Source organism: Streptomyces sp. NPDC104761, from assembly GCF_055583445.1.
Map to the genome: position 1 here is coordinate 6,394 of NZ_JBVJNZ010000013.1, position 57,671 is coordinate 64,064.

Annotated in this window: 43 protein-coding genes and 2 pseudogenes (1 of these 45 running past the window's edge); 26 read left to right on the forward strand and 19 right to left on the reverse strand. The window is 71.9% G+C overall.

The genetic code is table 11. The features are described 5' to 3' along the window. Positions 1-108: 108 nt before the first annotated feature. Positions 109-1,821 carry a carbohydrate binding domain-containing protein gene (locus tag ACZ63F_RS30590; protein WP_469715776.1) on the reverse strand — a complete coding sequence of 571 codons (1,713 nt, stop codon included), beginning with the start codon at positions 1,819-1,821 and terminating at the stop codon, positions 109-111. 640 nt (positions 1,822-2,461) lie between these two features. Between ACZ63F_RS30590 and fusA the strand changes: the two genes are divergently transcribed. The 9 genes from fusA to ACZ63F_RS30635 all read left to right on the forward strand — a co-directional run bounded on the left by fusA (position 2,462) and on the right by ACZ63F_RS30635 (position 15,514). Continuing rightward, entirely contained in the window at positions 2,462-4,531 is a 2,070-nt protein-coding gene (fusA, locus tag ACZ63F_RS30595; protein WP_469715778.1) for an elongation factor G, read from the forward strand. 521 nt (positions 4,532-5,052) lie between these two features. Next, complete coding sequence (locus ACZ63F_RS30600) at positions 5,053-6,369, forward strand: ABC transporter substrate-binding protein (RefSeq protein ID WP_469715780.1); 1,317 nt, start codon at positions 5,053-5,055, stop codon at positions 6,367-6,369. Between the two features lie 5 nt (positions 6,370-6,374). After that, positions 6,375-7,367, forward strand: coding sequence for a carbohydrate ABC transporter permease (locus ACZ63F_RS30605; protein WP_469715783.1), 993 nt, complete (start codon positions 6,375-6,377; stop codon positions 7,365-7,367). Between the two features lie 13 nt (positions 7,368-7,380). After that, positions 7,381-8,220, forward strand: coding sequence for a carbohydrate ABC transporter permease (locus ACZ63F_RS30610; protein ID WP_360564661.1), 840 nt, complete (start codon positions 7,381-7,383; stop codon positions 8,218-8,220). Between the two features lie 38 nt (positions 8,221-8,258). Continuing rightward, positions 8,259-9,617, forward strand: a complete 1,359-nt coding sequence (locus ACZ63F_RS30615; RefSeq protein WP_469715785.1) for a GH1 family beta-glucosidase — start codon at positions 8,259-8,261, stop codon at positions 9,615-9,617. Positions 9,618-9,753: 136 nt separating this feature from the next. Next, entirely contained in the window at positions 9,754-11,628 is a 1,875-nt protein-coding gene (locus ACZ63F_RS30620; RefSeq protein WP_469715787.1) for a discoidin domain-containing protein, read from the forward strand. A 269-nt stretch (positions 11,629-11,897) separates the two neighbouring features. Then, complete coding sequence (locus tag ACZ63F_RS30625) at positions 11,898-13,718, forward strand: adenylyl cyclase (protein ID WP_469715790.1); 1,821 nt, start codon at positions 11,898-11,900, stop codon at positions 13,716-13,718. Between the two features lie 333 nt (positions 13,719-14,051). Then, positions 14,052-14,723 carry a hypothetical protein gene (locus ACZ63F_RS30630; protein WP_469715792.1) on the forward strand — a complete coding sequence of 224 codons (672 nt, stop codon included), beginning with the start codon at positions 14,052-14,054 and terminating at the stop codon, positions 14,721-14,723. A gap of 50 nt (positions 14,724-14,773) precedes the next feature. Further along, positions 14,774-15,514 carry a YcnI family protein gene (locus ACZ63F_RS30635; RefSeq protein ID WP_469715794.1) on the forward strand — a complete coding sequence of 247 codons (741 nt, stop codon included), beginning with the start codon at positions 14,774-14,776 and terminating at the stop codon, positions 15,512-15,514. A gap of 71 nt (positions 15,515-15,585) precedes the next feature. Here the strand turns inward: ACZ63F_RS30635 and ACZ63F_RS30640 are convergent, their stop codons facing one another. Further along, a complete protein-coding gene (locus ACZ63F_RS30640; protein WP_469715797.1) occupies positions 15,586-16,386 on the reverse strand; it encodes a CDP-alcohol phosphatidyltransferase family protein in 801 nt (266 codons plus the stop codon). Positions 16,387-16,507: 121 nt separating this feature from the next. Here ACZ63F_RS30640 and ACZ63F_RS30645 point away from each other — a divergent pair, with 121 nt between their 5' ends. The 5 genes and pseudogenes from ACZ63F_RS30645 to ACZ63F_RS30665 form a co-directional block, all read left to right on the forward strand. Next, positions 16,508-17,491, forward strand: a complete 984-nt coding sequence (locus ACZ63F_RS30645) for a zinc-dependent alcohol dehydrogenase (RefSeq protein ID WP_469715799.1) — start codon at positions 16,508-16,510, stop codon at positions 17,489-17,491. 159 nt (positions 17,492-17,650) lie between these two features. Then, positions 17,651-18,049, forward strand: a complete 399-nt coding sequence (locus ACZ63F_RS30650; protein ID WP_093497951.1) for a 6-pyruvoyl trahydropterin synthase family protein — start codon at positions 17,651-17,653, stop codon at positions 18,047-18,049. Between the two features lie 5 nt (positions 18,050-18,054). After that, positions 18,055-19,248, forward strand: a complete 1,194-nt coding sequence (locus ACZ63F_RS30655) for a glycosyltransferase family 4 protein (RefSeq protein ID WP_469716236.1) — start codon at positions 18,055-18,057, stop codon at positions 19,246-19,248. Next, complete coding sequence (locus ACZ63F_RS30660) at positions 19,245-20,267, forward strand: methyltransferase domain-containing protein (RefSeq protein WP_469715802.1); 1,023 nt, start codon at positions 19,245-19,247, stop codon at positions 20,265-20,267. Before ACZ63F_RS30655 ends, ACZ63F_RS30660 begins: the two co-directional genes overlap by 4 nt. Next, a pseudogene (locus tag ACZ63F_RS30665) lies at positions 20,264-21,142 on the forward strand (lysylphosphatidylglycerol synthase transmembrane domain-containing protein); the annotation flags it as partial. The gene ACZ63F_RS30660 and the pseudogene ACZ63F_RS30665, both read left to right, overlap by 4 nt. A 101-nt stretch (positions 21,143-21,243) precedes the next feature. Here the strand turns inward: ACZ63F_RS30665 and ACZ63F_RS30670 are convergent. Further along, positions 21,244-22,002 (reverse strand): creatininase family protein, encoded by a 759-nt coding sequence (locus ACZ63F_RS30670; protein WP_469715804.1) that lies wholly within the window; start codon positions 22,000-22,002, stop codon positions 21,244-21,246. A 38-nt stretch (positions 22,003-22,040) separates the two neighbouring features. Between ACZ63F_RS30670 and ribA the strand changes: the two genes are divergently transcribed. Continuing rightward, the gene (ribA, locus tag ACZ63F_RS30675; RefSeq protein WP_352362339.1) at positions 22,041-22,700 is read left to right on the forward strand and encodes a GTP cyclohydrolase II; all 660 of its coding nucleotides are present in this window, start codon (positions 22,041-22,043) and stop codon (positions 22,698-22,700) included. Between the two features lie 55 nt (positions 22,701-22,755). After that, the gene (locus ACZ63F_RS30680; RefSeq protein ID WP_469715806.1) at positions 22,756-23,901 is read left to right on the forward strand and encodes an NAD(P)/FAD-dependent oxidoreductase; all 1,146 of its coding nucleotides are present in this window, start codon (positions 22,756-22,758) and stop codon (positions 23,899-23,901) included. Between the two features lie 7 nt (positions 23,902-23,908). Here the strand turns inward: ACZ63F_RS30680 and ACZ63F_RS30685 are convergent, their stop codons facing one another. Continuing rightward, positions 23,909-25,132 (reverse strand): serine hydrolase domain-containing protein, encoded by a 1,224-nt coding sequence (locus ACZ63F_RS30685; protein ID WP_469715808.1) that lies wholly within the window; start codon positions 25,130-25,132, stop codon positions 23,909-23,911. Positions 25,133-25,512: 380 nt separating this feature from the next. Here ACZ63F_RS30685 and ACZ63F_RS30690 point away from each other — a divergent pair, with 380 nt between their 5' ends. The 3 genes from ACZ63F_RS30690 to ACZ63F_RS30700 all read left to right on the forward strand — a co-directional run bounded on the left by ACZ63F_RS30690 (position 25,513) and on the right by ACZ63F_RS30700 (position 26,888). Continuing rightward, a complete protein-coding gene (locus tag ACZ63F_RS30690) occupies positions 25,513-25,938 on the forward strand; it encodes a PPOX class F420-dependent oxidoreductase (protein ID WP_352362344.1) in 426 nt (141 codons plus the stop codon). Between the two features lie 110 nt (positions 25,939-26,048). Beyond that, positions 26,049-26,459: a VOC family protein gene (locus ACZ63F_RS30695; RefSeq protein WP_469715811.1), complete on the forward strand. Its 411-nt coding sequence runs from the start codon at positions 26,049-26,051 to the stop codon at positions 26,457-26,459. Between the two features lie 45 nt (positions 26,460-26,504). After that, positions 26,505-26,888: a VOC family protein gene (locus tag ACZ63F_RS30700; protein WP_469715813.1), complete on the forward strand. Its 384-nt coding sequence runs from the start codon at positions 26,505-26,507 to the stop codon at positions 26,886-26,888. A 10-nt stretch (positions 26,889-26,898) separates the two neighbouring features. Here ACZ63F_RS30700 and ACZ63F_RS30705 read toward each other — a convergent pair. The 3 genes and pseudogenes from ACZ63F_RS30705 to ACZ63F_RS30715 all read right to left on the reverse strand — a co-directional run. Beyond that, positions 26,899-27,957 (reverse strand): annotated as a pseudogene (locus ACZ63F_RS30705) (glycosyltransferase); the annotation flags it as partial. A gap of 75 nt (positions 27,958-28,032) precedes the next feature. Continuing rightward, complete coding sequence (locus tag ACZ63F_RS30710; RefSeq protein ID WP_469715815.1) at positions 28,033-29,355, reverse strand: nucleotide sugar dehydrogenase; 1,323 nt, start codon at positions 29,353-29,355, stop codon at positions 28,033-28,035. Positions 29,356-29,444: 89 nt separating this feature from the next. After that, positions 29,445-30,920 (reverse strand): glycosyltransferase family 4 protein, encoded by a 1,476-nt coding sequence (locus tag ACZ63F_RS30715; protein ID WP_469715817.1) that lies wholly within the window; start codon positions 30,918-30,920, stop codon positions 29,445-29,447. Between the two features lie 38 nt (positions 30,921-30,958). Between ACZ63F_RS30715 and wecB the strand changes: the two genes are divergently transcribed. The 4 genes from wecB to ACZ63F_RS30735 are packed head-to-tail and all read left to right on the forward strand — an operon-like array spanning position 30,959 to position 36,750. Continuing rightward, the gene (gene wecB / locus ACZ63F_RS30720; protein WP_469715819.1) at positions 30,959-32,068 is read left to right on the forward strand and encodes a non-hydrolyzing UDP-N-acetylglucosamine 2-epimerase; all 1,110 of its coding nucleotides are present in this window, start codon (positions 30,959-30,961) and stop codon (positions 32,066-32,068) included. Continuing rightward, positions 32,065-32,715 (forward strand): class I SAM-dependent methyltransferase, encoded by a 651-nt coding sequence (locus ACZ63F_RS30725; RefSeq protein WP_469715821.1) that lies wholly within the window; start codon positions 32,065-32,067, stop codon positions 32,713-32,715. The genes wecB and ACZ63F_RS30725 overlap by 4 nt, the downstream gene beginning before the upstream one ends. A gap of 34 nt (positions 32,716-32,749) precedes the next feature. Then, entirely contained in the window at positions 32,750-34,567 is a 1,818-nt protein-coding gene (locus tag ACZ63F_RS30730) for a hypothetical protein (protein ID WP_469715823.1), read from the forward strand. Beyond that, positions 34,564-36,750, forward strand: coding sequence for a glycosyltransferase family protein (locus tag ACZ63F_RS30735; RefSeq protein WP_469715825.1), 2,187 nt, complete (start codon positions 34,564-34,566; stop codon positions 36,748-36,750). Before ACZ63F_RS30730 ends, ACZ63F_RS30735 begins: the two co-directional genes overlap by 4 nt. A gap of 20 nt (positions 36,751-36,770) precedes the next feature. Here the strand turns inward: ACZ63F_RS30735 and ACZ63F_RS30740 are convergent, their stop codons facing one another. From ACZ63F_RS30740 to ACZ63F_RS30750, 3 genes are all read right to left on the reverse strand, one after another. Beyond that, on the reverse strand, positions 36,771-37,772 hold the full coding sequence (locus tag ACZ63F_RS30740; protein WP_469715827.1) for an acyl-CoA desaturase: 1,002 nt from the start codon (positions 37,770-37,772) through the stop codon (positions 36,771-36,773). A 199-nt stretch (positions 37,773-37,971) separates the two neighbouring features. After that, positions 37,972-39,333 carry an MFS transporter gene (locus ACZ63F_RS30745; RefSeq protein WP_469715829.1) on the reverse strand — a complete coding sequence of 454 codons (1,362 nt, stop codon included), beginning with the start codon at positions 39,331-39,333 and terminating at the stop codon, positions 37,972-37,974. A gap of 231 nt (positions 39,334-39,564) precedes the next feature. Next, on the reverse strand, positions 39,565-40,230 hold the full coding sequence (locus ACZ63F_RS30750; RefSeq protein WP_469715831.1) for a TetR family transcriptional regulator: 666 nt from the start codon (positions 40,228-40,230) through the stop codon (positions 39,565-39,567). Between the two features lie 173 nt (positions 40,231-40,403). Here ACZ63F_RS30750 and ACZ63F_RS30755 point away from each other — a divergent pair, with 173 nt between their 5' ends. The 3 genes from ACZ63F_RS30755 (at position 40,404) to ACZ63F_RS30765 (ending at position 45,222) form a co-directional block, all read left to right on the forward strand. Continuing rightward, the gene (locus ACZ63F_RS30755; RefSeq protein WP_469715833.1) at positions 40,404-41,285 is read left to right on the forward strand and encodes a shikimate dehydrogenase; all 882 of its coding nucleotides are present in this window, start codon (positions 40,404-40,406) and stop codon (positions 41,283-41,285) included. A gap of 81 nt (positions 41,286-41,366) precedes the next feature. Beyond that, positions 41,367-43,184: a bifunctional sugar phosphate isomerase/epimerase/4-hydroxyphenylpyruvate dioxygenase family protein gene (locus ACZ63F_RS30760; protein WP_469715835.1), complete on the forward strand. Its 1,818-nt coding sequence runs from the start codon at positions 41,367-41,369 to the stop codon at positions 43,182-43,184. Between the two features lie 175 nt (positions 43,185-43,359). Beyond that, a complete protein-coding gene (locus tag ACZ63F_RS30765) occupies positions 43,360-45,222 on the forward strand; it encodes a glycosyltransferase family 39 protein (protein ID WP_469715837.1) in 1,863 nt (620 codons plus the stop codon). Positions 45,223-45,234: 12 nt separating this feature from the next. Here the strand turns inward: ACZ63F_RS30765 and ACZ63F_RS30770 are convergent, their stop codons facing one another. The 9 genes from ACZ63F_RS30770 to pgi form a co-directional block, all read right to left on the reverse strand. Then, entirely contained in the window at positions 45,235-48,126 is a 2,892-nt protein-coding gene (locus ACZ63F_RS30770) for a glycoside hydrolase family 2 TIM barrel-domain containing protein (protein WP_469715839.1), read from the reverse strand. Between the two features lie 61 nt (positions 48,127-48,187). Continuing rightward, positions 48,188-49,054 carry a carbohydrate ABC transporter permease gene (locus tag ACZ63F_RS30775; protein WP_469715841.1) on the reverse strand — a complete coding sequence of 289 codons (867 nt, stop codon included), beginning with the start codon at positions 49,052-49,054 and terminating at the stop codon, positions 48,188-48,190. Next, the gene (locus tag ACZ63F_RS30780; RefSeq protein ID WP_469715843.1) at positions 49,051-50,019 is read right to left on the reverse strand and encodes a carbohydrate ABC transporter permease; all 969 of its coding nucleotides are present in this window, start codon (positions 50,017-50,019) and stop codon (positions 49,051-49,053) included. Before ACZ63F_RS30780 ends, ACZ63F_RS30775 begins: the two co-directional genes overlap by 4 nt. Before the next feature lie 20 nt (positions 50,020-50,039). Continuing rightward, the gene (locus ACZ63F_RS30785; protein ID WP_469715845.1) at positions 50,040-51,305 is read right to left on the reverse strand and encodes an ABC transporter substrate-binding protein; all 1,266 of its coding nucleotides are present in this window, start codon (positions 51,303-51,305) and stop codon (positions 50,040-50,042) included. Positions 51,306-51,556: 251 nt separating this feature from the next. Continuing rightward, complete coding sequence (locus ACZ63F_RS30790) at positions 51,557-53,416, reverse strand: glycoside hydrolase (protein ID WP_469715847.1); 1,860 nt, start codon at positions 53,414-53,416, stop codon at positions 51,557-51,559. 11 nt (positions 53,417-53,427) lie between these two features. Further along, positions 53,428-54,675 carry an ROK family protein gene (locus tag ACZ63F_RS30795; RefSeq protein WP_469715848.1) on the reverse strand — a complete coding sequence of 416 codons (1,248 nt, stop codon included), beginning with the start codon at positions 54,673-54,675 and terminating at the stop codon, positions 53,428-53,430. Positions 54,676-54,878: 203 nt separating this feature from the next. Next, positions 54,879-55,472 carry a histidine phosphatase family protein gene (locus ACZ63F_RS30800; protein WP_469715849.1) on the reverse strand — a complete coding sequence of 198 codons (594 nt, stop codon included), beginning with the start codon at positions 55,470-55,472 and terminating at the stop codon, positions 54,879-54,881. Positions 55,473-55,478: 6 nt separating this feature from the next. Further along, complete coding sequence (gene gnd, locus ACZ63F_RS30805; protein ID WP_469715850.1) at positions 55,479-56,357, reverse strand: phosphogluconate dehydrogenase (NAD(+)-dependent, decarboxylating); 879 nt, start codon at positions 56,355-56,357, stop codon at positions 55,479-55,481. A gap of 5 nt (positions 56,358-56,362) precedes the next feature. Beyond that, positions 56,363-57,671: the 3' portion of a glucose-6-phosphate isomerase gene (gene pgi / locus ACZ63F_RS30810; RefSeq protein WP_469715851.1), read on the reverse strand. It continues 332 nt past the right edge of the window; 1,309 of the gene's 1,641 nt are visible here — the last part of the coding sequence; its start codon lies off the right edge, out of view — the gene reads right to left on this strand; it ends in the stop codon at positions 56,363-56,365.

Here is a 57,671-nt window from a genome sequence, read left to right on the forward strand (position 1 = left end):
CTCCCTCCCCCCCCCCCCCCCCCCCCACCCCACCCCCCCCCGCGCGCCCCCCCCCCCCCCCCCCCCCCCCCCCCCCCCCCCCCGCCCCCCTCGTCGTGGTGCCCGCGCTCAGCTCAGGGTGAAGTCGTCCGCGTCGACAGCGGACTGGCCGTACCAGCCGTGCACGTAGACGGTGACCGCCCCGCTGCTGCCGGTGGTGAAGCTGACCGTGAGCTGGTTCCAGCTGCTGCTGTTGGACCAGGTGCTCGCGGTGGCGCCGCCGCTGACCCCGATGTAGGCGTACGGGCCCTGCACCCAGGCGGTCAGGGTGTAGGTGTGGTTGGCGGACAGGGTCACGCTCTGGTCGCACTCGCCGGTGCTGTTGGAGCTCGGCGTGACCTGCAGGCTGTGGCTGCCGCTGTGGACCGGGCCGGAGACCACCGCGCTGCCGCCCGTGCAGGTCCAGGGGCTCAGACTGCCGGATTCGAAGCCGGCGTTGGTCAGAGAGCCGCCGCCACCGCCCCCGCCGCTGCCGGAGGTGGTGACCGTGAGCGAGTAGGTCGCGCTGTGGCTGCCGCTCGCGGCCGTGCCGGTGACGGTGATCGGGTAGGTGCCCGCGGCCACCGACGAGCCGACCGTCGCCGTCAGCGTCGAACTGCCGCCGGACGTCACGGAGGCGGGGCTGAAGGAGACGCTGACGCCGGACGGCGCGCCGGAGGCGGAGAGGCTGACGGACTCGGCGCTGCCGGAGGTGACGGCCGTGCCGACGGTCGCGGTCGCCGAACCGCCCTGGGCGACCGAGGCCGAACCCGGCGACAGGGACAGCGAGAAGTCGGTGGTGGTGCCTCCGCCGCCACCGCCGGTGCTGCCCTCGTAGGGCACGAACGCGTCGGTGAAGGCGAGCGTGTTCTGACTGATCTCGCTGCACGTGGAGAGCGAGTTGGCGCTGCCGCTGCACGGCTGGTCCCGGTTGGCCGACCAGAACGACAGCCGGCCGACGCCGTTCTGCGCGGCGAAGGCCTCCACCGTCTGGGCGTCCGCGAGTGTGAAGGTGGAGCCGTCGTCGTTCTTGCCGATCATCGGGGTGATGCCGAGGTTGGCGTAGGTGTACCCGGAGTCGACGGACTGCATCTGCGCGAGCGTGGCCTTGGCCGCGGAGACCGCGCCCTGACCCATCTCGGTGCCGGTGCCCGCGTAGTAGTCCATAGCCATGATGTTGACCACGTCGATCTTGATGCCCGCGGTCTTCGCGGCCTTGAGGATGTTGACGCCGTCGCCGGTCAGTCCGCTCGTCAGCACCGGCAGGGTCATGGAGAACTTCAGGTTCGGGTTGGACGCCTTGAGGTCCTTCATCGCCTGCATCTGGCGGGCCGCGGCGGCGGTGTCCGCGATGGCGGCGCCCTCGACGTCGAAGTCGAGCTGGGTGACGCCGTAGTCGTTGATGATGGCCTGGTACCCGGCGTCGATGCTGCTCTGGGTCGAGCACGTCCAGGCGAGCGGCTCACCGCTCGCCCCGCCGGAGGAGATGATGACGGAGGCGCCCTCGGACTTCGCCCTGGCGATCTCGGGGTCGGTGTAGGAGTCGTTGCCTATCGGGAGCGTGTCGCCCCAGATCTGGTTGCAGCCCTCGCCGAGGACGAAAGCCGCCGTGTAGGCCTTGAGCCCGTGTCCCGTGATGGCGGTGTCGAGCAGTCCTTCCTGACCGTTCGACATGTCGACGTAGGGAGCCACGGAGTAGACGCTGCTCCCCGCGGCGCTGCCGGCCGGGGCCAGCGCGACGGTGACGCCGGTCGTCGCGAGTGCGAGCGCACAGGCGGAGGCCGCAAATCTTGCCAGGTGCATGACAGTGGCCCTTTCGGGATGCCCATCGAGGGCGGGGTGGTGGGGGGTGGGCCGAGATTTGGTACATACCAAACCGCCGCCGGGGCCCGTCAGTCAAGAGGACTAGACCAACTCCATACCATTCGCGAGCGGTATCGCCCGGCTCCGCCTCCGCGCGCCGCCCCTCGAACCGGGGGTGTCTCCCGCGTCCGGCGGACGGGCCGGTCCCGGCCGGGCGGCCACGAGGCGACGGTCGAAGAGCAGGCGGCCGTGCGGGACTTGAAGGATCGGGACGGCCGGTCGAAAACGGGGTGCCGCGCCCCGCGCACCCTGCCTACACTCATCCTCTGTCACGCACCGTAGCCGCGACCCGCGGCCGCGATGTTCTGCCGTGACGAGTCCGGACGAACGAGGGGAGAGGGCCATGCGGGACCGCACCGCCGCCGCCCGCTCCCTTTCCCGGTACGACGTGATCCTGGTGTCCCCGTCCCTCCGGTGCCCGCCGCGCGGCCGGCACCGGACTCCGTGACGAGCGACCGCGTCAGTCAACCACCTCCACAGACGCGTCTTCTGACAGACCGTCATTTGTGACCGGTGGACTTCGCCGCACGGGAAATCGCGCTGCCCATTCCGGCAACCGTCATCCGAGAGGCACCGGGCCATGCGCACCGAACTCCGCACGAACTTTGTCAACCCCCTTGCCGCCGTCCGCAACCTGGGCATCCTTGCCCACGTCGACGCCGGCAAGACCACCGTCACCGAACGCATCCTCTTCGCCACCGGCACCATCCACAGACGCGGCGAGGTCCACGACGGCACCACCGTCACCGACTTCGACCCCCAGGAACGCGACCGCGGCATCACCATCTTCGCCGCGGCCGTCAGCTGCGCCTGGGGCGGCCACCGCGTCAACCTCATCGACACCCCCGGCCACGTCGACTTCGCCGACGAGGTCGAACGCTCCCTGCGCGTCCTCGACGGCGCGATCGCCGTGTTCGACGCGGTCGCCGGCGTCGAGCCGCAGAGCGAGTCGGTGTGGCGGCAGGCCGACCGGCACGGCGTCCCCAGGATCGCCTTCGTCAACAAGCTGGACCGCGCGGGCGCCGACCTCGACCGGGCCGTCGAGGCGATCCGCACCCGTCTGCACCCGGCCCCGCTCGTCGTCCAGCTGCCCATCGGGACGGAGGACGGCTTCACCGGCGTCGTCGACCTCGTGCGCATGCGCGCGCTGGTCTGGGCGGACGACGGCGGTACGGCGACGGAGGGCCCCGTTCCGCGGGACCTGCGGGAGGCGGCGGACCGGCGAAGGCACGCGCTGGAGGAGGCGGTGGCCGCGCTGCACCCGGGCGCGCTGGACGAGTTCTGCGCGCCGCCCGGCCGGCTGTCCGACACCACCCTGGCCGGTGCCCTGCGCGACCTCACCCTGAGCGGCGAGGGCGTCGTGGTGCTGTGCGGCTCGGCCTACCGCAACCGCGGCATCGAACCGCTCCTGGACGCGGCCGTGGCCTACCTGCCCGCGCCGTCCGACGTCCCCGCCGTGTGCGGTACCCACCAGGGCACCGAGCAGCGGCGGGCCGCCGACCCCGGGGGGCCGTTCGCGGCGCTCGCGTTCAAGGTGACCGCGACCGCCACCGGACGCCTGACCCATGTCCGGGTCTACTCCGGCACGATCGAGAAGGGAGACACCGTGTGGGACCCGGCGACGCGCCGCACCGAGCGCGTGGCGCGCATCCTCCGCGTCATGGCCGACCGGCACGAACCCCTCGACCGGGCGGTGGCCGGTGACATCGTCGCCGTCGTCGGGCTGCGGTCGGCCCGCCCTGGCGCCACGCTGTGCGCTCCGGACGCCCCGCTGCTGCTGGAACCGCCGGCCGCCGCGGAACCGGTGGTCTCGGTCGCCGTCGAGGCCCGCCGCCGTACCGACACCGGCCGGCTGGCGCAGGCGCTGGCCCGGCTGGCCGAGGCGGACCCCTCCCTGGTGGTGCGCACCGACGCCGAGACCGGGCAGACCGTGCTGTCCGGGATGGGCGAACTGCACCTGGAGGTCGCGGTGGAGAAGGTCCGCCGGGACGGCGGCCCCGAGGTGACGGTGGGCCGGCCGCGGGTCGCCCTGCGGGAGACCGTGGTGCGCGGGGTGACCGGTTTCGTCCACCGGCACGTCCACCAGACCGGCGGGGCGGGCCAGTTCGCGCACGTCGTCCTGGACGTCGAAGCCCTCGGGCACGAAGGCGGGTACGGGGCGGGCTTCGAGTTCCGGTCCACGGTCACCGGCGGCCGGGTGCCGCAGGAGTACGTCCGCGCGGTCGAGGCCGGCTGCCGGGAGGCCCTCGCCGAGGGGCCGATCGGCGGGCATCCGGTCACCGGGCTGCGGGTCACCCTGACCGACGGCTCGACGCACGTGAAGGACTCCTCCGACACGGCGTTCCGCGCGGCGGGGCGGCTCGGCCTCCGGGAGGCCCTGCGGGCCTGCGCGATGACACTCCTGGAGCCGGTCGCCGAGGTCACGGTCACCGTCCCCGAGGACGCGGTGGGCGGCGTCCTCGGGGACCTGGCCGCCCGGCGCGGCCGGGTCACCGGTTCCACGGCGCGGGGCGGCGCTGCGGTGCTCACCGCCACCGTGCCGCTGGCCGAACTCTTCGGCTACGCGACCCGGCTGCGCGGCCGCACCCAGGGCCGCGGCACCTTCACCGCCCGCCCGTCGGGCCACGCACCGGCCCCGCCGGCCCGGTGACACCGGGCGGGGACCGGGGAAGAACTCCCCGGCCCCCGCCCCGAGTGTCGTGCTCAGCCCCCCGCCCCGGGTGTCGTGCTCCGCCCCCCCGCTCCCTGCGTCGTGCTGTGGCCCTCCGCCCCGGTGTCGTGCTACGCCCCCGGCCCCCGGCCCCCGGCCCACCGTCCCCTGCGCCGTGCTCCGCACCCCGCCTCCGCCCACCCGCAACCGCCGTCGAAACACAACCGTTGTGGAACGGCGTCCGGCCGCTCTCCGCGCAGGTCATCCGGCTTCGGCCCAGGTCACGCCGCCGGGGGTGGGCGTAGCATCGCTCCGGAACCGGCTGTTCCCCGGCCCGCCTGCGCAGATGCCCGTGCCGGATGCCTTGACGAGCCAGCCTTCGGGGGATTAACTCACGTCCTAAATTAAGCCATGAGGGGCTTCGGAAGCCGAACGTCGGTCCAGGCGTCCGCACGCGCGGGCGGCGGCCGCCGCGAAGCCCTCTCGGGGTTCTCGTCTCCCGGAAAGGCACAGCTGGAGCCATGCGCAGCATCCGAGCCGCGGCCGTAGGCGCCGTCACCATGTCTCTCGCCCTCGCGGCCACGGCCTGCGGTGGCGGTTCGTCCACCGGCGGCGGGTCCAACGACTCCCCGAAGACGCTCACCTACTGGGCCTCCAACCAGGGTGCCAGCATCGAGGTCGACAAGAAGGTGCTCCAGCCGGAACTCGACAAGTTCCAGAAGCAGACCGGTATCAAGGTCAAGCTGGAGGTCGTGCCCTGGTCGGACCTGCTCAACCGGATCCTGACCGCGACCACCTCGGGCCAGGGCCCCGACGTGCTGAACATCGGCAACACGTGGAGCGCCTCGCTGCAGGCGACCGGCGCGCTGCTGCCCTGGGACGCCAAGAACTTCGCCAAGATCGGCGGCAAGGACCGCTTCGTCGACTCCGCGCTCGGCTCCACGGGCGCCGAGGGCAAGGACCCGGCGGCCGTACCGCTGTACTCGATGGCGTACGCGCTCTACTACAACAAGAAGATCTTCGCCGACGCGGGCATCGCCAAGCCCCCGGCCACCTGGGACGAGCTGGTCGCCGACGGCAAGAAGATATCGGCGAAGGGCAAGTCGGTCCTCGGCGCCGAGGGCGGCAACGTCTCGGAGAACATCCACCACGTCTTCGTCTTCGCCAAGCAGCACGGCGCCGACTTCTTCACCTCCGACGGCAAGCCCAACTTCACCGACGACAACGTCGTGGCCGCGGTCAAGCAGTACGTCGACCTGATGGCCAAGGACAAGGTCATCCCGACCGGCGACGCCGAGTACGCGCAGAACCAGTCGGTCAGCGACTTCGCCAAGGGCAAGCAGGCCATGCTGCTGTGGCAGTCGGCGTCCTCCAACCTCAAGTCGCAGGGCATGAGCGACAGCGACTACGGCATCGCCCCGGTGCCCGTGCAGTCCGGCACCCCCGGTACCGGAACCCAGGTCAACTCGATGGTCGCCGGCATCAACCTGGCGGTCTTCAAGAACACCAAGAACCTCGACGGCGCCACCAAGTTCGTGAAGTTCATGACCAGCGACGACGAGCAGAAGATCCTCAACACCGCCTACAGCTCCATCCCGCCGGTCAAGACGGCGCAGGAGGACGCGGCCTTCAACACCCCGGCCAACTCCGTCCTGAAGAACACCCTCGCCACCAGCGCCGCGGCGCTGCCCCAGGTGGCGGCGGAGTCGCAGTTCGAGACCACCGTCGGTACGGCCGTGAAGAACCTGTTCGCCGACGCCGCCGCCGGCCGCGCCATCACCACCGACACCGTCAAGGCCGAGCTGGAGAAGGCCCAGCAGCAGATGCCGGCGGCCTGAGCACCATGACGACCACCACCACCGCTGTGCAAGAACCGGCGCGGGTGAACTCCCCCGGGGCGGCGGGCGGCTCGGGCCGCCGCCCCGGGCGGATCCGCCGCATCGGACTGCCCTACCTGCTGCTCCTGCCCGCCCTGCTCCTCGAACTCCTCGTCCATCTCGTCCCGATGGTCATCGGCGTCGTGATGAGCTTCAAGGAGCTCACCCAGTTCTACATCCGCGACTGGACCACCGCCCCCTGGGCCGGATTCGACAACTACAAGCTGTCGGTCGAGTTCAACGCCCCCATCGGCAAGGCCCTGCTGCACTCGTTCTTCGTCACCGTCGCCTTCACCCTGCTCTCCGTCGGTCTGTGCTGGCTGATCGGCACCGCGGCCGCGGTGTTCATGCAGGACACCTTCAGGGGCCGCGGCCTGCTGCGCGCCCTGTTCCTGGTGCCGTACGCGCTGCCCGTCTACGCGGCCGTCATCACGTGGGTGTTCATGTTCCAGCACGACAACGGCCTGGTGAACCACGTGCTGCACGACCAGCTGCACCTCACCGACAAGCCGTCCTTCTGGCTGATCGGCGACAACAGCTTCTACGCCCTGCTGATCGTGTCGGTGTGGAAGGGCTGGCCGTTCGCCTTCCTGATCGTGATGGCCGGCCTCCAGAACATCCCCCGGGAGCTGTACGAGGCGGCCGCCCTGGACGGCGCCGGCATGTGGCAGCAGATCCGCCGGATCACCCTGCCGTCGCTGCGCCCGGTCAATCAGGTGCTGATCCTGGTCCTGTTCCTGTGGACGTTCAACGACTTCAACACCCCGTACGTGCTGTTCGGGAAGTCCGCACCGGAGGCCGCCGACCTCATCTCGGTCCACATCTACCAGGCCTCCTTCGTCACCTGGAACTTCGGCACCGGCTCGGCCATGTCCGTGCTCCTGCTGCTCTTCCTGCTGGTGGTGACCGGCGTGTACCTGGTGTTCACCTCGCGCGGACGGAGGACCTCGGATGTCTAGCCCCAGCTCGCCCATGGCCCCGCCGCGGTCCTTCCTCTGGTCCCGGCGGATCTTCCTCACGCTGCTCACCGGCTTCGTGCTGGTCCCCGTGTACGTGATGATCTCCAGCTCGCTCAAGCCCCTCTCGGACGTCACCGGAAAGTTCCGCTGGCTGCCGAGCGGCCTGACGATCCGCCCGTACATCGACATCTGGTCGACGATCCCGCTCGCCCGGTACTTCGTGAACTCGCTGATCGTGTCGGTCGCGGCCACCGTCTGCTCGGTCGTCGTCGCGGTGTTCGCCGCCTACGCGGTGAGCCGCTACGAGTTCCGTGGCAAGCGCGTCTTCACGGTCACCGTGCTGTCCACGCAGATGTTCCCGGGCATCCTCTTTCTGCTGCCCCTGTTCCTCCTGTACGTCAACATCGGCAACGCCACCGGCATCGCCCTGTTCGGCTCCCGCGGCGGCCTGATCCTCACCTACCTGACGTTCTCGCTGCCGTTCTCGATCTGGATGCTGATCGGGTACTTCGACTCGGTGCCGCGGGACCTGGACGAGGCGGCGCTGGTGGACGGCTGCGGGCCGCTCGGCGCGCTGCTGCGGATCGTCGTGCCCGCCGCGATCCCCGGCATCGTCGCGGTCGCCGTCTACGCCTTCATGACCGCCTGGGGCGAGGTGCTGTTCGCGTCGGTGATGACCAACGACACCACCCGCACCCTGGCCGTCGGCCTCCAGGGTTACTCCACGCTCAACAACGTGTACTGGAACCAGATCATGGCCGCCTCGCTCGTGGTCAGCGTTCCCGTCGTGGCCGGCTTCCTGCTCCTCCAGCGCTACCTCGTCGCCGGGCTGACCGCCGGCGCCGTCAAGTGAACCCGCTTCGCAACGAAGCCAGTTCCGAAGGGAATTTCGTGACCATCGACCTCGCCGCCCTCCCGCACGACTTCCTGTGGGGCACGGCAACCGCGGCGTACCAGATCGAGGGAGCCGTCGCCGAGGACGGCCGTGCACCCTCCATCTGGGACACCTTCTCGCACACCCCGGGGAAGATCGCAGGCGACGACAACGGCGACGTCGCGTGCGACCACTACCACCGCTGGCGCGAGGACATCGACCTGATGCGGCAACTGGGCGCCAACGCCTACCGGCTGTCGGTCGCCTGGCCGCGCGTGCGGCCCGGCGGGGACGGCCCGGTCAACGCCAAGGGGCTCGACTTCTACGACGAGCTGATCGACGCCCTGCTGGCGGCCGGCATCACCCCGTCGGTCACCCTCTACCACTGGGACCTGCCGCAGGCCCTCCAGGACCGGGGCGGCTGGCCCGAGCGGGCGACCGCCGAGCACTTCGCCGCGTACGCCTCCGTGGTCGCGGAGCGCCTCGGTGACCGGGTCAAGCACTGGACCACCCTCAACGAACCGTCCTGCTCCGCCTGGATCGGCCACCTGGAGGGCAAGATGGCCCCCGGCTGGACCGACCTCACGGCCGCCGTCCGGGCTTCCTACCACCTGCTCCTCGGCCACGGCCTGGCCGCCCAGGCGATCCGCGCCGCCGCGCCCGGCGCCGAGGTCGGCATCGTCAACAACCTCTCCACCGTGTTCGCCGCCTCGGACCGTCCCGAGGACGCGGACGCCGTCCGCCGCCACGACGGGCACGTCAACCGCTGGTGGCTGGACCCGGTGCACGGCCGCGGCTTCCCTGCCGACATGGTCGAGACCTACGGCGTCGAACTCCCCGAGCGCGCCGGCGACCTGGAGACCATCGCCACCCCGCTCGACTGGCTGGGCCTGAACTACTACTTCCCGGCCTACATCGAGAACGACCCGAGCGGTCCCGCGCCCTACGCCCGTTCGGTCCACCGCCCCGGCGTCCCGCGCACCGGCATGGACTGGGAGATCGACGCGAGCGGCATCGAGACGCTGCTGCTGCGCCTCACCGAGGAGTACGGCGCCCGCAAGATCTACGTCACCGAGAACGGCTCCGCCTACCCGGACGTGGTCCGCCCCGACGGCACCATCGACGACCCCGAGCGCCAGGAGTACCTGGTCAGCCACCTCGCGGCGTGCGCCTCGGCGGCCCGCAAGGGGGCCCCGCTGGCGGGTTACTTCGCCTGGTCGCTGCTGGACAACTTCGAGTGGGCGTACGGCTACGACAAGCGGTTCGGCCTGGTCCACGTCGACTACCGCACCCAGGTCCGCACGATCAAGGGCAGCGGCCACCGGTACGCGGACATCATCCGCGACCACCGGGGACAGGCCCGCCGGGCGGCCTGACACACGCCGCGGTGGGCGCGGACCAGGGGAGTACCGCGCCCACCGCACCGACGACCTCATGCGAACGAGCACCAACAGGCACCGGCACAGAGCTCGATCTGTCATGCCCACAACACCACCGCTCGGGAGGACCCGCATGCCGTCCCGCATTCCCCGCTCCCTCCTCGCCGCCCTCGCGGCGGCCGCCCTGCTGACCTCCGGCACCGTCCTGGCCGCCCCGGCGTCCTCGGCCGCCACCGCCGCGACCTGGGACACCGACCGCGCGAACACCGCGTACGCGGCCGACCCGAACGCCGTCACCGCCTCCGGCTACGAGAACGCGGGCACCATCCCGGCCATGGCCTTCGACGGCAACGGCGCGACCCGCTGGTCCAGCAACTTCGCCGACACCGCGTGGATCGAGATCGACCTCGGCACCACGATCCGCATCGACAGCGTGGTCCTCGACTGGGAGGCCGCGTACGGCAAGAGGTACGTCCTGGAGGCCTCGAAGAACGGCACGGACTGGACGCCCTTCTACACCGAGACCGCGGGCACCGGCGGCTCGGTCACCGCGCACACCTACCCGCAGGAGGTCACCGGCCGCTACGTCCGGATGCGCGGCATCGAGCGCGCCACCCCCTACGGCTACTCGCTCTGGAACTTCAAGGTCTACGGCGGCGCACCGGCCCCCGCCTCCCCGACCCTCACCAACCTCGCCCTGAACCACCCGGCGTACTCCAACTACTACCAGAACGCGGGCACCTCACCGGCGTTCGTCACCGACGGCGGCTGGCCGGCGGACCTCAAGGGCGACTCCACCCGCTGGTCGAGCGACTGGAACGCCGACCGCTGGATCTCGGTCGACCTCGGCGCCACCTCCACGATCTCCTCCGTGGACCTCTACTGGGAGTCGGCGTACGCCGTCGACTACCTGCTCCAGGTCTCCGACGACAACGTCAACTGGCGCACGGTGTACGAGCCGTCGGCCGCCGACATATCCGCCCGCCGCGCCGGCGTCGTGTCCCCCTCGGACGCCTCCGGCCTGCACGACAAGGTCACCCTCTCCTCCCCGACGACCGGCCGCTACGTCCGCATGCTCGGCAAGGAGCGCCGCAGCTTCTACAACCCGGCCCCCGCCACCGCCCAGTTCGGCTACTCCCTCTACGAGTTCCAGGTCTGGGGCACCGGCGGCAGCGCCTCGGCCGCCTACCCCGCTCTGCCCGCCGACCAGTCCGGCACCTACCAGACGACGTTCTTCGACGACTTCACCGGCACCTCGCTCGACCGCTCCAAGTGGCGGGTCGTGCGCACCGGCACCGAGATGGGCTCGGTCAACGGCGAGGCCCAGGCGTACGTCGACTCGCCCGACAACATCAAGACCCAGAACGGTGAGCTGATCCTCAAGGCGAAGTACTGCAGGGGCTGCACCCAGGCGGGCGGCGGCACCTACGACTTCACCTCGGGCCGCATCGACACCAACACCCACTTCGACTTCACCTACGGCAAGGTCAGCGCCCGCATGAAGCTCCCGGTGGGCGACGGCTTCTGGCCCGCCTTCTGGCTGCTCGGCAGCAACGTCGACGACCCGTCCGTCTCCTGGCCGGCCTCCGGCGAGACCGACATCATGGAGAACATCGGCTACCCGACCTGGACCAGCACCGCCCTGCACGGCCCCGGCTACTCCGCCGACGGCAACATCGGCGCCCGCCAGACCTTCCCGGGCGGCGGCACCGTCGACCAGTGGCACACCTACGCGGTCGAGTGGACGCCGACGGCGATGCGCTTCTACGTCGACGACGCCCTGGTCCAGGAGACGACCCGCAACGTCCTGGAGTCGACCCGCGGCCAGTGGGTCTACAACCACAACCAGTACGTCATCCTCAACCTCGCCCTCGGCGGCGCCTACCCCGCCGGCTGGAACCAGGCCACCACCCCCTACTGGGGCCTCCCGCAGTCCAGCGTGGACAGGATCGCGGCCGGGGGAGTGCAGGCGGAGGTGGACTGGGTGCGGGTGGAACAGAAGAAGTAGCCGGCGTTCATGTGCGCTGCCGCCGAACCGTTGTCACGTGCGGCGCGGCGGCAGTCACCGGTTGTGGACATTGTGTGCGCGGGAGAACACCAGGCCCGGGGCACCGGCCTGCCGACGAGCCAACTCGTCACGCAGGACGCGCTGTTATTGGTGCAGACTTATTGACGCTGCTTACCGGCGATGATTCACTCCGTGGCTGAGAGCGCTCTCTTGCGGTTGGGGACCAGCCGCGTCCCGTTTGCCCACCACCTTCAGGGAGAGCCGTGTCCGTGATTCCCTCTCGCCGTGCCGTGCTCCGTGGGGCCGCGGCCGCTGCCGCAGCGGTGCCGCTGGCCGGCGCAACCGCAGGATCCGCCCTCGCGTCGTCCTCCGCCTCCGCCGGGGCGGGCGGCCACGGCGGCGCCGGCCACGGTACGGCCGGTCTGGGGCCGAACGTCCTGGTCTTCGACACGTCGATGGGTGACGCGGCGATCCAGGCGCAGATCGACGCCGTGTTCGCCGTCCAGCAGTCCAACCAGTTCGGCACCGAGCGGTACGCCCTGGCGTTCAAGCCGGGCACGTACAACGTCGAGATCAACGTCGGCTTCTACACCCACGTACTGGGGCTCGGCGCCAGCCCCGAGGACGTCGTCATCAACGGCCATGTCACCGTCGACGCCCAGTGGTTCGGCGGCAACGGCACCCAGGACTTCTGGCGGGCCGCCGAGAACCTGACCATCGTCCCGCCCGACGGGCTGGAGCGCTGGGCCGTCGCCCAGGCAGGCCCGATGCGCCGCGTCCACGTCAAGGGCGACATGATCCTCATGCCGAGCCCGCCCGGCAACGGCTGGTCCAGCGGCGGCTTCCTGGCCGACAGCGTGGTGGACGGCCAGATCAACTCCGGCTCGCAGCAGCAGTGGCTGTCCCGCAACGACACCATCGGCAGCTGGACCGGCGCCAACTGGAACATGGTCTTCGTCGGCGTCCAGGGCGCACCCGCCACGTCCTTCCCGACCCCGCCGTACACGACCGTCGACCGCACCCCGGTGGTCCGGGAGAAGCCGTTCCTGACCGTCGACCGACGCGGGGCCCACCACGTCTTCGTGCCCGCGCTGCGCCGCGACAGCACCGGCACCTCCTGGGCCGCCGGGCCGGCCGCCGGCCACAGCATCCCGCTGACCGAGTTCCACGTCGCCCGGCCGGGAGACTCCGCCGCGAGCATCAACGCGGCGCTCGCCCACGGCAAGCACCTCCTGCTCACCCCGGGCATCTACCCGCTGTCCGCACCGCTGCGGATCTCCCGGCCCGGCACCGTCGTGCTCGGCCTCGGCCTGCCCACCCTCCAGGCCGTCAAGGGCAACTCGCTCATCGAGGTCGCCGACGTCGGTGACGTCTCCGTGGCCGGCGTGATCCTCGAGGCCGCCTCCGCCGATTCCCCCGTGCTGCTGCGCGTGGGCGACGGCCACAGCCGCAGGAACCACGCGCACCGCCCCACCGCGCTCTTCGACGTCTTCCCGCGCATCGGCGGCGCCGTCCCCGGCGGCACCCGGGTCAGCATCCAGATCGACAGCAACGACGTGATCGTCGACCACGTCTGGGCCTGGCGCGCCGACCACGGCCTCGACGGCACGGTCGGCTGGTCGGTCAACCCCGCGGGCGTCGGCTTCCTCGTCAACGGCGACCGGGTCACCACCTACGGCCTGTTCGTCGAGCACCACCAGAACTACGAGGTGCTCTGGAACGGCAACCACGGCCGCACCTACTTCTTCCAGAACGAGCACCCCTACGACGTCCCGACGCAGTCGGCCTGGAGACACGGCAACACCAACGGCTTCGCGGCCTACAAGGTCGGCGACCACGTCACCGAGCACCACGCCTGGGGCCTGGGCAGCTACGCCTACTTCGACCTCAACGCGAACATCTACACCGACCGCGCCTACGAGGTCCCCGACACCCCGGGCGTCGTCTTCACCTCGCTGATGACCGTCTGCCTCAACGGCGCGGGCGGCGGCGGCATCCTGCACTGCGTAAACAACGCCGGCGACCCCGTGGAGAACGGCTTCGGAACCTACAACATGAAGTCGTACTCGAACGGCGTCGGCATGGTCTGACCTGCACCGCAGGCAGCGACGCCCACACGGCGCACTCCGCCCGCACCGTCTTGCCGGGACCGCCGTCGGCACGGGGACTCCAGCCCGGCGGTCGGCCAGGGCCTCGACGAGCAGGAGGCCGCGCCCGCGGTGGCGTGTCCGTGGCGCACGGCGTCGGCGCACCGCTCGGCCGCGACGAGCGTGACGACGTCGTGCGCGTCGCTGCCGCACGGGTCGCCCCAGGCGTCGCCCCCCGCACAGCTGGCCGAGGCCATCGCACAGCAAAATCCGGGTCACGAGTGAACGGGGCGTCCGTGCGCCCCGTACCACCCCACCGTGGGAGGATCGCTCACCATGAGTGCGTCGCCGGCGGTACGGAGCCTGCGTGCCGCGGTGTTCGCCGCGGTGTGCGTGCTGCTGGCTGCCGCCGGGCACGGCCTCGCCATGGGCGACCTGCCGCCGCTGTGGGCCGACGCGGCCGGCTTCATGGTCGTCTTCGCCCTCGGGCGGGCCCTCGCGGGGCGGGAGCGCGGACTGCCGGAGATCGGCGCCGGCATGCTGCTCACCCAGGCCGGTCTGCACTTCGGCTTCGCCGCGGCCCGCGCGGTCACCCCGGCTGCTCCCGCGACCGCCACGACCATGTCCCCCATGAGCATGCACGGTCATGCCATGGCAGGTATGGCCGGCATGGCGGGCATGACCGGTACGGCCGGTGTGCGTGGGACGGTGCAGCAGTATCCGCACGTCCACGTCCTGACCGCGCACGCCACCCTCGCCCACGTCGTCGCCGCGCTCGTCGCCTCCTGGTGGCTGCGGCGCGGCGAGGCCGCGCTGTGGTCGCTGCTGCGGCGGACCGCCGCGCTCGTCCCCGGTCTGGCCGCCTGGTGGCTCGACGCCCCGCTGCCCGCCCCGGCCGGCGGCCCCCGCCTGGCCCCGGCCACCCCGATACGGCCCCGCCCGCTGCTCGCGCTGCGGCACGCGGTGAGCCGGCGCGGGCCCCCGATCTCGATCCCGTACCCGGCCTGAACTCCCAGGACTCCCCAACAGACCTCACTCGTACGGAGATCGACTCAGCCATGTCCAGCACCCGGCTCACCCTCCGCCGCGCCGCCACCGTCACCGCGCTGACCGCCGCGTCGGTCCTGGCCGCCGCCGGTATCGCCGCCGCGCACGTCACCGTCCACCCCGAGAGCTACGCCAAAGGCGCCACCGACGGCGTGCTGACCTTCCGCGTGCCCAACGAGGAGGACACCGCCTCCACCACCAAGGTCCAGGTCTACCTGCCCACCGACCACCCGGTCCTGGGCGTCCTCGTCACCCCGCACGACGGCTGGACCGCCAAGGTGACCACCACCAAGCTCAAGACGCCGGTGAAGACCGACGACGGCACCATCACCGAGGCCGCCTCCGAGATCACCTGGACCGGCGGCAAGATCGGCGCCGGCCAGTTCGAGGACTTCGACGTCGCCTTCGGGCAGCTGCCCGAGGACACCGGCCAGCTGACCTTCAAGACCCTGCAGACCTACTCCGACGGCAAGGTCGTCCGCTGGATCGAGGAGGCGCAGAGCGGCGGCGACGAGCCGGAGAACCCGGCGCCGACGCTCAAGCTCACCGCGGCGGGCGACGACGCCGCGGGCGACGACGCCGCCGCGTCGGCCGCACCGGCCGCCAAGACCGGCGGCACGGCGACCACCACGGCCGCCGACTCCAGCGACTCCACCGCCCGCGGCCTCGGCATCGCGGGCCTGATCGTCGGCGTCCTGGGCCTGGCGGCCGCCGCCTTCGCCGTCGTACGGACGCGGGGCGCCAAGTCGTAGGCGGACGCCGCAGGCAGACGGAGAAGGGGCCCGGACCGGTGAACGGTCCGGGCCCCTTCCGCGTGCTCGGTTCAGCGCACCGCCAGTTCCAGGAGCTCCAGCTCCTCGGCGGAGTCCGGCACCCGCTCCGCCGCGGCCGCGGCCGCCGCCCGGGCGGCCGGCCGCGCGTGGCGCCACAGCCACCGCACGTCCCGGCCGAAGGACCACACCAGGGAGCCGAGCGCCAGCAGCACCACGCCCAGGTCGGCCAGGTACGGCAGCAGGTCCGCGCCGGCCAGGAGCAGGCAGATGCCCTGCATCGCGGCGACCGTCTTGCGGGCCATGGAGTGCGGCAGCGGGGCGTTCAGCCAGGGCGCGACCTTCGCGGCCGCGACGAACGCGTAGCGCATCCCGCCGATCAGCAGGACCCAGGGCCCGAGCCGCGTGGACACGTACACGCTCAGCACCAGGATCAGGAACGCGTCGACCTCCATGTCGAAGCGGGCGCCCAGCGCGGTCGACGTACCCGTCTTCCGGGCCACCTTGCCGTCCACGCCGTCGAGGATCAGGGCCACGGCCGTCAGGCCGACCAGCAGGGTGACCGGAGGGGAGCTCTCGAAGGAGTCGGCGACCAGGGCCGTCACGCCGCCGACCAGGATCGCGCGGCCGAGGGTCACCCGGTTGGCGGGGCCGAAGGAGCGAGGCCGGGTGCGGTGCAGGGCCCGGGAGAGCACCGCCCAGGTGGCTATCGCGAACGCGAGACCCACAAGCCAGCCGGCCGGCCCCATGCCGATCGCCGTCCCGAGCAGGGCGAGCAACAGGACCTGCACGCCCGCTCCCACAGCGGTCTCCTGCTGGACCAGCCTGGCTTCGTAAGTGTTGTTCAGGGCCACCGCACGTCCTCCGGCCGAGTGACAGAGTCGATCAACGCCGCGTACTGTGCGCGGCCTGTGCACTTCTCGCTGTGCACAACTCCGTACGTGAACCACTTCCCGATCGTTCAGGAGGATGCCGATGAACTCCTCGGCCCGCGCGTTCTGGCTCCGCTCCCCGGGCCACGGAGAGCTGCGTGACGTCGCCCTCGCGGAGCCCGGCGAGGGCGAGGTGCTGGTGCGCGCGCTGTACTCGGGGGTCAGCCGGGGCACGGAGACACTGGTGTTCCGCGGCGGAGTACCCGAGAGCCAGCACGACGTGATGCGGGCGCCGTTCCAGGAGGGCGACTTCCCCGGTCCGGTGAAGTACGGCTACCTCAGCGTCGGCGTCGTCGAGCAGGGCCCCGAGGACCTGATCGGGCGTACGGTCTTCTGTCTGTATCCGCATCAGACGCGTTACGTCGTTCCGGTGAGCGCGGTGACGGTGGTACCGGAGCGGGTACCCCCGGCACGTGCGGTACTCGCGGGCACGGTCGAGACCGCCGTGAACGCCCTCTGGGACGCGGCGCCGCTGCTCGGCGACCGGATCGCGGTCATCGGCGGCGGCATGGTCGGCTGCTCGGTCGCCGCCCTGCTCGCCCGCTTCCCCGGCGTCCGGCTCCAGCTGGTCGACGCCGACCCGGACCGGGCCAGGACCGCCGGGGCCCTCGGCGTGGACTTCGCGGCCCCCGAGGACGCCCTCGGGGAGTGCGACCTGGTCGTGCATGCCAGCGCCACCGAGCAGGGCCTCACCCGCGCCCTGGAACTCCTCGCGCCGGAGGGCACGGTCCTCGACCTGAGCTGGTACGGCGACCGGCGGATCGCCCTCCCGCTCGGCGAGGCCTTCCACTCCCGGCGGCTCACCGTGCGCAGCAGCCAGGTCGGCACCGTCTCCCCGGCCGCCCGGGCCGGCCGCACCTACGCCGACCGGCTCACCCTGGCCCTGGACCTGCTGGCCGACCCGGCGCTGGACGCCCTCGTCACGGGGGAAAGCGCGTTCGAGGAGTTGCCGGAGGTGCTCCCGAGGCTCGCCTCCGGGGAGCTTCCGGCCCTCTGTCACCGGGTCCGCTACGGCGACAACGGCTGACGGAACGTCCAACAACGCCGGTGCGGGCCGCCAAGAGGTCCTGACCTGAGAAAAGAGTGAGAGTGGACTGAACGCGGGGAAGCCGAGAGCCGTACTAAGGGCATCCCCCGGCAGGGATCAGCCGAGGGACCAGACGCGCCGCACCTGGAGGGTCGTCCGTTGTTCAGCATCACCGTCCGCGATCACATCATGATCGCCCACAGCTTCCGCGGCGAGGTGTTCGGGCCCGCGCAGCGACTGCACGGCGCCACGTTCCTGGTGGACGCCACCTTCCGCCGTGAGCAGCTGGACGACGACAACATCGTCGTCGACATCGGTCTTGCCACCCAGGAACTCGGCGCCGTGGTCAGCGAGCTGAACTACAGAAACCTGGACAACGAGCCCGACTTCGCCGGGATCAACACCTCCACGGAGTTCCTCGCGAAGGTCATCGCCGACCGGCTCGCCGAGCGCATCGAGAAGGGCGCGCTCGGCGAGGGCGCCCGGGGCCTGGCCGGACTGACCGTCACCCTCCACGAGTCGCACGTCGCCTGGGCGAGTTACGAGCGTGCCCTGTGACCGGCATGGCCATCGGCCGCCCGTCGGCCCTCACCTACGTGCCCGCGCAGCGCGCGGGCAGCACCGACAACAAGGCTCCGGCGAGCATCGGGATCCTCCCCATGTCCCTGCGCAACGTGCACTTCGTCATGCCCGGCGGCGTCGACGACCCGGCCAGCCCGAGCGGCGGCAACGCCTACGACCGGCGGGTCTGCCTGGACCTGCCCGGCTTCGGCTGGCAGGTCACCAAGCACGCGGTCGACGGCTCCTGGCCGCGCCCCGGCACCGCCGCCCGCGACGCCCTCGCCCGCACCCTGCGGGAACTGCCCGACGGCACCGTGGTCCTCCTCGACGGCCTGGTCGCCTGCGGGGTACCGGAGATCGTCGTACCCGAGACGGACCGACTGCGGCTCGCCGTCCTCGTGCACCTGCCGCTCGGCGCCGAGACCGGCCTCGACGCGGCCGTCGCCGCCGACCTGGATGCCCGCGAGCGGACGGTGCTGCGCGCCGTACCGGCGGTGATCGCGACCAGCGACTGGGCGGTGCGGCGGCTGGTCTCGCACCACGGCCTGGCACCCGAACGGGTGCACGTGGCCGCACCGGGTGCCGACATCGCCCCGCCGGCCGGCGGCACCGACGGCGTCTCGCACCTGCTGTGCGTCGCCGCCGTCACCCCGCGCAAGGGCCAGCACCGGCTCGTCGAGGCGCTCGCCACCGTCCGGGACCTGCCGTGGACCTGCACCTGCGTCGGCGGTCTCGACACGGCTCCCGAGTACGTGGCCCACCTGCGGTCGCTGATCGCCGAGCAGGGACTGACGGACCGCCTGCACCTCGCGGGCCCGCGCGCCGGCGCCGACCTCGACGCCAGTTACGCCGCCGCCGACCTGATGGTGCTCACCTCGTACGCCGAGACCTACGGCATGGCCGTCACCGAGGCCCTCGCCCGTGGCATCCCGGTGCTCGCGACCGACGTCGGCGGTCTGCCGGAAGCGGTCGGCCGGGCCCCCGACGGCGGGGTACCCGGCATCCTCGTGCCGCCGGAGGACCCCGCCGCGCTCGCCGCCGAACTGCGCGGCTGGTTCGGCGAGGCGGACGTGCGCCGCCGTCTCAAGGCCGCCGCGCGCGGCCGGCGGGCGGCGCTCGACGGCTGGGCGACCACCGCCCGGAGCCTGGCCGGAGTCCTGCTGCGGCTCCCTGACGAACCCCGGAGGGCGGCATGACCAGCGAGACCGCGACCACTGCTCCGGCCGGCGCGATACCCGCGCAGCCGGGACCGACGGATGTTACGGATGCAGGAGTGGGACGAGAACACGAACAGGCGCCCTCCGAGGTGATACCCGGGGCCGGTCCCGTCGTCCGTCCGGGCGAGCGGGCCACCGTACGGCTGCGCGAGACCGGGCCCGAGGAGCCGCCGCGGTACGCGCCCGAGTGGCTGGAGCTGCGGGAGAGCGCGGACGCGGCCGCCCGGGCGAACGACCTGCTGGACCCGCTGCGGATCCGGCTGGCGAACCTGCCAGGCAAGGCCGGCGGGATCGTCGTGCACGATCTGGGCTGCGGCACCGGCTCGATGGGCCGCTGGCTCGCCCCCCGCCTGGACGGTTCCCAGCACTGGATCCTGCACGACCGCGACCCCTACCTGCTGCACTTCGCCGCCGTCGCCTCGCCCCGCGCGGCCGCCGACGGCAGCCGGGTCACGGTGGAGACCCGGCGCGGCGACGTCGCCCGGCTCACCCCCGACGCGCTGGCCGGCGCCTCCCTGGTGACCGCGTCCGCCCTCCTCGACGTCCTCACCCGGGAGGAGATGGACACCCTCGCCGAGGCCTGCACCGGGGTCGGCTGCCCCGCGCTGCTCACCCTCTCGGTCGCCGGCCGGGTCGAACTGACCCCCGCCCACCCCCTGGACGCCGAGCTCACCGACGCCTTCAACGCCCACCAGCGGCGCGGCGGCCTGCTCGGCCCGGACGCCGTCACCGCCGCCTGCGAGGCGTTCTCCGACCGGGGCGCCACCGTGAAGCTGCACCCCAGCGCGTGGCGGCTCGGCCCCGGCCAGAAGGCGCTCACCGAGCAGTGGCTGCGCGGCTGGGTCGGCGCCGCCGTCGAGGAACGCCCCGAGCTGGCCGAGCGCGCCGACGCCTACCTGGCCGAGCGGCTCGCCGCCAACGCGGCCGGCGAACTGCGGGTCGTCGTGCACCACAGTGACCTGCTCGCGCTCGCCCGGCCGACCGGAGGCACCTCATGAGCACGCCGACCCTGGTCCGGGAGACCGCGCCCCTCGCCCCGCTCGCCGTGCCCCGGCGCCTCAACCTCCGTGCCGTCCGCACCCACCTGGGCACCGTCGCCGGAGCCGCCATCATCGCCGTGCTGCTGTGGCGGCTCGGCACCGGAGTCTTCCTCGACGGACTGCGCCGGATCGATTCCCCGACCCTGGTGGCCGGCCTGGTGATCGGCGCGATCACGACCGTACTGAGCGCCTGGCGCTGGCAGTTGGTGGCCCGCAGCCTCGGCCTCAGGCTGCCGCTCGGGCCTGCCGTCGGCGACTACTACCGGGCCCTGTTCCTGAACGCGGCCCTGCCCGGCGGAGTCCTCGGTGACGTGCACCGGGCCGTCCGGCACGGCCAGAGCGAGGGCGACATCGGCCGCGGGGTCCGCGCCGTCGTCCTCGAACGCGCCGCCGGGCAGGTGGCGTTGACGGTGTTCGGCTCGGCCGCGCTGCTGATCCTGCCCTCTCCGGTCCGCGAGGAGGTGCGCAGCTTCGCCCCGCTGGCGGCGGCCGGACTGGCCGGCGCGTGCGCGATCGTGCTCGCCGTCCGCATGAACAAGGCCCCGGGCAAGCGCGCCGGTGCCCTGCGCGCCACGCTCGGCGAGGCCCGCCGCGCACTCCTGTCGCGGCGGAACGGGCCCGGCGTCGCTCTCTCCTCGGCGGTCATCCTCGCCGGGCACGTCGGGATGTTCGTGGTGGCCGCGCGGGTCGCAGGTTCGGCCGCGTCCGTGGCGGTCCTGGTCCCGATCTCGGTCCTCGCCCTGGTCGCGATGGGCCTGCCGCTGAACGTCGGCGGCTGGGGCCCCCGGGAGGGCGTCACCGCCTGGGCGTTCGCCGCGGCCGGTCTCGGCGCCGACAGCGGGCTCGCCACCGCCGTGGTCTACGGCGTCCTCAGCTTCGTGGCGGCCCTGCCCGGTCTGCTGGTCCTCGTCGTCCGCTGGTACGCCGGACTGCGCTACTCCCGCCCGGCGGTGAGCAGTTCGAAAAGCGCGCCGAAGGAAGCCGCGAGGCTCGACAGGAGTTCCTTCCCCTTTTCCGGGGACCCCAGGGAAGGGCGGCCGATGACGCCCGACTCGGTATAGGCGGACATTCCCAGGGTGAGGAGATGACGACGGTCGTCAGCGGTGAAATCGGCAGACTCGTAACCAGGGCGGACCAATTCGGGATGAGCATGCAGCAGAATGGAGGTCTCGATTTCTCCGGCATGCATGTCGGAGAGCGCCGAGGTCTCGACCCCCGCCCGCGCGAGCGCCGTCTCCCAGTCCTCCACGGCCGGGTACAGCGCCAGCCGCTCGCCCCGCGCGGACGCCTCCTGCACGACGTTGCCCAGCACGTAGTTGCCGCCGTGGCCGTTGACCACGACCAGCGCCTCGACCCCCGAGCGGCGCAGCGAGCCGGCGATGTCGTTCACCACCGCGTGCAGGGTCACCGCGGAGATGCTGACGGTCCCCGGCCAGGCCGCGTGCTCGTGCGAGCAGGAGACCGTCACCGGAGGCAGCAGGTGCACCGGGTAGGCGGCGGCGATCTCCCGGGCGACGGCACAGGCGACGAGGGTGTCCGTAGCGAGCGGAAGGTAGGGGCCGTGCTGTTCGAAGCTCCCCACGGGAAGGACGGCGACCTGTGTTGAAACGCCCGCCCCCCTGGTCCGTACCTCTTCCGTAGTGTCCGCCGGCAACAAGCCGTATGCCGCCGTACGCGCGCCCGAACCACTCATCTTTTCACGGCCTTTCGTCTCTGCTTAGGAATCAGATCATGACAGAAAACATCGGCGTACTCGGCAAGAAGTCCCCACGGCGTTCGGGCGTGGAACGCGTCGTGAATGCACCGCTGCCCACCGTGTACGGCAAATTCCAGGCGATCGGCTACCTGGACCACGACCGCGGCGACGAGCAAGTCGCCCTGGTCTACGGGGACATCGACAGCGACCGGGTGCTGACCCGGCTGCACTCCGAGTGCCTGACCGGGGACGCGTTCGGCTCCCAGCACTGCGAGTGCGGCGACCAGCTGGCCGCCGCACTGCGTGCGGTCGTCGCCGAAGGCAGCGGCATCGTCGTCTACTTGCGCGGCCACGAGGGCCGCGGCATCGGCCTGCTCGCCAAGCTGCGCGCGATGGCCCTCCAGGCGGAGGGCCTCGACACCGTCGAGGCGAACCTCGCGCTCGGTCTGCCCGTGGACGCCCGCGACTACGGGGTCGCCGCCGGCATCCTGAGCGACCTCGGGGTGCGCTCGGTACGTCTGATGTCCAACAACCCGCGCAAGCGCGAGTCCCTGGTACGGCACGGCATCGAGGTCGCCGAAACGGTCCCGCTGCTGATCGAGCCGTGCGAGAACAACATCACCTACCTGCGGACGAAGCGCGAGCGGCTCGACCACGTGCTGCCCCACCTGGACGCGGTGGCGCACTGGTCCTGAGGTACCGGGCGGCCTCCCCGGGCAGGATCGGGGGAGACCGACAGGAGGTACACGCGTGAATCTTCGGGCTCAGGTCGTGATCATCGGCGGCGGGGTGATGGGCACCAGCATCGCCTGCCATCTCGCGATGGCGGGCGTCCGCGACGTCGTCCTCGTCGAACGCGACGAACTCGCCGCCGGATCCACCTCGAAGGCCGCGGGCGGGGTGCGCGCCCAGTTCTCCGACGAGCTCAACGTCCAGCTGGGCGCGCGCAGCCTGGAGGCCTTCGCCCGGTTCGGCGAGGAGACCGGGTACGACATCGGCCTGCGCCGCGTCGGCTACCTGTTCCTCCTCTCCACCCCCGAGGAGGTCGCCTCCTTCGAGGCGGGCGTCCGGCTCCAGAACCACCTCGGCGTGCCCAGCCGGATGCTCACCCCGAAGGAGGCGGCCCGGCTCTCCCCGCTGATCGCCACCGACGGACTGCTGGCCGCCGCCTACTCCCCGGACGACGGCCACTGCACCCCCGAGTCCGTCGTGCACGGCTACGCGGCCACCGCCCGCGCCCACGGCGCCCGCGTCCTGCGCCACACCGAGGTCACCGGCATCGAACGGGACGGCGCCTTTCTCACCGCCGTGCACACCACCCTCGGCCGGATCGCCACCGACACGGTGATCTGCGCGGCCGGCGCCTGGTCGCGGTCGGTCGGCGCGATGGCCGGCGTCGACCTACCGGTGCAGCCGCTGCGCCGCCAGATCGCGGTCACCGAGCCGGTCCGGGGGCTGCCGCCGACGCTCCCCATGACGATCGACTTCACCACCAGCCTGTACTTCCACGCCGAGGGCCCGGGACTCCTCCTCGGCATGTCCGACCCCGACGAACGGCCGGGCTTCGCCACCGACCCCCACGACCGCTGGATCCCGCGCTTGTACGCGGCGATGGAACGCCGCGCCCCGGCCCTGCTCGACCTGCGCCGCACCGGCGGCTGGGCGGGCCTGTACGAGAACACCCCGGACCACAACGCCCTGATCGGTGAGGCGCCCGCGGTCTCCCGGTTCCTGTACGCCACCGGGTTCTCCGGTCACGGCTTCCTCCAGGCACCGGCCGTCGGCGAGGTGGTCCGCGACCTGTACCTGGGCCGCACGCCCTTCCTGGACGTCGGCCCGCTCGGCGCCGGCCGGTTCGCGGCCGACGCCCCGCGCCCGGAGTCGAACCTGGTGTGAGCGGCGCTCAGTCCTGGATCGCCTCGTGGACCAGCCGGCGCAGGTCCGGGAAGACCTTCAGCGTCTTCGGCCGGACCTGCGTGTGGAACTGCACGGTCAGGTCGTGGGCCGGGTCGACCCAGAACGCGGTGGTGGCCGCACCGGTCCAGCCGTAGGCGCCGGGGCTGCTCGGGGAGAGGGTGCGGTCCGGGTCGATCACCACGGAGACGCCGAGACCGAAGCCGAGCCCGTCGTTGCCGGGTTCCTGGTGGACAGGAGCGCCGTAGGTCCGCAGATCGGCCCCGCCCGGCAGATGGTTGTCGGCGAGCAGCCCGACCGAGGCGGGGGAGAGCAGCCGGACGCCGTCCAGTTCGCCGCCCCGGCGCAGCATCTCCATGAAACGGTGGTAGTCGTACGCCGTCGCCGCGAGGCCGCCGCTGCCGGACAGGAAGCGGGGGCGGCCGCGCAACGGCAGTCCGGGAATCGCCTCGATGCCGCCGCCCTCGGTCTCGCCGTACAACTCCGAAAGGCGGTCGGCCTGTTCGGGCGCGATGTGCAGGCCCGCGTCCGGCATGCCGAGCGGACGGAAGATCCGCTCCGCGAAGAACTCGTCGAGCCGCTGTCCGGAGGCCACCTCGACGACCCTGCTGAGGACGTTGAAGCCGACGGAGTAGTTCCACTGGGTGCCCGGCTCGAACTGGAGCGGCATCCGGGCGTACACGGCCATCGCCTCGGCGAGGTCCGCGCCCGACGGCACCGAGAACTCCAGGCCCGCCTCGCGGTAGCAGGCGTCCACGGGGTGCGTGTGGTAGAAGGCGAAGGTCAACCCGGCGGTGTGGGTGAGCAGGTGGCGGATCCGGATCGGCCCGTCGGCCGGCCGGGTCACCATGTCGTCGCCCGAACCCGAGACATGGACCCGCGGGGCGGCGAACTCCGGCAGGAAACGGTCGACCGGGTCGTCCAGCGAGAGCAGCCCGTCCTCCACCAGCAGCAGCACGGCGACCGCGGTGACCGGCTTGGTCATGGAGTAGATCCGCCAGATGGTGTCCGGCTCGACCGGCAGCCCGGCCGCGAGGTCGCGGTGGCCCTGGGTGGTGAGGTGGGCGACCCGCCCGCCGCGCGCCACGGCCACCAGGTAACCGGGCAGCCGCCCTTCGTCGACGTAGTGGGCGAAGTGCTGGTCGAGGCGGTCGAGCGCCTTCACGTCCAGCCCCACCTCACCGGGGTCGACTTCCTGTCGCAGCTGTGCCATCGCTCTCCTTGGGTCGTGTCGTCCGCGGTGCGGTCCGACCTCGGACCTCATCGTCGCGCAGGAACAGGGGAACGGTCCCGCTCAAACGCGCGTGGTGTGACGGACGCTATAGAAGAGGCACCGGAAAACGGACACGCCACCGCCACGCCCGACGTACGGCGGGTGATGACGGCTCATCAGTTCGTACCTGCCCGCGACGGCCCGCTCCGACGCCGGGGCGCACCCGGCCAGGTGCGGCGACTTGCGCGCCCGGCGCGACCGCACCGTGTCCGGGCGGCTCCCCTCCGCGCACGCCCGGGCAGGCGCGCCCCGGCGCGCGAGGGCCGGTGCGGAAGCGGCGGGCGGGAATGCGCGACGGACGCGCCGGGGTTCCCCCTGACATGACCCAGGACGCTCTGCTGAAGCTGCTCGCAGAAGGACACGACGGGGTGCTGGTCACCCTCAAGACCGATGGACGCCCCCAGCTGTCCAACGTCAACCACGCCTACTACCCCGACGAGCGGACCGTGCGCGTGTCGATCACCGACGGCCGCGCCAAGACCCGCAACCTGCGCCGGGACCCCCGTGCCTCGTACCACGTCACCAGCCCGGACCGCTGGGCCTACACGGTCGCCGAGGGCACCGCGGAGCTGTCGCCGGTGGCCGAGGACCCCTACGACGCGACCGTCGAGGAGCTGATCCGCCTCTACCGCGACGTCCGGGGCGAGCACCCCGACTGGGACGACTACCGCGCCGCGATGGTCCGCGACAGGCGGCTGGTGCTGCGGCTGCGGGTGGAGCGGGCGTACGGCGTGCCGCGCGCCTGACGGGCCTGACGGGACTAGGACCTGTGACGCAGGGCGATCGGCCGATGTGCGCGCGAGCGGCGGGCACCTAGGCTGCCGGAGAGGGAACGGCAGCTCAGGAAGAGGTCACGATGCCCGTCAACGGCCGCAGTCACATCCGGATCGCCCGACCCGCCCGGGACCTGGCGGCGGCCGAACGGTTCTGGGTGCGGGGGCTCGGGCTCGGCGTGGTGTGGCGGGCCGAGGGCGGTCCCGAACCCGGCGAGCACGATCTGCTGATGATGGGCTGGCCGGACGCGGACTGGCATCTGGAGCTGGTGCACGAGCCCGCCCGGCCCGTGGAGCCCCGGCCCACCGAGGAGGACCTGCTCGTGGTCTACGTCGACGGGCCGGTGCCGGAGGACCTGGTGGCCCGGCTGGAGGAGCACGGCGGCAAGCGGGTGCCCTCGCCGAACCCCTACTGGAACCGGTGGGGCGTCACCGTCGAGGACCCGGACGGGTACCGGCTGGTGCTCTGCGAGCGGGGCTGGTCCAACGCGTGACGGGAGGTCCTTGCCGTCCGGTCCGCGCGGGGTTAGCCTCCGCGCGTGATCAATGGGGCACATGTGGTGATCTACACGCGGGACGCCGAGGCGGACCGGGCCTTCCTCCGGGACGTGCTGGGCTGGCCGCACGTCGACGCCGGACACGGCTGGCTGCTCTTCCGGCTGCCGCCGGCCGAGGTGGCGTGCCATCCGGCCGACGGCGAACCGTCGCACGAACTGATGCTGATGTGCGACGACCTGGACGAGACGATCGCCGAACTCACCGGCAAGGGCGTCGAGTTCAGCCGACCCGTCCAGGTCGCGGCCTGGGGCCGGGTGACGGGCTTCCGGTTGCCGGGCGGAGGCGAGGTCGCCTTGTACGAGCCGCGCCACCCGCGCGCCCAGCACCAGTCTCCTCCCGTACCCAGGTCTCCAGCCACTGGGTGAACTCCGCCGCCTTGTCGGGCCAGTTGAAGTGGGTGAGGGCCGCCTCACGGCCACGCTGGGCCGCGGTGTGACGCAGGACCGCATCGGCGCCGAGCCGGTGGATCGCCTCCGCCGCCGCCCGCGGATCCTCGTACGGGACGACGATTCCGCAACCGTGCCGCTCCACCATGTCCGCGGCCAGCGGGGTGGGCGTGGTGACGACGGGCACGCCGTGGGCCATGTACTCGACGACCTTGGTGGGCCGGGAATGGCGGTAGTTGGGCTGGTCGTGCAGGAGCGAGAGACCGGCCAGGGCGCCCGGGAACAGGGCGAGGGCGCGGTCGTTGGGCAGGAAGCCGTGCCAGCGCAGGACGCCGTCCCGGTCGGCGGCCGCGAGCGCGTCCCGGACGTCGGGGTCGGCCGCGCCGGCCACCTCGACGCGCAGGCCGGGGCCCAGGTGCCGGGCCGTGGCTATCAGGTCCAGCGCGCCGCGCGCCCGTGACAGGTGGCCGACGTAGACGACCCGTTCGGCGCCCGGCGGCTCCGGTGCCTCGACCGGGGCGGTGGTGAAGTTCGGCACCACCGGGTGGGTGCGGCGGAACCTCTCCTGGTAGGCGTCCTCGGCGAGCAGCAGCCGCAGATGACGTTCCGCCAGCCGCTCGGCCGCGCGGACGCCGAGCCGCAGCGGTGGCCGCAGCGCCCTCGGCACCCAGCGCTTCATGGCGAGCGCGGCCGCGGTGTCCTCGTGCACGTCCCAGACGACCACCGGACCGGTGCCGGACCGCCGCCAGCGGCGCAGTGTGCCGGGGAGGGCCAGCAGCAGCTCCGGGTCGTGGAGCAGGATCAGGTCCGCCTCGTGGCCGCGCCGGGCCAGCAGGTTCCGCGCCGCGCCGACCGCCGTGCGGCGGCTGCGGCCCGCGGCCCGCGGCAGGTCGATGCCTTCGAGGTCCGGGCGGGGCCGTGCCTCGCGGGCCGAGAACGGCGCCGCGTAGACGACATGGTGTCCGCGGTCCCGCAACGCGCTGATCTGCCGGTGCAGGATGCGCGCGTCCTCGGGGTGGTGGACGACGGTGACGACGAGTATCCGCATCTGAGCGCCTTTCGGCTCCGCGGCCCGGAGCCCTTCGACTCCGAGCCACGGAAGGTGAGTTGCTACGCAGGTCGGCTACAGCACCTCGACACCGGGCCGGAAGATCCGCCCCCGGGTGTCGAAGAGCAGGCGGGCCTCGTCACCGAGGGCCGGGAGGTCGTACGCGGAGTGGTCCTGGAGCAGGATCGTCAGGTCGTGCGAGCGCGCCGCGGCCATGACGTCGGCGACGCGCGGCACGGCCTCCCCGTCCACGAACCAGGCCGGTACGAACGGGTCGTGGAAGGCGATCTCGGCCTCCCGCTCCCGCAGCAGCCGGGCCACCGGCACCGCCGGCGCCTCGCGCTGGTCGGCCACGTCCGGCTTGTAGGTGACGCCGAGGAGCAGCACCCGGGAGCCGTGCAGTGCGCGGCCCTCGTGGTTGAGCAGGTCCTGGGCGCGCCGGACGACGTACTCCGGCATGCGCGCGTTGATCTCCCGGGCGAGTTCCACGAACCGGAACTCGTAACCGATGGAACGCACCTTGTAGGACAGGTAGTTGGGGTCGATCGGGATGCAGTGCCCGCCCACCCCGGCGCTCGGCCGGAAGGGCTGGAAACCGAACGGCTTGGTGCCCGCGCAACGGATCGCGTCCCACACGTCGACGTGCAACTCGCGGCAGAGCACGGCCAGTTCGTTGACCAGCGCGATGTTGACGTGCCGGTAGGTGTTCTCGAGCAGCTTGGCCATCTCGGCCTCGCGGGTGCCCTTGGCCTGTACGACGGTGTCGACGAGCTTGCCGTAGAAGGCGGCGGCCTTCGCCGCGCACGCCGGGGTGCAGCCGCCGACCACCTTGGGTGTCTGGCGCAGCCCGTGGGTGGTGTTGCCGGGGTCGATGCGCTCCGGTGAGAAGGCCAGCGCGAAGTCCTCGCCGGCCCGCAGCCCGGACTCCTCCAGGAGCGGTTTGACGATCTCCTCGGTGGTGCCCGGATAGGTGGTCGACTCCAGGACGACGAGCCGCCCGCGGCGCAGCCGGCCGGCCACCGCCCGTGCGGCGGAGGTCACCGCGCTCAGATCGGGGCCGCCGTCCTCGCTGAGCGGGGTCGGCACGCAGATCACCACGGTCTGCGCCCGGGCCAGGCACTGGTCGTCGGTGTACGCCGTGAACCCGGCGGCCCGCATCCGGGCGACGTCCTCGTCGGAGACGTCGTCGACATGGGAGTGGCCGGCGTTGAGGCCCTCCACGACCCGTGGGTCGAGGTCGAGCCCGGCCACTCTCAGGCCGACCAGCGACGCCTCCCGCGCGAGCGGGAGCCCGACGTAGCCGAGCCCGATGACGGCCAGTTCGAAACGGTCGGTCTGTTCCTCATCCCCGAGCGATGCGCTCGATTCCCCGAGCGGTACGGCCTTTTCGACCTGCATAGGGATTCACTCCGCCCTCGACGGCAGCAACGGCAGATGCCGTATGGATCCGAAGGGCCCGGACGGTGAGCGGTTCCGGGCGCGGGGCCTCAGACACATCCAAGAGCGCGATACGCCTCTCGGGTCGTGGCAGCGACCCTTTTCCAGGTGCGTTCACGCGCCACCAGCGCGCGGGCGGATGCTCCCCATTCATGCCGCCTTTTTCGACTGTAGAGCAATACTTCGAGAGCTTCTGCCCAAGCATGGGGAGATTCAGGTGGAATCAGCCGCCCGTTCACTTCGTCTTTCACCAGTTCTCGCAGGGCTGTGAGATCACTGGCCGCCACGGGAATACCGCTCGCCATCGCTTCGACCGGCTTGAGTGGGGTGACCAGATGGCAGACCCGTTCGTCGGTGCGCGGCACCGCGAAGACGTCCAGAACCGCGTGGTAGACGCGCACTTGGCCGTGCGGCACGCGGCCGGTGAACAGGGCGGCGCCGTCGCCGAGACCGAGCCGTCCGGCCAGCGCCTCGAGCCTGCCGCGCTCCGGTCCGTCGCCGACGATCAGCAGCCGCAGCGGGACCCCACGGCGGCGCAGTTCGGCACCCGCATGGAGCAATGTGCCGATTCCCTCGTGTGGAGTAAGGCTGCTCACGGTGCCCACCACGAAGTCGTCCGCCGCGATGCCGAGCCGGGCGCGCAGCTCCGCTCCGTCCGGCGGCGGGGCGAGGAAGGCGTCGTCCACCGCGTTGGGCACGATCAGGACCCGCTCCCCGGGTACCCCGCGGGCCACGATCTCGGCCTTCATCGCCGCGCCCAGCGTCAGCACCAGATCGGCCCCGCGCATGCAGTACGTCTCCAGGGCGCGCCGGGCCCGGTACGAGGGGTCGCCCGCACTGCGGCCGGGCGCCTGGGTGAGCCAGGTCTCCTCCAGGAAGCCCCGCACCTCGTAGACCACCGGCAGCCCGTAGGTCTCCCGCAGGGCCAGCGCCACCCGCCCGTTGCCGTGGTCGGTGGCCGCGTGCAGCACGGCGGGCCGCAGCCGCTCCACCAGCCGTCCGGCCAGCTCGGCGTTGCGGGCCAGCACCGCCCCCTGGCCGTAGGGCAGCCCGTAGGGCAGCAGCCGGTGCTGCGGCACCCCGTTCACGATCTGCAACGGACGGGCGTCCAGGACGCCCTGCGCCACCGGGAACCCGATCCGGGTCACCACGTGCGGATCGAGTCCGGCGGCCCGCTGGGCCTCGGCGAGCGCCTGGGTGCGCACGGTGTAACCGGCGTGCTTGAACGGCAGCCCGTTGGTGACCAGATGGAGCACCCGGCCCGGCTCGGGCCGCACCGCCCGCCCGGCCGGCGCCGGCACCCGGGCGGCGGACGGGGCGGCGGTGGGCCCGGCCGTACGGGCCCGCCCGGCGAGCCGCTTCTCGACGGGCCCGAGCCCGCGCCGCACCCGCCCCGGCAGCAGCCGGACACCGAGCAGCGCGGCCCGGGCGGGGTCGTGCCGCAACTCGCCCCAGGCGACGGATGCGGCCAAGCTGAGTGCACGGGGGATACGACGCGGCAGGTGCCGGGACGGACGTCGGGCCATGTCGCCAAGGTAGGCCGACAGAGCGGAGAACGTACGGAATGAACGGCCGCGTACTCCATGTCGTAGGGACCAGGCCGAACTTCGTGAAGGCCGCGCCCGTGGTCGCCGCCCTGCGCGCGACCGGGCACGACCAGGTCCTGGTGCACACCGGTCAGCACTACGACGAACGGATGTCGCACATCTTCTTCCGGGAGCTGGGCCTGCCCGCCCCGGACACCGACCTCGGCGTCGGCTCCGGCAGCCATGCCCGGCAGACCGCCGACCTGCTGGTGGCCCTGGAAGGCGAACTGCTGGCCCGCGCCCCGGCCCTGGTCGTCGTCTACGGCGACGTGAACTCCACCCTGGCCGCGGCCCTGGTCGCCGCCAAGCTGGGCATCCCGGTCGCCCATGTCGAGGCGGGGCTGCGCAGCTTCGACATGGCGATGCCGGAGGAGGTCAACCGGCGGCTGGTCGACCAGCTCGCCGAGCTGCTCTTCGTGACCAGCCCGGAGGCCGTCGGCCACCTCGCCCGCGAGGGCGTCGACCCGGGCCGGGTGCACTTCGTCGGCAACCCCATGATCGACACCCTGCTCACCCATCTGGAGCATTTCGACCCGGCCGCCGCCCGCGCCGCCCACGCGCTGCCCGGGCGGTACGGCGTGGTCACCCTGCACCGCCCGGCCAACGTCGACGACCCAGAGGCCGCCGCGGCCGCGGCCCGCGCCCTCACCGAGGCCGCCGGCCACCTCGACCTCGCCGTACCCCTGCACCCGCGCGGCCGGGAGGCGCTGCGCAGGGCGGGCCTCGCCGACGCGCCCGGCATCCACCTCCTCGAACCGCTCGGCTACGTCGAGTTCATGGGCCTGGTCCGGGGCGCCGCCGTCGTGATCACCGACTCGGGCGGCGTCCAGGAGGAGACCACCGTGCTCGGCGTGCCCTGCCTGACGCTGCGCACCACGACCGAACGCCCCGTCACCGTCACCCACGGCACCAACCGTCTGGTCCGGCACGGCGAACTGGTGCCCGCGCTGCGCAAGGTCCTCGAAGGGCAGACGGCGGCCGACCCCGAGGGACCACCGCTGTGGGACGGCAAGGCAGGACCCCGGATCGCCCGCGTGCTCACCGAGTGGCTGGAACGCCATGACCACCGAGTGGCTGGAGCGCCATGAACGACGCCACCCGCACCTACACCGAAGCCCCTCTCACCTACTGGGACACCCGGCACCGCGAACGCGACGACCTCGCCTCCGGCGGCCACATCGGCCTCGACCGGCCCGGCAACGAGATCTTCTACGCGATCCGGCTCGGCCAGCTCCTCACCCTGATCGGTGACCTGTCCAGCCCCGCCTCCCCGCTGTTCGTCCTCGACGCGGGCTGCGGCAAGGGGCACTTCGCCCGGTCACTGGCGCGCTGCGGCCACCACGTCGACGCCTTCGACGCCAGCGAGGCGGCCGTCACCCACGCCCGGGCCGAGGGCGGCGGCCCCCGCTACGCCGTGGCGGGCCTCGACGAGTGGCGCAGCCCCTGGCTCTACGACGTGGTGCTGTGCGTGGACGTCCTCTTCCACCTCCTGGACGACGCCCAGTGGGCGGCGAGCCTGCGCAACCTCGCCTCACTCGTCCGGATCACCGGCCGGCTGATCGTCACCGACGAGAACACCGACGAACCCGTCCCGCGCGGCGACTACATAGTGCACCGGCCGCTCGCCGCCTACCGCAGGGAACTCGATCCCCTGGGCCTGAGCCACTCGCTCTTCCGGCCCTACGGCTTCCGCGAGAACCGGGTCGGCTTCCATGTCTTCACGAGGACCCGCTGATGCGCCCGACCGATGTCTTCCCAAGGACCCGCCGATGCGTCTGACCGATCTGCTCCACCCGCACCTGGACGACGTCACCTCGGTCGTGGACGCGACGAGCGGCGGCCTGCGGCTGGACCACTACCTGCACCTGCCGCCCGGCGTCGAGCTGCGGCGGCACCAGGAACCCGTCGGCGAAGGGGAGCTGATGCTCCTCTGCTACGGCCCCGACCTCGCCCTGCACGGCGCCGAGGCGGACTGCCTCGCCGCACTGGAACGGATGCGGCCCGGCGGCCGCGGCCTGATCGTCTTCGGCCACCCCGGCACCGAGCTGCCCTACCACCGGCTCCTCGACTCCCTGGTGGCCCACCGCTGCCAGGTGCTGCACGCGGCCTCCCTCGGCTACACCCACCTGCACTCCGGTGCGGTCTTCGCCTGCACCGAGGAACTCCTGCCGCCGCACGACTGGTTCGGCCACCCGCTCCCGGCCGACGGCTTCGCCACCGCCCTCCGGATCGCCGACGAGTACGTCCTCGCCGACTTCGTCTCCCGCTCCCAGCGGGCCCGCCTGATCGACCTGGAGCGGGCCGCCGAGGAGACCGCCCGCGCCCTGGAGACCGCCCGCGCGGACGGCCTCGCCGAACGGCTCGCCGCCGCCGTCCGGGACAAGGACCAGCTCTCCACCGCGCTGCGCCGGGCCCGGGAGCGGGCCGGCGTGCTGGAGGCGCGGGTGGCCATGCTGGAGGGCTCCACCTCGCTGCGGATCGGCAAGGCCCTGGTGTCGGCGGCCCGGTCGCCGAAGCGCCGTGCGGCCCGGCTGCCGGGCGAGCTGTACGGGCTCTGGCGGCAGCGGAAGGCCAAGGGCGGCCGCCCGACCGGTCTCCGTACCCCGGCCACCGTCCCCGCGCCGGAGCCGCAGGCCGACGACCGCTTCCACCTCGCCCACCGCGCCCTGTCCGTGGCGCCCCGCGACCGGCTGGTGATCACCGGCGTGCTCACCGACGGGACCGCCCGGGACTTCGCGGCGGACGCCGTGGTCAGCCGGGTGCTGCCGCACGACGGACGGCTGCTGGTCGAGCGCACCGACCCGGACGTCTTCCTCGTCCAGCTGAGCGCCTGCGCGGCCCAGGAAGGACCCTGGTCGCTCACCGGCACCGGACTCGCCCCCGACCTGGACCGGCGCCTCGCCGAACTGGTGTCACAGGCAAGGGGGCTGGGCCGTACCGCGGTGCTGTGGCGGGACGGCCCGGCGTCCTCCGCCCCCGGCCTGACCCTGCTGCCCTGGGACACCGTCCTCGACGGCGACACCGGGACGGCGCTGTGCCGCCTCGACCCGGTCACCGACGGCCGGGACCGGCTCCGGGACGTCTTCCTCCAGGACAGCACCCGCGTCCGGCTGGCCCGGCTCGCCGCCCTCACCGGCGGCCCCGACCCGCTCGCCGAACGAAGGATCGCCGTCCTCGCCGCGCCCCGGGACGCCACCGACGTGGCCCGGCTCGTCGCCCAGGCGCTCGGCCAGCTGCACCGGCCGGCCGAGGTGATCGTCGCCGAGCCGGCGGGCCTCGCCCTCGGCGAACTCACCGCCGCCTCGGTCGCCGTGCACGCCGGACCGCCCACCGCACCCTGGGTCGCGGACTGGACGGACCTGACCGAGGACCGCCCGGACACCCTCCTGCTCGACCTGCTCTGCGCCCAGGAGTTCTCGGGCGCCGACGCGGTGGGCCACACCCCCGCAGCCGACGACTACGTCTTCGTACCGGCCCTGAAGCCGCTGCTCGTGCGCCGGTCCCTGCTGGACTCCGGCACCCCGCCGGACAGCTGGTCGCGCGCCGGGCACCGCCTGTTCGCCGTGCGTGGAAAGGAACCGTCATGACCCGCACCCTGAGGGCGCTCGTCTACGGCGACGTGGACCTCAACCTCATCGACGGCTCCGCCGTGTGGGCCCAGTCGACGGTCCAGGCACTGTCCCGCGCGGGCTGCCGGACCCGCCTCGTCCTCAAGGCACCGGTCGAGACGGGCCGGCTGACCGATCCCCTCGCCGGCCTGCCCGGGGTCACCGTGGTGCGGCCGTACGAGGAACACCTCGTCCCCGGCCAGGGCGCGCACCCGCTCTCGCCCTTCCAGGCGTCGCAGCTGCTGGCCCGGCTGGACGCGGAGGAGCCCTGCGACCTGCTGGTGCTGCGCGGCCGCCGGCTGGTCAAGCAGATCGTCGGCGACGGCGCCTTCGACGGCCGGATCTGGGCCTACCTCACCGACATCCCGCAGTCCGCGGCCGACATGACCGAGGAGGCCCGCGCCGACCTCGCCCGCATCGCCGCCGCCTGTGCGCAACTCCTGTGTCAGACCGAGGAGTTGCGCTGCTTCCTGGAGGCCTGGGTGCCGGAGGCCTGCGGGCGGTCCGTGCTCTGTCCGCCCGCGGTGCCCGAGCCCGGCTTCCCGGTCCCGGCCCGGGGCGGCCTGCACGATCCGGTACGCCTCGTCTACACCGGCAAGTTCGCGCCCCGCTGGAACACCCTGCCCATGACGCGGCTGCCCGCGATGCTCGCCGAACGCGGCATCAGGACCGAACTGCACGCCGTCGGCGACAAGATCCACAAGGACGCGGCCCATCCCGGTTTCGACACCGCCATGGCCGAGGCCCTGCGCACCACCCCCGAGGTCGTCCACCACGGCGGCGTGCCGCGCGAGGAGGCCATGCGCCTGGCCGCCGACTGCGACCTCGGCCTCGGCTGGCGCGACGCCTCCCTCGACGCCAGCCTCGAACTCTCCACCAAGGTCCTGGAGTTCGGCTCGCTCGGCCTGCCCGTCGTACTCAACCGCACCCCCGCCCACGAGGCTCTGCTCGGCGCCGACTACCCCCTGTTCGTACCGGGCACCGCCACCCTCACGGACGCGGCGGACGCCGTCTCTCTAGCCGTACGCGACACCGCGGCTCGGCACCTCGCCGCCGACCGGTGCGCCGCGGCCGCCCGGGAGTACACCATGGAGGCCGCGGCGGCCCGCTGGCGCGGCCACCTCGACCGCGCCTTCCCCGCCGCACCCGCCGCCGTCGCCGGCCGGGCCCGCCCGCTGCGGGTCGGCGTCGCCGGCCACGACCTGAAGTTCCTCACCCGCCTCCTCGACCACCTCCGCGCGCTGCCCGGTCTCGACGTACGGATCGACGCCTGGCCCGCGCTCGCCCAGCACGACGCGGCCGCCGGCCGCGAACTCGCCGCCTGGGCCGACGTCATGGTCGTCGAGTGGTGCGGCCCGGCGGCCATCTGGTACAGCCGCCACAAGCGGCGCGGCAGCCGGCTGATCGTGCGCCTGCACCGCTTCGAACTCGACGCCGGATACCCGCGCCAGGTCGACATCGACAACGTCGACCGGGTGGTGTGCGTCAGCCCCTACTACGCCCGCGCCACCCGGGAGCGCACCGGCTGGCCCGCCGCGAAGATCACCACGATCGGCAACTGGGTCGACGTCGACCAGCTCGACCGGCCCAAGGCACCCGGCGCCCGCCACCGGCTCGGCATGATCGGCATCGCCCCCAGCCGCAAACGCCTCGACCTCGGCCTCGACGTCCTCGAAGCACTCCGCGCCCGCGACCGGCGCTGGCACCTCTCGGTCAAGTCCAAGCCGCCGTGGGAGTACTGGTGGATCTGGAACAAGCCCGAGGAACGCGCGCACTACGACGCGATCCTGCGCCGCATGCAGACCTCACCGCTCCTCGAAGGAGCCGTCGTCTTCGACCAGTTCGGCCCCGACGTCCCCAACTGGCTGCGCCGCGTCGGCCACGTGCTGTCCACCAGCGACGACGAGAGCTTCCACCTCTCCCCGGCCGAGGGCATGGCCTCCGGCGCCGTACCCGCCCTGCTGCCGTGGCCGGGCGCGGACGAGATCTACGACCGCCGCTGGATCCACGACACCCCCGAGGCGATGGCGGACGCCATCGCGGCCCTCGCCGACCAGGACGACTGGCAGTCCGCCGGCGCGACGGCCCGCGAACAGGTGCGCGAGGGTTTCTCCCTGGAGCGGGTGGCGAAGGACTGGACGGAGCTGCTGGTGTCAGGGTGAGACACACACCGGCCGAGGCGTCAGGCCGCCGACCCCTGCCTGCCCGTCGGTTCGGGGAGGAGGCGGGCGGTGAGGCGGTCGGGGGTCGGCCAGCGGACGTCGTGGGCCCAGCCGAGCTTCTCGAAGATGCGGATCAGGCGTGCCGACGGGTCCAGCTGGCCCGGCAGCACACCGTGGCGTGCGCCGGTGGGGTCGGCGTGATGGGAGTTGTGCCAGCTCTCACCGAAGGACAGCAGGGCCAGCGGCCAGAAGTTGGTGGCCTTGTCCCGGGCGGCGAACGGGCGCTTGCCCGCGACGTGGCAGACCGAGTTCACCGACCAGGTGACGTGGTGCAGCAGGGCCATCCGCATCACGCCGGCCCAGAAGAACCCGGTCAGCGCACCGGTCCAGGCGCCGGTGACCAGCCCGCCGACCAGTGCGGGGGCCAGGAGCGAGACGACGGTCAGCGGACCGAAGAGCCGCCCGATCAGGCGCAGGTCGCGGTCGGCGTCGATGTCGGGCGCGAACCTGGCCCGGTTGCTCAGCTCGCGCTTGAGCATCCAGCCGATGTGCGCGTGGAGCAGCCCCTTGAGCAGCGCGCGCGTGTCGGTTCCGAAGCGCCAGGGCGAGTGCGGGTCGCCCTCGCGGTCGGCGAAGGCGTGGTGACGGCGGTGGTTCGCCACCCACTGCACCGGCGAGCCCTCGACCCCCAGCGACCCCGCGACGGCGAGCGCGATGCGCAGCCCCCGCTTCGCCTTGAACGAGCGGTGCGTGAAGAGCCGGTGGTAGCCGACGGTGAGGCCGAAGCCGGACACCAGGTAGGCGATCACGGCCATGGTGACGTCCAGCGCCGACAGGCCCCGCCCCCACAGCAGCGGCACCGCGACGACCAGGCAGATCAGCGGGCCGACCACGAAGATCCACATCGCGACGCCCGCCGCGGCGTTCTGCGGGGCGTCCAGGAGCGGCCTGACTCCGGCCGCGGTGTCGGCGTCGCCTTCGGTGACGGTCTGTTCGGGACGGTCAGCTGTGCTCGGGTTCATCGGTTCCCCGCCGTTGTTCAAGGATGTCGGACACGGTGCCGCCTACGCCCCACGGTCGCACCGAAGGGCATCCCCGCAGGTCATCGCTCATGTCCAGGGTGTGAACGGCATGGGACCAAATCTCCTTTGTGGGGACGGCGACGGTCCGCCCGGGCGCCGTCGGCCCGGGCGGACGCGTGCCGGCTGCCCGGCCGGGGGCTCAGGCCGTCACGGTCTCCGGCCGGGACGCCTCGCGGGAGGTGCGGGACCCGAGGTCCTCCGTCGCCACCGTGTGGGTCTCGCGGGCGGACAGCACGGCGATCACCGGCGGCACGCACAGTGCGGCCGTGAACAGCGCCACCGCCGACCAGTCGTCGCCGCCCGGCCCCGCGATCCGCGCCGCGAAGGTCACCGCGAACCCGGCCACCGCGAACCCGATCTGGGTGCCGATCGCCATGCCCGACAGCCGCACCCGGGTCGAGAACATCTCGCCGTAGAAGGACGGCCAGACACCGTTCGCCGCGCTGTAGACGACACCGAAGGCGACGATCCCGAGGAGCATGATCAGCGGGTACGAGCCGGTGGAGACCGCCCACAGGTAGCCGAACATCGCCACCGCGCTGCCCACCGCGCCGACCAGGTACACGGGCCGCCGGCCGATCCGGTCCGACAGCGTCGCCCACGCCGGGATCGCGCCCAGCGCCACCAGGTTCGCCAGCGCACCCACCCACAGCATCGACGTCTTCGGCATCCCGACCGAGTCGCTGGTCGCGTACGCCAGCGCCCACACCGTGAAGATCGTGCTCACCGAGGCGATCAGCGCGCCCCCGATCACCCGCAGCACGTCCGCCCAGTGGTACCGCAGCAGCGTCACCAGCGGCAGCCGTACGACCCCCTCGGTCGCCGCCTGCTCGGCGAAGGCCGGGGTCTCCTGGAGCCTGCGCCGGATGAACCAGCCGACCACGGCCACCAGGACACTCAGCCAGAACGGCACCCGCCAGCCCCACGACATCAGCTGGTCCTCGGGCAGCTGGGAGACCGCGATGAAGACCAGGGTGGCGATCAGCTGGCCGCCCTGGGTGCCGCCGAGCGTGAAGCTGGTGAAGAAGCCCCGCCGGTCCGGCGGCGCGTGTTCGAGGCTCATGGAGCTGGCGCCGGCCTGCTCTCCGGCCGCCGATATGCCCTGCAGCACCCGGCACAGCACAAGCAGCACCGGCGCCGACCCGCCCACCTGGGCGCGGGTCGGCAGACAGCCGATCAGGAACGTCGACAGGCCCATCAGCAGCAGCGTGAAGACCATGACCTTCTTGCGGCCGATCCGGTCCCCGAAGTGCCCGAGGAACAGCGCGCCGACCGGGCGGGCCGCGTAGGCCACCCCGAACGTGGCCAGCGACAGCAGGGTGGCGTTGGCCGGGTCCGACTCGTCGAAGAAGACCTTGGGGAAGATCAGCGCGGCCGCGCTGCCGTAGATGAAGAAGTCGTAGTACTCCAGGGCGCTGCCGATCCAGGCGGCCAGGGCGGCCTTCCTCGGCTGGCCACCGGGTGGTACGGCGGTGGCGGCGGGCTGGGCGGGGACGGACACGGCGGTGCTCCTTCGGGGAACTCCAACGTAGGCGGAGTGAGCGGCGGGGGAGAAGGCCGGTTCCCAGGGATGACGGGGTCGGCGGGCCAGGGGCGGAGTGCTAATTAACCCACTGGGTAGTTAGTCGCGATGGGTACGGATGTTGCGCTCGCGTTTCCCCGGTGTCAAGAGGCCGTGCCGGTCCCGTTCGGTCGTGCCCGGTCCCCGCCGGGTGTCCGCCGCCCGGCGCGGTCAGTCCGCCGCGCGCTCCGCGGTGAGGTAGGCGATCACCATGTCGCCGAGCATGGTCCGGTAGTGCGCGCGTTGCGCCGGGTCCACCAGGTCGCGGCCGAAGAGGGCGCCGAAGGTGGCCCGGTTCGACACCCGGAAGAAGCAGAACGAGCTGATCATCGCGTGCAGGTCGACGGCGTCCACGTCGGCCGTGAACAGGCCGGACTCCTGCCCGGCGGCCAGGATCCGGCGGATCACCTCCAGGGCGGGCGAGCCGATCCTGCCGAGCTTCTCGGAGGCCGCGATGTGCTCGGCGCCGTGGATGTTCTCGATGCTGACCAGGCGGATGAAGTCCGGGTGCTGCTCGTGGTGGTCGAAGGTCAGCTCGGCGAGCCGGCGGATCGCCGCGACCGGGTCCAGGTGCTCGACGTCCAGCTGCTGCTCGGCCTCGCGGATCACGCCGTACGCGCGCTCCAGGACCGCCGTGAACAGCTGCTCCTTGCCGCCGAAGTAGTAGTAGATCATCCGCTTCGTGGTGCGGGTGCGGGCCGCGATCTCGTCGACGCGAGCCCCGTCGTAGCCGGCCCGGGCGAACTCCTGGGTGGCCACGTCGAGGATCTCGGCCCGGGTGCGGACGGCGTCACGGAGCCGCCCGTTGGTCTGTGCCGGTTCGTCGACGCTGGTCATCGGGTTCCTTCGGGTTCCTGTCGGGTTCCTTCGCGGGGGAGGCCGGTGCGGAGATTGTAGAAGCCCGGGACGGAGGTGTTGCCGGCGAGGTCTTCCCTCGCGGCGGCCTCCGGTGTTATAGCTAACGTACTAGTTCGTACATTAGCGTTCGTGATGCCGCACTGGAGGGCCGCGTGGCCAAGGACTCGTATCTCGTCGGACTGATCGGTTCCGGCATCGGCCCGTCGCTCAGCCCCGCCCTGCACCAGCGCGAGGCGGACCGGCAGGGGCTGCGGTACCTGTACCGGCTGATCGACATCGACGTGGCCGGCGTTCGGCCGGAGGCCGTGGGGCGGCTGGTGCGGGCGGCCCGTGATCTCGGCTTCGACGGGCTCAACATCACGCACCCCTGCAAGCAGCTGGTCATCGAGCACCTGGACGCACTCGCCCCGCAGGCCGAGGCGCTCGGTGCCGTCAACACGGTGGTCTTCGAGGCCGGCGGGAGGGCCGTCGGCCACAACACGGACGTGACCGGGTTCGCGGCGTCGTTCGCACGCGGCCTGCGGGACGCGCCGCTGGAGAGCGTCGTACAGCTCGGTGCCGGGGGCGCCGGGGCCGCCGTCGCGCATGCGACGCTCACGCTGGGGGCCGAGCGGGTCACGCTCGTGGACGCGCTCGCCGACCGGGCGGCCGGGTTGGCCGAGCAGCTGTGCGGGCGGTTCGGGGCGGGCCGCGCGGTGTCCGCGGGTCTGGAGCGGCTGCCGGAGTTGCTGGCTGGTGCGGACGGGCTCGTCCATGCGACGCCCACCGGGATGGCCGCGCATCCGGGGATGCCGGTACCTGCGGAGTTGCTGCATCCCGGGCTGTGGGTGGCCGAGGTCGTGTACCGGCCACTGGAGACCGAACTGGTCCGTACCGCACGGGCGTTGGGGTGTGCCGTGCTGGACGGGGGTGGGATGGCCGTGTTCCAGGCCGCGGATGCGTTCCGTCTGTTCACGGGGAGGGAGCCGGACAGTGGCCGGATGCTTGCCGACATCGCGGAGTTGGGGGAGAGGCCGACGGGGCAGGTCGTGTGACGGGTGCCGGTCCGTTGTGGCCGGTCGCGCAGTTCCCCGCGCCCCTGACGGGGCGCTGTAGTGCACGTGAGGAAAAGGTTCATGCGTACTTCCATCGCTACCGTCTCGCTCAGTGGGTCGCTCACCGAGAAGCTCACCGCCGCCTCCCGGGCCGGGTTCGACGGCGTGGAGATCTTCGAGAACGACCTGCTCGCCAGTCCGCTGTCTCCCCGGGAGATCCGCGCCCGGTGTGCCGACCTCGGGCTGACCGTCGACCTCTACCAGCCGATGCGGGACATCGAAGCCGTCCCCGACGGCGAGTTCGCACGCAATCTGCGCCGCGCCCGGCACAAGTTCGAGCTCATGCGGGAACTGGGCGCCGGCACCGTCCTCGTCTGCTCGTCCGTCTCGCCGCTCGCGATCGACGACGATGATCTCGCCGCCTCCCAGCTGGCCCGGCTCGCCGACCTGGCGCAGGACTTCGGCATCCGCGTCGCCTACGAGGCGCTCGCCTGGGGGCGGCACGTCAGCACGTACGACCACGCCTGGCGGATCGTCGAGGCGGCCGGCCACCCCGCCCTGGGCACCTGTCTCGACAGCTTCCACATCCTCTCCCGGGGGTCCGACCCCAAGGGCATCGAGGACATCCCCGGCGCGAAGATCTTCTTCCTCCAGCTGGCCGATGCCCCGATGCTCGCGATGGACGTGCTCCAGTGGAGCCGGCACTACCGGTGCTTCCCCGGACAGGGCGGGTTCGACGTCGCCGGGCTCGTGCGGCACGTGCTGCGCGCCGGGTACGACGGGCCGCTCTCCCTCGAAGTCTTCAACGACGTCTTCCGGCAGGCCGAGGCCGGGCCGACCGCCGTCGACGCGCAGCGTTCACTGCTGGTGCTGCAAGAGGCCGTCGGGATGGGGAAGTTGCCAGCGCCGGTCGTGCCGACGGGAGTCGCCTTCGCGGAACTCGTCACGCCGGACGCCGAACCCGTCTCGGCACTGCTCGCGGCGCTCGGCTTCGCCCGGACCGCGCGTCATCGGAGCAAGCCCGTCGACCTGTGGGAGCAGGGCGAGGCCCGGATCCTGGTCAACACCGGTCCCGCCGCCCTCCCCCACTCTCGGCTTCGCTCGAGCGGGGGGACCCCCATCGACGGCACCCGCCTCGCCGCGATCGGCCTGGAGTCACCGGACCCGCGGGCGGCCGCCCGCCGGGCCGAGGCCCTGCTCGCCCCCCTGCTGCCCCACCGCCGGGCTCCGCAGGACGCCCCGCTCGACGCGGTCGCCGCCCCCGACGGCACCGAACTGTTCTTCTGCGCCTTGGGCCGTGACCCGGAACTCCCCGACTGGCGCGCCGACTTCGCCGCGGTGCCGCACGAACCGGGCTCGGCCGGGGCGCGCATCGACCACCTCGCGCTCACCCAGCCCTGGCACCAGTACGACGAGGCGACCCTCTTCCACCGCAGCGTCCTCGGCCTGCACCCCGAGGAGAGCGTCGATGTCGCCGACCCCTACGGGCTGCTGCGCTCCCGCGCCGTCACCAACGGCGACGGCAGCGTCCGGATCGTCCTCGGGGTCGGCGCGGCCCCGGCCGACGACACCCTGCACGCCCAGCACATCGCCCTGGCCGTCCCGGACGTGGTCGCCGCCGCCCGTGCCTTCCGGGCGGCGGGCGGGGGCCTGCTGCCCATCCCCGCCAACTACCACGACGACCTCGCCGCCCGGTACGAACTCGCCGACGGCGAGCTGGACACGTACCGCGACCTCGGCATCCTCTACGACCGGGACGCGGGCGGTGTCTTCCGGCACTGCTACACGCGGACGGTCGGCCGGGTGTTCTTCGAACTGGTCGAGCGGGATCCCGGATACCGCGGATACGGCGCCCAGAACGCCCCGGTGCGCCTCGCCGCCCAGCACGCCCGGCGGTGAGAAACGGGCAGGGCGCAGGATTCTTACGGCCTCCATGACCGGTACTCACGAACATCCTGAATGTTCCTTGACAACCCGGACGTGACGTTCGCCGGAATCCGGTCGTCCTACAGGCCGTAGCACTCCGGGGCGTTCTGGAAGTCCCGGATAACGGGAGTCCTGGAGGCCGTCCGCGATGCCGAGCCCTGTCAGCGCCGACCCACTCGACCGTGTCGAGGAGCCGCCACCCCCGGCGCGGAGCCGTACCCGGCGCTACGAACGCCCGATCCTCGCCTGCATCGCCACCGTCGCCGCGCTGCTCGACTTCTGGGGCATCTGGCACAGCGCCTACCACACCTTCTACGCGAGTGCGGTCCGCAGCATGACCGACAACCCGGTCGCCTTCCTCTACGGCTCCTTCGACCCGGGCAACTCCATCACCCTGGACAAGCTGCCCGGCTTCCTGTGGCCGCAGGCCCTGTCGGCGCTGGTCCTCGGCTTCCATCCCTGGTCCCTGGTGGTCCCGCAGGCCCTGGAGGGCGTGGCCTCGGTGGTCCTGCTCCACGTCGTGGTACGGCGCTGGGCCGGCGTACCGGCCGGGCTGCTGGCCGCCGCCTTCCTCACGCTCACCCCGGTGACCGTGGGCCTCGGCCGCTCGGTCACCGAGGACGCGCCGTTCGTCCTGCTGTTGCTGCTGGCCGCCGAGGCCACCCAGCGGGCCACCGCCCGTGCGCGTCTGCGCACCCTCGTCCTGGCGGGTGTCTGGGTCGGGGTGGCCTTCCAGTGCAAGATGCTGGAGGCCTGGGCGGTGCTGCCCGCGCTGGCCGTGACCTACCTGGTGGCCGCTCCGGCCACGCTGCGCCGCCGCATCCGGGACCTCGCCGTGTCCGGGGCGGTCATGCTCGCGGTGTCCCTGTCCTGGATGCTGGCCGCCGGTCTCACCCCTGCCGCCGCCCGCCCCTACCTCGACGGCACGACCGACAACTCGCCGGTCGCCCTGGTCGTCGGCTACAACTTCCTGACCCGCTTCCAGGCGCTGGGCGTCGACGCGGCCGGCACCGGGAGCATCGTCGCCGGCCAGGCGCACGGCAGGGCCCGGGCGGGGATGGGGGAGAGCGTCTGGAAGATGTTCAGCCCCGGACTGGCCAGCCAGACGGGCTGGCTGTACCCGCTGGCGGCGCTGGGCCTGGCCGCCGGGCTGTACGGCCTGTGGCGCCGCCGCCCGGGGCGCACCGATCCCTTCCTGGCCGGCTACCTGCTGTGGGGCGGCTGGCTGGTGACGTTCTTCCTCGTCTTCAGCTTCGGCAGCGTGACCGGGCACACCTACTACATGGGCGTGGTGGCGGTCGGCCTGTCGGCCCTGGCCGCGACGGCCGTGACCCGGGTGCGCCACCGGAGCGTGCTGTGCGCGGTCCTCGCCGTCAACGTCGGCTGGTGCGCGGCCCTCACCCTGTACTACCCGCGCTTCTTCACCTGGTCGGTCGGTGTCGCCGCGGTCCTCGGCCTGCCGGCGCTGGTCCTCTTCGCCGTCGGCCGGTCACGTCCGCGCCGGACCGCCCTGGCGGTCGCCCTTGCCGCGGTCCTGGTCGTCCCCACGGTCTGGTCGGTGTCCGCGACCTCGCTGAGCTACAACCAGCCCGGCGGGTTCGGCCGGATCGGCCCCGGCAGCATCGCCACCCGTAACGGCGCCGCCGCGCTGAACCCGGCCCAGCGGCGCGTCCTCGCCTACCTCACCGCCCACCGCGACGGCGCCCGCTACCTGGCCGCGGTACCCCGCTGGCAGATGGCGGCGCCGTACATCCTCTCGGACAACGCGGCCATCCTCCCGCTCGGCGGCTTCACCGCCCGTGTGCCCTACCCCGCGCCCGGCACCTTCCACCACCTGATCGACACCGGACGGCTCCACTACGTCCTGCTCTCCGCGGCCGACCTCGGCCACCGCGCCCGGGGCGCGCGGACCCCGGGCCGGGCTCTGGTCCGCTGGGCCATCGGCCACTGCGCGCCGGTGCGCGTCGCGGCCTACACCCTGTACCGCTGCGGACCGGGCCACGGAGGGTGAGCGTGCGCCGGATCAGCCGATGGCCGAGAACACGAAGGAGAACTCGGCCGGTCCGGCGTGGAGCTGGTACTGCGGCAGGACACCCGGCCCGCAGGACTGCGAGCCGATGCCGTGCTGGCCGTGGTCCAGGTTGACCCACACGCCCGCGGCGGAGCCGCCGTCGGATGCGGTGCCGGGGGTGAGGTCGCTGCGGTGCGCGGCCGCGTCCAGCTGTTCGGTGGTCCAGCGGCGGGCCGTGAACCAGAACTCCGGGTCGCCCTCGACGCGCAGTCCGCCGAGCTCCGCCCAACGGACGTCCGCGCGGGCCCCGTTCTCCTGCGGACGGAGATACGGCGTCTGCATCTCGTCCACCGTCGACTGCCAACGGCCCACCAGCGAGGCGGCCCTGGTGTCCGGATACGCCTCGCCGGGCCCGCCGCCGAACCACTGCACCCGGTCCGCGGCCGCCAGTCCGAAGCGGACGCCGAGCCGGGGCAGCGGCACCGTCCAGTCGCCGTCCGGGGTCACGGAGACGGTGAGCCGGAGGCGGCTGCCGTCCGTGGTCCAGCGGTACTCGGTCGCCAGCCCGAACTCCCAGGCGGCGGGCGCCACCCGGGTGCGCACGGTCAGGGCGTCGGCGGACGGCTCCACCGCGTCCAGCCGGTGCCGCATCCGGTGCAGGCCGAACTTCCGCCACAGCGTGCCGTAGCGGATGTCGCTCTGCCAGGCGGCACCGTCGTCGTTGTCGGTCGTCGCCCGCCACACGTCCAGCCGCAGTCCGGTCACCGCCACCGATCCGATGCTCCGCAGCGCCCCGCTGCGGGCGTCGAAGACGGCCGGGCCGAGGCTGACCGACCCGTCGCCGGAGACCACGGGTCCCGCGGACGTGGCGAAGGGCGGCACCTGCCGCCCCGAGACCGGGAACTGGCCCCAGGCGACCACGTGCCCGCGCGGCCCCCAGCCGGTGTCCGCCGCCAGCACCGCCCGCACCGTCCACTGCGTCTCGCCGCTGCCGACGGCCGCCGGCGGCTCCGGCAGCTTCACCTCCGCCGACTCACCGGCCGCCAGCGGCGGTACGGCCAACGAGCCCGACGCCACACTCTCCCCGCCGACCTGGTACGACCACTCGAAGTCCAGCGCGGACAGATCGGCGAAGTCGTACCTGTTGGTGACGCGTACGGTGCCGTCCGTGCCGTCGCCGTCGATGCGGACGGGCTCGATCACCTTCTTGTACTCCACCAGTCCGGGAGAGGGCTCGCGGTCCGGGAAGACCAGTCCGTCGCAGACGAAGTTCCCGTCGTGCAACTCCTCGCCGAAGTCACCGCCGTACGCGTAGCCGTACCGCTCGTCCTCGATGCCGTGGTCGATCCACTCCCAGATGAAGCCGCCCTGCAGCCGGTCGTACGACTCGAAGATCCGCTGGTAGTCGGTGAGGCCACCGGGGCCGTTGCCCATCGCGTGCCCGTACTCGCAGAGGATGAAGGGCAGTTGACGACGCCGATGGGTGCCGCCGTCCAGTCTCCGGCCGATCCGCTCGACCTCGGCGTGGTCGGCGTACATCCGTGAGTAGACGTCGGTGTCACGGCAGTCGATGTCACCCTCGTAGTGCACGAGCCGCGACGCGTCCCGGCCGTGGATCCACTCGGCCATCGCGGTCAGGCCCCGCCCGGTGCCGGCCTCGTTGCCCAGGGACCAGATCACCACCGAGGGGTGGTTCTTGTCGCGCTCGACCATCCGGGCCGCCCGGTCCAGCAGTGCCGGGGTCCAGCGGTCGTCGTCGACGGGGTTGTCCCGCCAGGCCTGCTCGGTGAAGCCGTGGGTCTCCAGATCGCACTCGTCGATCACCCACAGGCCGTACTCGTCGCACAGGTCGAGGAACGCGGGGTGCGGCGGGTAGTGGGAGGTGCGGACGGCGTTGATGTTGTGCCGCTTCATCAGCAGCACGTCCGCGCGCATGGTCTCCAGGTCGAGGGCGCGGCCCTTCCGGGGATGCCACTCGTGCCGGTTGACGCCCTTGAAGAGGACCGCCGTGCCGTTGACCTTGATCAGCCCGTCCTCCAGGAGGACGGTCCGGAAGCCGATCCGCAACGGCACCCGCTCGCCCTCGGTGGCCAGCACACCGTCGTACAGCCGCGGGGTCTCGGCCGTCCACGCCTCGACCGGGACGGTGACCGGTTCACCGGTGGCGACGTCGACACCCAGCTCCGGGACGGTGACCCTGCCGGGCACGTCGGAGTCGACGCGCAGCGTGCCCACGCCGCCGACGTGGTCGTAGGAGGCGTGCACGAAGAAGTCGTGGACGCTGCCGGCCGGGCGGTGCAGCAGGGTCACGTCCCGGAAGATGCCGGGCAGCCACCACTGGTCCTGGTCCTCCAGGTAGGACCCGGCCGACCACTGGTGGACGCGGACGGCGAGCACGTTGCCGGCCGGCCTGAGCAGATGCCCGACCGCGAACTCGTGCGGCAGCCGCGAGCCCTTGAACTCGCCGACCTCCGTGCCGTTCACCCACACCCGGGCGCAGGACTCGACGCCGTCGAACCGCAGCACGACCCCGCCGTCGGCCGGGTCCCACCCGTCCGGCAGGTCGAAGAACCGCAGGTGGTCACCGGTGGGGTTCTCGGTCGGGACCCTCGGCGGATCGACCGGGAACGGGTAGAGGTGGTTCGTGTAGATCGGCGCGCCGTGCCCCTGGAGCACCCAGTGCCCCGGGACCGGCACCTCCGCCCAGCCGCCGGCGTTGTACCCCGGCGCGGCGAACGCGTCGTCCTCCGCGTCCGCCGTCGGCGACAGCCGGAAACGCCAACTGCCGTTCAGGGAGTAGGACGCGGCGTCCGACGCGGGGTACCAGGCGCGGGGCGGCAGGGCCCCGGAGCCCGGCGAGACGTCCTCGACGTAGCCGACAGCCGTGGCAGAGCGGAAAGACATCGGTCTCCAGGTCTTTCGAGGGTGTGTGCGAGGTGTGGTTCCAGGGGCGGTTCGAGGCGGCTCAGCCCTTGATCCCGGTCTGCGCGATCCCCTGCACCAGCCAGCGCTGGAGGAAGAGGAAGACGAACACCAGGGGGAGGATGGAGATGGCGGTGGCCATGAAGATCAGGTGGAAGTTGACGGTCTGGTTGGTCATGAACGAGGAGAGCGCGATCTGTACGGTCCAGGAGCTCGGGTCCTGGCCGATGACCAGCGGCCACAGGAACGAGTTCCACGCGCTGATGAACGTGATCGTGGCGATCGCCGCGAAGAAGTTCAGCGAGTTGGGTACGACGATCCGCCAGTACGCGCCCCAGTAGCCGAGCCCGTCCACGCGTGCCGCCTCCTCCAGCTCCTTCGGGAATCCGAGGAAGTACTGCCGGAAAAGGAAGCAGGTGAAACCACTGAACAGCCCCGGGATGATCAGACCGCGGTAGGTGTCCACCCAGCCGAGGGACGAGACCAGCACGAAGCTGGGCACGAAGGTGACGGCGGTGGGGACCATCAGGGTCGCCAGGACGGCGTAGAAGACCTTGTTGGCGTGCCTGTACGGGATACGGGCCAGGCCGTAGCCCGCCAGCGAGCACACCAGGAGCGTGCCGACCGTGGTGAGGACGGCGACGACGAGCGAGTTCACCATGGACTTGCCGAAGTCGACCGTGGGGTCGCTGAACAGCTCGCTGATGTTGCCCCACTGGAAGGAGGGCAGCACTTTCCAGTTCTCGCCCGTGATCTCCAGGTCCGTGGAGAGCGCGTTGCGGACGATCAGGTAGAAGGGGATCAGGAAGAGCAGGGCGGCCACGCCGACGGCGACGTACAGCCCCGTGTTGCCGAGGACGCCCCGGCCCCTGCCACGTCGCTTGCCGACCTGCGGTGCGGTGGTGGTCACTTGGACTCCTCCCCCCTTCCGAACCCCATGAACTTGCCCTGGACCAGGGTGACCAGGCAGATGAGCAGCGACAGAACGACCGCGCCGGCGCTGCCCGCCCCGTAGTCCTGGCTGGTGCCCAGGGCCGTCTTGTAGAGCACCATGAGCGGTGTCTGGGCCCAGGTCGCCTTCTGTCCGACGATGTTGAAGAACTCGTCGAACGCCTGGTAGGCGGCGATCAGCAGGAGCAGGATCACCGCGGTCGAGGTGGCGCGCAGCTGGGGCAGCGTGATGTACCGGAAGGTCTGCCAGCCCCGCTTGGCGCCATCGATGGCGGCGGCCTCGTACAGCTCGCCGGGGATGTTCTGGAGCGCCGCCAGGAACAGGATCATGTAGAAGCCCGACTGGATCCACAGCCGCAGGGTCACGATGACCAGCCAGTACCAAGGCGGAGTGGGGTCGGACATCCAGGCGACGGTGTCGGCGCCGAACCAGCCGATGACCGTGTTCGCGAGTCCGAAGCGGACGCCGCTGAAGATGGACATCTTCCAGATCAGGGCCGCCGCCACGTAGGAGACGGCGGTCGGCAGGAAGAACACCGACCGGAAGAACGCCCGCATGAACCGCAGCCGGTTCACGAGCAGCGCGAGCCCGAGCGACAGCGCCCAGGTGGTCGGCACGATGAACGCGGCGAACACGGTGAACGTCACCAGCGAGTCGGGGAACTCGCTGTTGGTCAGGATCTGCCTGTAGTTGTCGAAGCCGATGAAATGGCTCGGCGTGACGGTGTAGCGGGCGTCGAAGAAGCTGAGCCAGACGCTCCAGCCGATCGGCACGAAGACGAAGATCGCCAGGCCGATGAGGAAGGGCCCGGTGAAGAGCCAGAAGTTCACGGTCGGGTTGCCCCGCAGGCCCCGCCGCGGCCGGGCCGGGGAGGCCTCGGCCGGGGCGGGCTGGGCGACCCCGCGTGTGGTGGTGGTCGACATGTCGTGGTCTTCCCGGGGGCCTATCCGAACAGCTTCTTGAGCTCGACGTCGACCTTCTTGTCGCAGGTGTCGAGCGCCGCCTCGGGGCTGCCGCCCTTGCGGACGGAGGACGCGATCACCTCGGCGAACGCGGTCTGCATGGTCTGGTCGTAGGCGATGTTGTCGAAGTGCCCGTAGTCGGTGAAGAGCTTCACTCCCTCGGCCGCCAGGCCGGACTTGAGCTTGGTGGCCTCGCCGGCGATCGAGGTCCGCGGCGGGATGTGGAAGCCGTACGAGGTGGCCCAGTCCTCCTGGTACTGCTTCTGGTCGATCCACAGCCACTTGACGTACTCCTTGGCCGCGTCGACGTTCTTGCCCTTGGCGTTGACGAAGATCGACCAGCCGCCGTTGTAGACGGAGAGCTTGCCCGCGCTGCCGATCTTCGGGAACGGGAAGATGCCGAGGTCGTCGCCGAGGGCCTGCTGCATGGCCGGCATGGACCACATGCCGCCCCACTGGATGGCGCACAGGCCCTGGTTGAGCGAGGACGGGTCCCAGAAGTCCGTCGGGGCGTCGAGCAGCACGTTGCCGCTGGTGAACAGCTTCCGGAGCGTCTTCAGCCCCTCGACGACGCCGTCCGTGTGGTAGGCGATCTGGTGCTTGTCGTCGATGGTGTCGGCACCGGCGGACCAGATGATGGGGTTCTGGATCGCGCTGAAGTCGTTGCCGAGGAAGACGCCCTTCACCTTGCTGGTGGTCAGCTTGGCGGCGGCCTCCACCAGCTCGTCGAGCGTGGTGGGCACCTCGACCTTCGCCTTCTCCAGCATCGACTTGCGGTAGTAGAAGAACTGCGGGTCGTCGATCATCCGGATCCCGTAGATCTTCCCGTCGACCGTGTGGGACTTGATGTCGTTCGGGTTGAAGTCGTCCTTGACCGGGTCGATGAGGTCGCTCAGGTCCGCCACCTGGCCGCTCTTGACGAGCTGAAGCTGCGGGTGGAACTCGAAGACGTCGGGTGCCTTCTTGGTGAGCAGGGCCGCGAAGAGCGCGGACTCGAAGTTGTTGCCGGTGATCCAGTTGGTGCTCACGTCGGCCTTCTTGTACGCCGCCGCGTAGCGCTTGAGGGCCTGCTCGGTCCCCGCCTCGCCGTAGGCGTGGAAGTACTGGGTGAGCTGCGTCCCCGAGCCGCTCCCGCCGCCTCTCCCGTTGTTGCTGCCGCACGCGGCCAGCGTGCCGGCGGCGGCCATGCCCGCTGCCGCGCGGAAGAGAGACCGGCGGGACCAGTTGCTGTTGCTCAGTGCCGACATGCTGACGTCCTTGTCTGTCGAGTGCGGCGGTGCCTCTACGGCCCGTGGGACCTCGGAAACCAGATGGCTGAAAATGCGTCGCGGAGCGGGACGTTAACCTTCGGCTAATGCTTCGGCAAGAGGTTGGACGAAGTCTGCGTGAAACGTTGCACCCGGTTCGGGATGACGAACAGAGCAGAAGGCAGGGCGAGTTGAGGGCCGCCGGCTCGGGGGGTGGCCGGCGGCCCTCGGGTCTGCGCCGAGGCGGACGGTTACTGCCTGGTCCAGGCCTCGTTGGTGCCGCCGTTGCAGCTGTAGAGGATCACCTTGCTGCCGTCGGTGGTCGCCTGCCCGCTGACGTCGAGGCACTTGCCGGACGCCTCGCTGAGGATCTGCCCGTTGGCGTTCAGCAGCCAGCGCTGGCTCGCGTCACCCGTGGGGTCGGGGACGGCGGTGAGGCCGGAACCGGAGGCGGCCGTCAGATAGCCGTTCGCGCCCTTCAGGGTGCCGTCCTCGTCGTAGGACCAGGACTGGTCCGCCGCGCCCGTGCAGGTGGCGATCGCGGCCCCCGAGGCGCCCGCCGTCAGGCACTTGCCGGACTGCTTGCCCGCCAGCGCGCCGGTCACGGCCGAAGTGTCATGGCCCTTCTGGTCGAAGACGTACGTCGTGACCGAGCGGGCGGCGAGGGTGGCCGAGACCGTCCCCGCGCTCACCGACGGTTTCGCCACGTCGGCCCAGTCCTCGGTGGCCGACGTGCGCACCGCCTGCCTGGCCTTCACCGGTGCCGCGTTGTTGAAGTGCAGGCTCAACGGGGTGTCGGTGGTGTTGTGGTTGTTGACCACGACCACCCACCTCCCGCCGCTGTCGTACGCCGACACCTCGACCCCGTCCGGGGCCCCGGTCACGTTGTGCGCGACCGAGCCCGGTCGGACGAACTTGCTGTACTGGCCGAGCGCGTAGTACCGCTTGGTGAAGTACAGGGTCTGATTGCCGTTCGTCGCGTAGTCGGGGTCGTAGTAGATCAGGCCGTCGTTCCAGCCGACGTCGTTCTTCGTGTACGGGTCGGTGCCGTAGCCGCTGGCCAGCGCCACCCACCACTGGAAGGCCGAGTCGTGGGCGCTCGCGAAGTCCTTGTAGATGATCCGGGACGTCAGCAGGGCGCTGTCGATGGACGGGTCGTACTCCTGGTTCCAGCCCGTCGAGCCCTTTCCGAAGCAGCAGATCTCGGTGGCCCAGGACTTCTGTCCGACGCTCCTCGACGTCTCGTAGACGTTGGCGAGTTGGCCGTCGTTCGGGTTGTTGTACGTGTGGTGGGCGAGCGCGGACACGTACGGGGCGGTGCCCGGCTGCGAGATCCACTGCGGGAGCTCGGAGACCAACTGGGTGGTCTGGCTGGACTCGTCGGCGATGATCGAGGTCTTCTGGTGCCGGGCCTGCTGCTCGGCGCCGAGCGCCCGCACGATGTCGTCGCGTTGGCCGACGGTGACCTGCATGCCCTCCTGGCCGCACGAACCGAAGTCGTTGTCCGGCTCGTTGAAGGGGCTGATGTGGTCCAGCTGCACGCCCTGCCCGGCGAAGTGCTGGGTGACGTCGGCGATGTACTTGGCGTAGTCGCGCTCGTTCTCCGGCTTCAACTGCCCGCCGCAGCTCTGCCCGTTGGTGGTCCACTGGGCGGGCGCGCTGTTGACGAAGCCGATCAGGTCCTCGACGCCGTACTTCGCGGCGTACGTGAGGAAGGTCCGGCCGCCCTTGTCCTTGCTCCAGTCGTAGGAGCCGTCGGCGTGCAGGAAGTCCTCGGCGGCCCGGGCCGGGGTGGTGACCGCGGCCCCGCCGCCGCCGATGTTGTAGCGGTACGAGCTGAGGTCCAGGCCCTGCTTCGAGAAGAGCAGCTTCGCCACCCGGACCTGCACCTTGGGGGAGAAGTGCTGGAGGTCGTTGACCCACCAGGCGCCCGAGGCGCCGATGTCGTCGATGGTCTGGGCGGCGTGCGGGGAGACCTCGGCCGCGGGCACGGATCCGGTGGCGGCGGCCGCCGAGGTGGGCGGGGCGGATATCAGGGGTCCGGCGACGGCCAGTGCGGCCGCGGCCGTCAGGAGGACCGATCTCTTGCGGTTCGGGTGTGACACGTGCATCCCTTCCGTCGTCATGAAGGTGGTGCGGTACGGCTCCTTGCGGGACCGGTGGTGCGCTTCGGGGCCCGCTGGCCCACCGCCTGCAGGGCGCCCTCCAGGGCGAAGGTGGCCGCGCCCAGGCAGACCGGGTCGGTGGGGACGGGGGAGAGGACGATCTCGGTGGCGGCGAACGGCCGCCCGAGCGCGTGCCGCCGGACGGCCTCGCGCACCTCGTCGAGCAGCGGGGTGCCCAGCTTCCTCGCGACCCAGCTGCTGAGCACGACCACTTCGGGGTTGTACAGGTTCACCAGGTCCGCGATGCCCGCGCCCAGGTAACGGGCGGTGTCACGGACCACCTTGACGGCCACCGGATCGCCCGCGGCCACCCCGTCGGCCAGCGCGTCGACCGTGGCCGTCTGGTCCTCGGCGTGCAACAGCGCAGAGCAGGGGCTGAGTTCGCGCAGGTTGAGCATGATGCCGGGGGCGCCGACATAGGTCTCCACGCAGCCGTGGTTGCCGCAGTGGCACAGCCGCCCGTCGAGCACGAGCGTCGTGTGACCCCACTCGCCGGCACTGTTGCTCACGCCCCGGTACAGTGCGCCGCCGAGCACCAGCCCGGCCCCGACCCCCGTGCCGAGGTTCACCACCACGGCGTCCTCACGCCCGCGCGCCGCCCCGAACCACAGCTCGGCCACCGCGCTCGCCCGCAGCGGGTTGTCCAGGTGCAGCGGGTAGGCGATGTGCTCGGCGAGCAGGCCGAGCAACGGCACGTCGTGCCAGTCCCAGTTGGGCGCGTACTCGGCGATGCCGGTGGCCCGGTCCACCTGCCCCGGCACGCTCACCCCGACGCCCAGCACCCGCGCGCCCTCGATGCCGGCCTGCGCCACCACCGCACCGACCGCCGCGGCCACCTGACCCACCACCTGCTCCGGCCGGCTCTCCCCGGGGCGCATCTCCTCCACCGCGCGGGCCAGCACGTTCAGCCCCAGGTCGAACAGTTCCACCCGGACGTACGTCTCCGCCATGTCGACGCCGATCAGCGCGCCGCCCGCGGAGTTGACGGCGACGAGTCCCCGGGGGCGGCCGCCCGCCGAGTCCTCGAAGCCGACCTCGGTGATCATCCGGAGGTCGAGCAGTTCGCCGACGAGGGTGGCGACCGTGGCGACGCTCAGTCCGGTGGCGGCCGCGAGCGTCTGCCGGGAGGTGGGGGAGCGGGCGATGATCTGGCGCAGCACCTCGTAGCGGTTCGCGGTGCGGATGTCACGCGATGTGCGCTTCACGCGGCTGCCCCTCCCATCCCGTCACGGCCGGGCCGGGGCGTACGACGGCACCGGCGCGGCGTCAGGCTATGGGCTTCGCGGGACTTTCGACAAGGGGTTAGGAAAGGGGCCGTAGAAACACCCGCGTGGCGGCTGTCGACGGCAATGCGCCAAAACGGCCCGTCAGTTGTCACTGACGGGCCGTCGCGGGGTGTCCTGCTGTCCTACGGCTGCTTGTTCCACTCGGCGATCACGGGCCACCCGTGCTCGGTGGAGAGCCGACTGACCGTCCCGGTCGCCAGCTGGAACAGCCGGCCCTCGGCGGGCGGCAGCCCCAGGCGGCGGGCGGTCAGCACGCGCAGGAAGTGGGAGTGGGCCACCAGGATCACGTCACCCGTGCCGCCGTTGAGCGCCGTCTCCACCTTCCTGAGCACCCGGTCGGCCCGTGCGCCGATCTGCTCCGGCGACTCGCCGGGACGGCCCTCCGGGCCCGGGGGGACGCCGTCGGTCCACAGGTACCAGTCCGGGCGGGTGCGGTGGATCTCCGCGGTGGTGATGCCCTCGTAGCCGCCGTAGTCCCATTCGTGCAGGTCGGGGTCTGGGACGACCCCGGTCAGACCGGCCAGTTCGGCCGTGCGTATCGCGCGGTCCAGCGGGCTGGCCAGCGCCAGTGCGTAGGTCCGGTCGGTGAGCAGCGGGGCGAGGGACTTGGCCTGTTCCTCGCCGTGCTGGGTGAGGGGCAGGTCGGTCCAGCTGGTGTGCTGGCCCGACACGCTCCACTCCGTCTCACCGTGGCGGACCAGGAGGAGGTCCCCCACGGCGCCCTATTCCTTCGACTCGACGGCGTGGCCGCCGAACTGGTTGCGCAGCGCGGCGACCATCTTCATCTGCGGGGAGTCGTCCTGGCGGGACGCGAACCGCGCGAAGAGGGAGGCCGTGATCGCCGGCAGCGGCACCGCGTTGTCGATCGCCGCCTCGACGGTCCAGCGGCCCTCGCCGGAGTCCTGCGCGAAGCCCTTCAGCTTGTCCAGGTGCTCGTCGTCGTCCAGCGCGTTGACCGCGAGGTCGAGCAGCCAGGAGCGGATGACGGTGCCCTCCTGCCAGGAGCGGAAGACCTCGCGGACGTTGTCCACGGACTTGACCTTCTCAAGGAGCTCCCAGCCCTCGGCGTACGCCTGCATCATGGCGTACTCGATGCCGTTGTGGACCATCTTGGAGAAGTGCCCGGCGCCGACCCTGCCGGCGTGGACGTAGCCGTACGGGCCCTCCGGCTTGAGCGCCTCGAAGATCGGGTGGAGCCGCTCGACGTGCTCCTTGTCGCCACCGACCATCAGGGCGTAGCCGTTCTCCAGGCCCCACACACCGCCGGAGACACCGGCGTCGACGAAGCCGATGCCCTTGATGCCGAGTTCGGCGGCGTGCTTCTCGTCGTCCGTCCAGCGGGAGTTGCCGCCGTCGACGACCGTGTCGCCCTCGGACAGCAGGTCCTTGAGCTCGTCGACGACGGACTGGGTGGCGTGGCCGGCCGGGACCATCACCCACACCGTGCGCGGGGCGTCGAGCTTCTCGACCAGTTCCTCGAGGGACTTGACGTCGGAGACGTCCGGGTTGCGGTCGTAGCCGATGACGGTGTGCCCTGCGCGGCGGATCCGCTCGCGCATGTTGCCGCCCATCTTGCCGAGGCCGATCAGTCCGAGCTGCATGTCATTCACTTCCTAAGCGTTCGGTACGTCGAGACGAGGGCGGTGGTGGACGGGTCGAGGCCGGGCACGTCGGCGCCGTCGGTGAGGGCGGGTTCGATGCGCTTGGCGAGCACCTTGCCCAGCTCCACGCCCCACTGGTCGAAGGAGTCGATGTTCCAGATCGCGCCCTGCACGAAGACCTTGTGCTCGTAGAGGGCGACGAGCTGGCCGAGGACCGACGGGGTGAGCTCGCGGGCCAGGATCGTGGTGGTGGGGTGGTTGCCCTGGAAGGTGCGGTGCGCCACCTGCTCCTCGGCCACGCCCTCCGCACGGACCTCGTCGGCCGTCTTGCCGAAGGCCAGCGCCTGGGTCTGGGCGAAGAAGTTCGCCATCAGCAGGTCGTGCTGGGCCTTGAGCTCACCGCTCAGCTCGGCGACCGGCTCGGCGAAGCCGATGAAGTCCGCCGGGATCAGCTTGGTGCCCTGGTGGATCAGCTGGTAGTACGCGTGCTGCCCGTTGGTGCCCGGCGTGCCCCACACCACCGGACCGGTCTGCCACTGCACCTGCCGGCCCTCACGGTCCACCGACTTGCCGTTGGACTCCATGTCCAGCTGCTGCAGGTAGGCCGTGAACTTGGACAGGTAGTGGCTGTACGGCAGCACCGCGTGCGACTGGGCGTCGAAGAAGTTGCCGTACCAGACGCCCAGCAGGCCGAGGAGCAGCGGCGCGTTGGACTCGGCGGGGGCGGTGCGGAAGTGCTCGTCGACCAGGTGGAAGCCGTCCAGCATCTCGCGGAAGCGGTCCGGGCCGATGGCGATCATCAGGGAGAGGCCGATGGCCGAGTCGTAGGAGTAGCGGCCGCCGACCCAGTCCCAGAACTCGAACATGTTGTCCGGGTCGATGCCGAACTCGGTGACCTTGCCGGCGTTGGTCGACAGGGCCACGAAGTGCTTGGCCACCGCCTTCTCGTCGCCTCCGAGCCCCTCGAGGAGCCAGGTGCGGGCCGAGGTCGCGTTGGTGATGGTCTCGATCGTGGTGAACGTCTTCGACGCGACGATGAACAGTGTCTCCGCCGGGTCCAGGTCGCGGGTCGCCTCGTGCAGGTCGGCGCCGTCCACGTTGGACACGAACCGGAACGTCAAGTCCCGTGCGGTGAAGGCACGGAGGGCCTCGTAGGCCATCGCGGGACCGAGGTCCGAGCCGCCGATGCCGATGTTGACGACGTTCTTGATCCGCCTGCCGGTGTGGCCGGTCCACTCGCCCGAGCGGACCCGCTCGGCGAAGGCGCTCATCTTGTCGAGCACGGCGTGCACGCCGGGGACGACGTTCACCCCG

Coding starts and splice junctions, on each gene's coding strand:
- ACZ63F_RS30645 (WP_469715799.1), top strand. CDS start 16,508: ATGAACTCCTCGGCCCGCGCGTTCTGGCTCCGCTCCCCGGGCCACGGA.
- ACZ63F_RS30605 (WP_469715783.1), top strand. CDS start 6,375: ATGACGACCACCACCACCGCTGTGCAAGAACCGGCGCGGGTGAACTCC.
- ACZ63F_RS30780 (WP_469715843.1), bottom strand. CDS start 50,019: ATGTCGACCACCACCACACGCGGGGTCGCCCAGCCCGCCCCGGCCGAG.
- ACZ63F_RS30630 (WP_469715792.1), top strand. CDS start 14,052: ATGAGTGCGTCGCCGGCGGTACGGAGCCTGCGTGCCGCGGTGTTCGCC.
- ACZ63F_RS30735 (WP_469715825.1), top strand. CDS start 34,564: ATGACCCGCACCCTGAGGGCGCTCGTCTACGGCGACGTGGACCTCAAC.
- ACZ63F_RS30620 (WP_469715787.1), top strand. CDS start 9,754: ATGCCGTCCCGCATTCCCCGCTCCCTCCTCGCCGCCCTCGCGGCGGCC.
- ACZ63F_RS30685 (WP_469715808.1), bottom strand. CDS start 25,132: ATGGCACAGCTGCGACAGGAAGTCGACCCCGGTGAGGTGGGGCTGGAC.
- ACZ63F_RS30790 (WP_469715847.1), bottom strand. CDS start 53,416: ATGCACGTGTCACACCCGAACCGCAAGAGATCGGTCCTCCTGACGGCC.
- gnd (WP_469715850.1), bottom strand. CDS start 56,357: ATGCAGCTCGGACTGATCGGCCTCGGCAAGATGGGCGGCAACATGCGC.
- ACZ63F_RS30590 (WP_469715776.1), bottom strand. CDS start 1,821: ATGCACCTGGCAAGATTTGCGGCCTCCGCCTGTGCGCTCGCACTCGCG.
- ACZ63F_RS30760 (WP_469715835.1), top strand. CDS start 41,367: ATGCGTACTTCCATCGCTACCGTCTCGCTCAGTGGGTCGCTCACCGAG.
- ACZ63F_RS30655 (WP_469716236.1), top strand. CDS start 18,055: ATGGCCATCGGCCGCCCGTCGGCCCTCACCTACGTGCCCGCGCAGCGC.
- ACZ63F_RS30660 (WP_469715802.1), top strand. CDS start 19,245: ATGACCAGCGAGACCGCGACCACTGCTCCGGCCGGCGCGATACCCGCG.
- ACZ63F_RS30690 (WP_352362344.1), top strand. CDS start 25,513: ATGACCCAGGACGCTCTGCTGAAGCTGCTCGCAGAAGGACACGACGGG.
- ACZ63F_RS30740 (WP_469715827.1), bottom strand. CDS start 37,772: ATGAACCCGAGCACAGCTGACCGTCCCGAACAGACCGTCACCGAAGGC.
- ACZ63F_RS30600 (WP_469715780.1), top strand. CDS start 5,053: ATGCGCAGCATCCGAGCCGCGGCCGTAGGCGCCGTCACCATGTCTCTC.
- ACZ63F_RS30715 (WP_469715817.1), bottom strand. CDS start 30,920: ATGGCCCGACGTCCGTCCCGGCACCTGCCGCGTCGTATCCCCCGTGCA.
- ribA (WP_352362339.1), top strand. CDS start 22,041: ATGACAGAAAACATCGGCGTACTCGGCAAGAAGTCCCCACGGCGTTCG.
- ACZ63F_RS30770 (WP_469715839.1), bottom strand. CDS start 48,126: ATGTCTTTCCGCTCTGCCACGGCTGTCGGCTACGTCGAGGACGTCTCG.
- ACZ63F_RS30670 (WP_469715804.1), bottom strand. CDS start 22,002: ATGAGTGGTTCGGGCGCGCGTACGGCGGCATACGGCTTGTTGCCGGCG.
- ACZ63F_RS30710 (WP_469715815.1), bottom strand. CDS start 29,355: ATGCAGGTCGAAAAGGCCGTACCGCTCGGGGAATCGAGCGCATCGCTC.
- ACZ63F_RS30730 (WP_469715823.1), top strand. CDS start 32,750: ATGCGTCTGACCGATCTGCTCCACCCGCACCTGGACGACGTCACCTCG.
- fusA (WP_469715778.1), top strand. CDS start 2,462: ATGCGCACCGAACTCCGCACGAACTTTGTCAACCCCCTTGCCGCCGTC.
- ACZ63F_RS30765 (WP_469715837.1), top strand. CDS start 43,360: ATGCCGAGCCCTGTCAGCGCCGACCCACTCGACCGTGTCGAGGAGCCG.
- ACZ63F_RS30695 (WP_469715811.1), top strand. CDS start 26,049: ATGCCCGTCAACGGCCGCAGTCACATCCGGATCGCCCGACCCGCCCGG.
- ACZ63F_RS30635 (WP_469715794.1), top strand. CDS start 14,774: ATGTCCAGCACCCGGCTCACCCTCCGCCGCGCCGCCACCGTCACCGCG.
- ACZ63F_RS30725 (WP_469715821.1), top strand. CDS start 32,065: ATGAACGACGCCACCCGCACCTACACCGAAGCCCCTCTCACCTACTGG.
- ACZ63F_RS30750 (WP_469715831.1), bottom strand. CDS start 40,230: ATGACCAGCGTCGACGAACCGGCACAGACCAACGGGCGGCTCCGTGAC.
- wecB (WP_469715819.1), top strand. CDS start 30,959: ATGAACGGCCGCGTACTCCATGTCGTAGGGACCAGGCCGAACTTCGTG.
- ACZ63F_RS30785 (WP_469715845.1), bottom strand. CDS start 51,305: ATGTCGGCACTGAGCAACAGCAACTGGTCCCGCCGGTCTCTCTTCCGC.
- ACZ63F_RS30610 (WP_360564661.1), top strand. CDS start 7,381: ATGGCCCCGCCGCGGTCCTTCCTCTGGTCCCGGCGGATCTTCCTCACG.